The sequence below is a fragment of the Alcaligenes sp. LTN-3 genome, from assembly GCF_059735605.1.
This window is the reverse complement of the sequence record NZ_JCAPDN010000001.1, coordinates 916,721-973,346: the sequence shown is the minus strand read 5'-3', so window position 1 is coordinate 973,346 and position 56,626 is coordinate 916,721. Positions and strand designations below refer to the sequence as shown.

54 protein-coding genes and 1 tRNA gene (1 of these 55 only partly in view) are annotated in these 56,626 nt (G+C 54.5%); 33 read left to right on the top strand and 22 right to left on the bottom strand.

Translation table 11 applies throughout. The features are described 5' to 3' along the window. Both AC6I6N_RS04630 and AC6I6N_RS04625 read left to right on the top strand, forming a co-directional pair. Positions 1–142: the 3' end of a YajQ family cyclic di-GMP-binding protein gene (locus tag AC6I6N_RS04630; RefSeq protein ID WP_108727566.1), read on the top strand. Its footprint begins 344 nt before the window's first position; 142 of the gene's 486 nt are visible here — the last part of the coding sequence; its start codon lies off the left edge, out of view; its stop codon occupies positions 140–142. Positions 143–189: 47 nt separating this feature from the next. Then, positions 190–702 (top strand): GNAT family N-acetyltransferase, encoded by a 513-nt coding sequence (locus tag AC6I6N_RS04625; protein WP_376913072.1) that lies wholly within the window; start codon positions 190–192, stop codon positions 700–702. 165 nt (positions 703–867) lie between these two features. Here AC6I6N_RS04625 and AC6I6N_RS04620 read toward each other — a convergent pair whose 3' ends face one another. Then, complete coding sequence (locus AC6I6N_RS04620; protein WP_230017946.1) at positions 868–1,626, bottom strand: sulfite exporter TauE/SafE family protein; 759 nt, start codon at positions 1,624–1,626, stop codon at positions 868–870. After that, entirely contained in the window at positions 1,623–2,624 is a 1,002-nt protein-coding gene (pta, locus tag AC6I6N_RS04615) for a phosphate acetyltransferase (protein ID WP_230017948.1), read from the bottom strand. The genes AC6I6N_RS04620 and pta overlap by 4 nt, the downstream gene beginning before the upstream one ends. 139 nt (positions 2,625–2,763) lie before the next feature. Between pta and AC6I6N_RS04610 the strand changes: the two genes are divergently transcribed. Continuing rightward, on the top strand, positions 2,764–3,573 hold the full coding sequence (locus tag AC6I6N_RS04610; protein ID WP_094196913.1) for an IclR family transcriptional regulator: 810 nt from the start codon (positions 2,764–2,766) through the stop codon (positions 3,571–3,573). Here the strand turns inward: AC6I6N_RS04610 and AC6I6N_RS04605 are convergent. Next, positions 3,542–5,275 carry a cobaltochelatase CobT-related protein gene (locus AC6I6N_RS04605; RefSeq protein ID WP_497943259.1) on the bottom strand — a complete coding sequence of 578 codons (1,734 nt, stop codon included), beginning with the start codon at positions 5,273–5,275 and terminating at the stop codon, positions 3,542–3,544. The two genes, AC6I6N_RS04610 and AC6I6N_RS04605, sit on opposite strands and share 32 nt — an antisense overlap. A 14-nt stretch (positions 5,276–5,289) precedes the next feature. Next, positions 5,290–6,255 carry an AAA family ATPase gene (locus AC6I6N_RS04600; protein WP_094196911.1) on the bottom strand — a complete coding sequence of 322 codons (966 nt, stop codon included), beginning with the start codon at positions 6,253–6,255 and terminating at the stop codon, positions 5,290–5,292. Positions 6,256–6,463: 208 nt separating this feature from the next. On the opposite strand from AC6I6N_RS04600, the gene xsc reads away from it, so the two are divergent. From xsc to AC6I6N_RS04560, 8 genes are all read left to right on the top strand, one after another. Then, positions 6,464–8,278, top strand: a complete 1,815-nt coding sequence (gene xsc / locus AC6I6N_RS04595; protein ID WP_442778976.1) for a sulfoacetaldehyde acetyltransferase — start codon at positions 6,464–6,466, stop codon at positions 8,276–8,278. A 76-nt stretch (positions 8,279–8,354) separates the two neighbouring features. Beyond that, a complete protein-coding gene (locus AC6I6N_RS04590; RefSeq protein ID WP_094196909.1) occupies positions 8,355–9,161 on the top strand; it encodes a thiazole synthase in 807 nt (268 codons plus the stop codon). Positions 9,162–9,189: 28 nt separating this feature from the next. After that, positions 9,190–9,579 (top strand): nuclear transport factor 2 family protein, encoded by a 390-nt coding sequence (locus AC6I6N_RS04585; RefSeq protein ID WP_497943258.1) that lies wholly within the window; start codon positions 9,190–9,192, stop codon positions 9,577–9,579. Position 9,580: 1 nt separating this feature from the next. Next, on the top strand, positions 9,581–11,029 hold the full coding sequence (locus tag AC6I6N_RS04580; protein ID WP_094196907.1) for an NAD(P)/FAD-dependent oxidoreductase: 1,449 nt from the start codon (positions 9,581–9,583) through the stop codon (positions 11,027–11,029). A gap of 94 nt (positions 11,030–11,123) precedes the next feature. Further along, the gene (locus tag AC6I6N_RS04575) at positions 11,124–12,116 is read left to right on the top strand and encodes a TRAP transporter substrate-binding protein (RefSeq protein WP_094196906.1); all 993 of its coding nucleotides are present in this window, start codon (positions 11,124–11,126) and stop codon (positions 12,114–12,116) included. Between the two features lie 116 nt (positions 12,117–12,232). Continuing rightward, positions 12,233–12,799, top strand: a complete 567-nt coding sequence (locus tag AC6I6N_RS04570; protein ID WP_094196905.1) for a TRAP transporter small permease — start codon at positions 12,233–12,235, stop codon at positions 12,797–12,799. A 3-nt stretch (positions 12,800–12,802) separates the two neighbouring features. Further along, positions 12,803–14,143 carry a TRAP transporter large permease gene (locus AC6I6N_RS04565; RefSeq protein ID WP_108727561.1) on the top strand — a complete coding sequence of 447 codons (1,341 nt, stop codon included), beginning with the start codon at positions 12,803–12,805 and terminating at the stop codon, positions 14,141–14,143. 1 nt (position 14,144) lies between these two features. After that, positions 14,145–15,050, top strand: coding sequence for a cache domain-containing protein (locus AC6I6N_RS04560; protein ID WP_376913069.1), 906 nt, complete (start codon positions 14,145–14,147; stop codon positions 15,048–15,050). 68 nt (positions 15,051–15,118) lie between these two features. Here AC6I6N_RS04560 and AC6I6N_RS04555 read toward each other — a convergent pair whose 3' ends face one another. Both AC6I6N_RS04555 and AC6I6N_RS04550 read right to left on the bottom strand, forming a co-directional pair. After that, the gene (locus AC6I6N_RS04555) at positions 15,119–15,880 is read right to left on the bottom strand and encodes an ABC transporter permease (RefSeq protein ID WP_497943257.1); all 762 of its coding nucleotides are present in this window, start codon (positions 15,878–15,880) and stop codon (positions 15,119–15,121) included. After that, positions 15,877–16,821: an ABC transporter ATP-binding protein gene (locus tag AC6I6N_RS04550; protein WP_125276743.1), complete on the bottom strand. Its 945-nt coding sequence runs from the start codon at positions 16,819–16,821 to the stop codon at positions 15,877–15,879. The genes AC6I6N_RS04555 and AC6I6N_RS04550 overlap by 4 nt, the downstream gene beginning before the upstream one ends. Positions 16,822–16,882: 61 nt before the next feature. Between AC6I6N_RS04550 and tadA the strand changes: the two genes are divergently transcribed. The 6 genes from tadA to AC6I6N_RS04520 all read left to right on the top strand — a co-directional run bounded on the left by tadA (position 16,883) and on the right by AC6I6N_RS04520 (position 21,729). Next, complete coding sequence (gene tadA / locus AC6I6N_RS04545; RefSeq protein WP_497943256.1) at positions 16,883–17,431, top strand: tRNA adenosine(34) deaminase TadA; 549 nt, start codon at positions 16,883–16,885, stop codon at positions 17,429–17,431. A gap of 39 nt (positions 17,432–17,470) precedes the next feature. Then, on the top strand, positions 17,471–18,433 hold the full coding sequence (locus tag AC6I6N_RS04540) for an LD-carboxypeptidase (protein WP_094196900.1): 963 nt from the start codon (positions 17,471–17,473) through the stop codon (positions 18,431–18,433). 63 nt (positions 18,434–18,496) lie between these two features. Next, positions 18,497–20,095, top strand: coding sequence for an ABC-F family ATPase (locus AC6I6N_RS04535; protein ID WP_094196899.1), 1,599 nt, complete (start codon positions 18,497–18,499; stop codon positions 20,093–20,095). An 8-nt stretch (positions 20,096–20,103) separates the two neighbouring features. Continuing rightward, a complete protein-coding gene (locus AC6I6N_RS04530) occupies positions 20,104–20,700 on the top strand; it encodes an IMPACT family protein (protein WP_094196898.1) in 597 nt (198 codons plus the stop codon). A 210-nt stretch (positions 20,701–20,910) separates the two neighbouring features. Beyond that, entirely contained in the window at positions 20,911–21,441 is a 531-nt protein-coding gene (locus tag AC6I6N_RS04525; protein WP_497943255.1) for a peroxiredoxin family protein, read from the top strand. A gap of 24 nt (positions 21,442–21,465) precedes the next feature. Further along, positions 21,466–21,729, top strand: a complete 264-nt coding sequence (locus tag AC6I6N_RS04520) for a DUF2024 family protein (protein WP_094196896.1) — start codon at positions 21,466–21,468, stop codon at positions 21,727–21,729. Between the two features lie 64 nt (positions 21,730–21,793). Here the strand turns inward: AC6I6N_RS04520 and trxA are convergent, their stop codons facing one another. Together trxA and AC6I6N_RS04510 are read right to left on the bottom strand one after the other, a co-directional pair. After that, positions 21,794–22,174 carry a thioredoxin gene (trxA, locus tag AC6I6N_RS04515; protein ID WP_094196895.1) on the bottom strand — a complete coding sequence of 127 codons (381 nt, stop codon included), beginning with the start codon at positions 22,172–22,174 and terminating at the stop codon, positions 21,794–21,796. A 120-nt stretch (positions 22,175–22,294) separates the two neighbouring features. Continuing rightward, the gene (locus tag AC6I6N_RS04510; protein WP_094196894.1) at positions 22,295–23,587 is read right to left on the bottom strand and encodes an NCS2 family permease; all 1,293 of its coding nucleotides are present in this window, start codon (positions 23,585–23,587) and stop codon (positions 22,295–22,297) included. A 188-nt stretch (positions 23,588–23,775) separates the two neighbouring features. On the opposite strand from AC6I6N_RS04510, the gene tsaD reads away from it, so the two are divergent. Further along, complete coding sequence (gene tsaD, locus AC6I6N_RS04505) at positions 23,776–24,834, top strand: tRNA (adenosine(37)-N6)-threonylcarbamoyltransferase complex transferase subunit TsaD (RefSeq protein WP_094196893.1); 1,059 nt, start codon at positions 23,776–23,778, stop codon at positions 24,832–24,834. Positions 24,835–24,837: 3 nt separating this feature from the next. Here the strand turns inward: tsaD and plsY are convergent, their stop codons facing one another. Then, a complete protein-coding gene (gene plsY, locus AC6I6N_RS04500) occupies positions 24,838–25,479 on the bottom strand; it encodes a glycerol-3-phosphate 1-O-acyltransferase PlsY (RefSeq protein ID WP_094196892.1) in 642 nt (213 codons plus the stop codon). Between the two features lie 114 nt (positions 25,480–25,593). Between plsY and surE the strand changes: the two genes are divergently transcribed. From surE to rlmD, 4 genes are all read left to right on the top strand, one after another. After that, positions 25,594–26,334: a 5'/3'-nucleotidase SurE gene (gene surE, locus AC6I6N_RS04495; RefSeq protein ID WP_230017959.1), complete on the top strand. Its 741-nt coding sequence runs from the start codon at positions 25,594–25,596 to the stop codon at positions 26,332–26,334. Beyond that, positions 26,331–27,155, top strand: a complete 825-nt coding sequence (locus AC6I6N_RS04490) for a protein-L-isoaspartate(D-aspartate) O-methyltransferase (protein ID WP_094196890.1) — start codon at positions 26,331–26,333, stop codon at positions 27,153–27,155. The genes surE and AC6I6N_RS04490 overlap by 4 nt, the downstream gene beginning before the upstream one ends. Positions 27,156–27,178: 23 nt before the next feature. Further along, the gene (locus AC6I6N_RS04485) at positions 27,179–28,003 is read left to right on the top strand and encodes a peptidoglycan DD-metalloendopeptidase family protein (RefSeq protein WP_094196889.1); all 825 of its coding nucleotides are present in this window, start codon (positions 27,179–27,181) and stop codon (positions 28,001–28,003) included. A gap of 297 nt (positions 28,004–28,300) precedes the next feature. Further along, positions 28,301–29,611, top strand: coding sequence for a 23S rRNA (uracil(1939)-C(5))-methyltransferase RlmD (gene rlmD / locus AC6I6N_RS04480; protein ID WP_230017960.1), 1,311 nt, complete (start codon positions 28,301–28,303; stop codon positions 29,609–29,611). 329 nt (positions 29,612–29,940) lie between these two features. On the opposite strand, the gene AC6I6N_RS04475 is transcribed toward rlmD, so the two are convergent. Next, complete coding sequence (locus AC6I6N_RS04475) at positions 29,941–30,609, bottom strand: TetR/AcrR family transcriptional regulator (RefSeq protein ID WP_376913062.1); 669 nt, start codon at positions 30,607–30,609, stop codon at positions 29,941–29,943. 227 nt (positions 30,610–30,836) lie between these two features. On the opposite strand from AC6I6N_RS04475, the gene AC6I6N_RS04470 reads away from it, so the two are divergent. Both AC6I6N_RS04470 and AC6I6N_RS04465 read left to right on the top strand, forming a co-directional pair. Continuing rightward, on the top strand, positions 30,837–32,249 hold the full coding sequence (locus tag AC6I6N_RS04470) for an NAD(P)/FAD-dependent oxidoreductase (RefSeq protein ID WP_497943254.1): 1,413 nt from the start codon (positions 30,837–30,839) through the stop codon (positions 32,247–32,249). Between the two features lie 154 nt (positions 32,250–32,403). Beyond that, entirely contained in the window at positions 32,404–34,854 is a 2,451-nt protein-coding gene (locus AC6I6N_RS04465; RefSeq protein WP_497943253.1) for a penicillin G acylase, read from the top strand. Positions 34,855–35,037: 183 nt separating this feature from the next. On the opposite strand, the gene AC6I6N_RS04460 is transcribed toward AC6I6N_RS04465, so the two are convergent. Next, positions 35,038–35,709, bottom strand: coding sequence for a hypothetical protein (locus AC6I6N_RS04460; RefSeq protein ID WP_406611980.1), 672 nt, complete (start codon positions 35,707–35,709; stop codon positions 35,038–35,040). A gap of 588 nt (positions 35,710–36,297) precedes the next feature. Then, the gene (gene argH, locus AC6I6N_RS04455) at positions 36,298–37,719 is read right to left on the bottom strand and encodes an argininosuccinate lyase (RefSeq protein WP_094196884.1); all 1,422 of its coding nucleotides are present in this window, start codon (positions 37,717–37,719) and stop codon (positions 36,298–36,300) included. Positions 37,720–37,864: 145 nt separating this feature from the next. On the opposite strand from argH, the gene AC6I6N_RS04450 reads away from it, so the two are divergent. From AC6I6N_RS04450 to AC6I6N_RS04440, 3 genes are read left to right on the top strand one after another with little or no spacing between them, the layout of a single operon-like run. Next, complete coding sequence (locus AC6I6N_RS04450; protein WP_094196883.1) at positions 37,865–39,175, top strand: mechanosensitive ion channel family protein; 1,311 nt, start codon at positions 37,865–37,867, stop codon at positions 39,173–39,175. A gap of 19 nt (positions 39,176–39,194) precedes the next feature. Beyond that, the gene (locus AC6I6N_RS04445; protein ID WP_094196882.1) at positions 39,195–39,533 is read left to right on the top strand and encodes a P-II family nitrogen regulator; all 339 of its coding nucleotides are present in this window, start codon (positions 39,195–39,197) and stop codon (positions 39,531–39,533) included. Between the two features lie 50 nt (positions 39,534–39,583). Continuing rightward, positions 39,584–40,426 (top strand): aldo/keto reductase, encoded by an 843-nt coding sequence (locus AC6I6N_RS04440; RefSeq protein WP_094196881.1) that lies wholly within the window; start codon positions 39,584–39,586, stop codon positions 40,424–40,426. 75 nt (positions 40,427–40,501) lie between these two features. On the opposite strand, the gene AC6I6N_RS04435 is transcribed toward AC6I6N_RS04440, so the two are convergent. Beyond that, positions 40,502–41,710: an MFS transporter gene (locus tag AC6I6N_RS04435; protein ID WP_094196880.1), complete on the bottom strand. Its 1,209-nt coding sequence runs from the start codon at positions 41,708–41,710 to the stop codon at positions 40,502–40,504. A 50-nt stretch (positions 41,711–41,760) separates the two neighbouring features. Next, entirely contained in the window at positions 41,761–42,336 is a 576-nt protein-coding gene (locus AC6I6N_RS04430; RefSeq protein WP_094196879.1) for a chorismate--pyruvate lyase family protein, read from the bottom strand. 36 nt (positions 42,337–42,372) lie between these two features. On the opposite strand from AC6I6N_RS04430, the gene AC6I6N_RS04425 reads away from it, so the two are divergent. After that, positions 42,373–43,107, top strand: coding sequence for a pseudouridine synthase (locus tag AC6I6N_RS04425; RefSeq protein WP_094196878.1), 735 nt, complete (start codon positions 42,373–42,375; stop codon positions 43,105–43,107). Between the two features lie 15 nt (positions 43,108–43,122). Here the strand turns inward: AC6I6N_RS04425 and AC6I6N_RS04420 are convergent, their stop codons facing one another. Both AC6I6N_RS04420 and ugpQ read right to left on the bottom strand, forming a co-directional pair. Beyond that, positions 43,123–43,977 (bottom strand): 23S rRNA (adenine(2030)-N(6))-methyltransferase RlmJ, encoded by an 855-nt coding sequence (locus AC6I6N_RS04420; protein ID WP_108727555.1) that lies wholly within the window; start codon positions 43,975–43,977, stop codon positions 43,123–43,125. A gap of 25 nt (positions 43,978–44,002) precedes the next feature. Continuing rightward, the gene (gene ugpQ, locus AC6I6N_RS04415; RefSeq protein ID WP_199827820.1) at positions 44,003–44,758 is read right to left on the bottom strand and encodes a glycerophosphodiester phosphodiesterase; all 756 of its coding nucleotides are present in this window, start codon (positions 44,756–44,758) and stop codon (positions 44,003–44,005) included. Positions 44,759–44,919: 161 nt separating this feature from the next. Between ugpQ and AC6I6N_RS04410 the strand changes: the two genes are divergently transcribed. The 4 genes from AC6I6N_RS04410 (at position 44,920) to AC6I6N_RS04395 (ending at position 48,879) form a co-directional block, all read left to right on the top strand. Further along, positions 44,920–46,878, top strand: coding sequence for a SurA N-terminal domain-containing protein (locus AC6I6N_RS04410; RefSeq protein ID WP_497943252.1), 1,959 nt, complete (start codon positions 44,920–44,922; stop codon positions 46,876–46,878). 69 nt (positions 46,879–46,947) lie between these two features. Continuing rightward, positions 46,948–47,820, top strand: coding sequence for a peptidoglycan DD-metalloendopeptidase family protein (locus tag AC6I6N_RS04405; protein WP_497943251.1), 873 nt, complete (start codon positions 46,948–46,950; stop codon positions 47,818–47,820). 21 nt (positions 47,821–47,841) lie between these two features. After that, positions 47,842–48,525, top strand: a complete 684-nt coding sequence (locus tag AC6I6N_RS04400) for an AzlC family ABC transporter permease (RefSeq protein WP_125276757.1) — start codon at positions 47,842–47,844, stop codon at positions 48,523–48,525. Positions 48,526–48,534: 9 nt separating this feature from the next. Beyond that, entirely contained in the window at positions 48,535–48,879 is a 345-nt protein-coding gene (locus AC6I6N_RS04395) for an AzlD domain-containing protein (RefSeq protein ID WP_230017976.1), read from the top strand. 174 nt (positions 48,880–49,053) lie between these two features. On the opposite strand, the gene AC6I6N_RS04390 is transcribed toward AC6I6N_RS04395, so the two are convergent. The 6 genes from AC6I6N_RS04390 to AC6I6N_RS04365 all read right to left on the bottom strand — a co-directional run bounded on the left by AC6I6N_RS04390 (position 49,054) and on the right by AC6I6N_RS04365 (position 54,041). After that, positions 49,054–51,333: a RelA/SpoT family protein gene (locus tag AC6I6N_RS04390; protein WP_094196872.1), complete on the bottom strand. Its 2,280-nt coding sequence runs from the start codon at positions 51,331–51,333 to the stop codon at positions 49,054–49,056. Positions 51,334–51,354: 21 nt separating this feature from the next. Next, entirely contained in the window at positions 51,355–51,558 is a 204-nt protein-coding gene (gene rpoZ, locus AC6I6N_RS04385; RefSeq protein ID WP_003799665.1) for a DNA-directed RNA polymerase subunit omega, read from the bottom strand. A gap of 35 nt (positions 51,559–51,593) precedes the next feature. Next, on the bottom strand, positions 51,594–52,238 hold the full coding sequence (gene gmk / locus AC6I6N_RS04380; RefSeq protein WP_230017978.1) for a guanylate kinase: 645 nt from the start codon (positions 52,236–52,238) through the stop codon (positions 51,594–51,596). Positions 52,239–52,275: 37 nt separating this feature from the next. Further along, the gene (locus AC6I6N_RS04375; RefSeq protein ID WP_094196870.1) at positions 52,276–52,605 is read right to left on the bottom strand and encodes a hypothetical protein; all 330 of its coding nucleotides are present in this window, start codon (positions 52,603–52,605) and stop codon (positions 52,276–52,278) included. Positions 52,606–52,620: 15 nt separating this feature from the next. After that, positions 52,621–53,403 (bottom strand): exodeoxyribonuclease III, encoded by a 783-nt coding sequence (gene xth / locus AC6I6N_RS04370; RefSeq protein ID WP_094196869.1) that lies wholly within the window; start codon positions 53,401–53,403, stop codon positions 52,621–52,623. Positions 53,404–53,967: 564 nt separating this feature from the next. Continuing rightward, a tRNA-Cys gene (locus tag AC6I6N_RS04365) sits at positions 53,968–54,041 on the bottom strand. Between the two features lie 165 nt (positions 54,042–54,206). On the opposite strand from AC6I6N_RS04365, the gene AC6I6N_RS04360 reads away from it, so the two are divergent. Continuing rightward, positions 54,207–56,474, top strand: a complete 2,268-nt coding sequence (locus AC6I6N_RS04360; RefSeq protein ID WP_094196868.1) for an arginine/lysine/ornithine decarboxylase — start codon at positions 54,207–54,209, stop codon at positions 56,472–56,474. The last annotated feature ends 152 nt before the right edge of the window (positions 56,475–56,626 follow it).

The following is a 56,626-nucleotide window of genomic DNA, read 5'->3' as shown; positions in this document are numbered from 1 at the left end:
CAAGCTGAAAGTGGATACGCAGATTCAAGGTGAGAAACTGCGTGTGACTGGTAAAAAGCGGGACGACTTGCAGGCTGCCATCGCGTTGCTTAAACAGACCGAGGTGGAATTGCCTTTGCAGTACGATAACTTCCGCGATTAACAAAGTGAAATGGCACGGTGGCGGTAGTGGGCCGCTGTGTAGTAGGTATGACTTTACAGATTGAATTAATGCGTTTGCACGATCTGGACCAGGTGCTGGAGGTTCAGGCTGATGTGTATGACGCGGATATTCTGGAAGATCGCAGCTTTTATCAGAACCGCCTGGAACTGGCGCCGGAGAGCTGCTGGGTGGCACGCGATGCCGACGATCAATTGCAAGGGTATCTGGTGTCCTATCCCTGGGCGGGGCTGTTGCCGCCGTCCCTGGGGGATGCCTTGAACAGCTTGCCTGCGCCTGCAGACCAATGGTTTATTCACGATTGCGCCGTGATGCGCCGAGCACAAGGCCGTGGTGTGGCCGGGGCCTTGTTGCAGGCCGGTCGTCGCTACGCCTGGCAGCGTGGTCTGCGTCGTTGCAGCCTCGTGTCTTTAGGACCGGCAGTAGGGTATTGGCAGCGTCTTGGCTATAAGCCCATTGAAGGTGTTCCTGCTCCCGTGCTGGAAGCAAAGTTGCGTCAGTATGGCGATCAGGCCAGTTTCATGGACTGTCTGATTGTCTAAAAAATGGCCGGAATATTCCGGCCATTTTTTATTTCAGGGCGCTGTGATAAGAGCGTGTGGTGTATTGATTCTGTTTAATGAGATTGCATGTTTTTTTTATCAGGACGGCAGCCAGAAAATGGGAAAATCCACGAATGATTGCCCCCCGATCACACAGAAAGATGTTTATAGCAATCTGCTGAGACTGCGTACTATCAAGCTGGCACCAATCAATATCAAGGTAGCAAAGGTGATGTGGCGTACTGCGTTCACGCTGATAGGGGGCGGAAAGCGTTGTGTGAGGAGGGTGACCAAGGCCACGCAAGGGACGGCTAATAAGGTGGTGGTCAGCGTAGCTTTCGGAAAGCCGATAGTAATGAGCTCGTACAGACTGCGGGAAAAGGCAGTACATGCAAAAATCAGCAGCAGCATATTGCGAGTGACGGTCAAGCTGATGGGTTGCCTGTACAAGTGAAAAATAATGGGTGGCCCAGGAATACCAAATAAGCCCCCACATAGCCCAGAAATAAAGCCTACGGAGAAGAAAGATCGTAGGCGGGATATTTTTTTCTGTTGGCGGGGGCGTAAGGCAAAGGTGATGCCGCCATAGCTAATCACGCAGCCCAGCAGGAGCTCCAAAATACTGGTGGCCTGGGTATTTAGGAAATTTAATAGCACGACACCCAGTATGCTGGCGGGGATGACACCCAATAGGGTGGTATTTGCCAAACGCCAGTCTATATGGTGCAGGTGTCGAGGTAAGGCGACACCGCTATTGACCAGGCTTACCAGGCTGACTACTGAGGCAATAAATGGCATGTCCGTCAGTCCTGCAGCACTGTTGATCCCTATAACAATCATCGCCAGACCAAAACCTGTGACGGTTTGAAAATAGGTGCCGATAGCAATAATGAGCAGTAAAAGCAGTGTGGAGGTCCAGCTCATGATGTGGACAGCGCTTGCAAACAGGTGATAGCGATGACAGCGTAAATATCGTCACTGCTGCAGCCTCGGGAAAGGTCGTTGGCAGGTTTTCGTAAACCTTGTAGCAGGGGGCCAATAGCGGTCAGTTGGCCCAGACGTTCAGCGGTCTTGTAAGCTATGTTGCCTGCCTCAAGGTTGGGGAAAATTAATACGTTCGCCAGTCCCTTCACATGTGAATCAGGTAGTTTGCGCGCCGCAATAGCAGGTACTAAAGCGGCATCCAACTGTATGTCTTCATCAATGGCTAAATCAGGGCAACGTTGCTTAACCAACTGTGCGGCCTTGATAACCTTATCGACGGCGGGGTGGTTCGCGCTTCCGGCAGTAGAGAAAGACAGCATGGCGACACGCGGTTCCGTCTGCAGCAAGGCTCGGGAAGACTGAGCAGCCGCTTGGGCAATACAAGCCAGTTGTTCGGCAGTAGGGTCAACCACTAAACCGCAGTCACTAAAAATCATTCCTCCTTGAAAGGGGTGGTGGGCTTGGCACATCAGCATCAAGAAAAAGCTGGACACGAGCTCTGTCCCAGGTGCTTTCCCGATTAACTGCAAGGCACAACGAACCACATCGGCAGTGCTATATACCGCCCCAGCAACAGACCCACCGGCAACACCGCTATGCACCAGCATGTTGGCAAAACATAAGGGGTCTTGTATTTGAGTCGCGGCATCTTCGGCGCTCATGCCTTTGGGAGCCCGCAGGGCTAACAACTGTGTCTCCAGGCAGGCCCGCAAGGTGGAGTCACGAGGATCTTCGATGCGCAGGCCCTTCAGTGAAATCGCATGTTGTTGAGCGCAAGTCTCAATAGCGACGCGAGACCCTACGACAATAATCTGGGCGACGCCGTCGGTTTGGGCGCGTTGCGCGGCGCTTAACACTCTAGGGTCATCGGCCTCGCACAATACGATGGTGGCAGGTTGACGACGTGCCGCCTCAATGATGTTGTCCAGTAAGCGCACTCTACACCTCTTCTTGATTATTGAGATTAATTGTTCTGTTTAATGAGATATATAGCAGATTTTTTGGGTTTGCAACAAGATTCAAGTATTTTTTGCTATACAATGGCCTGTAAAGAGTCTAAAAAAATGAGTCCTGTATATGACTGAAAAACAAGCAAAAGTACGTGAGTCAAAAGTAAAGAACGCTGGCGATACACCCACTATGCGTTTGTTCAGCATCTTGGAACTCATTGCCAGTCAGGATCGTATGTTTGCTCTGCAGGATGTGGTCGATGCGATTGAGCTGCCCAAACCAACCGTGCATCGTATGTTGCAGCAACTGGAAGGGGCCGGTATGTTGGCCCGCGATACGGATGGCAGGCATTACTGTGTGGGCGGACGTTTACGTCGCCTGGCTGAAGATTTACTGCTCAACGACACGAAATACGGTGCCAGGCGGGCGGTGCTGCGCAATTTGGGTAACGAGCTAGGTGAAAGCTGTAACTTGACGGCACTGTCTGGTGGTGAGGTGCTCTATCTGGACAGGGTTGAAACCGAGGCGCCTTTGCGCTTTTATTTACGCCCCGGATCACGAGTGCCTATTCATTGCTCTGCCAGCGGTAAAGTGCTGTTGGCACAAATGAGTCCTGCACAACGTCGTCGTTTGTTGGCCGAGATTTCCTTGGAAAGCTATACCAAAAACACCATCACCACCTTGGATGAGCTGGAAAAAGAGTTGGCGCTGGTTAAGGAATGTGGCTATGCCTTCGACAACGAAGAGTTTTTGCCTGGTTTGTTTTGTGTGGCGGTATTGGTGCCTCGCGCTGATGGCGGGCGCTCCAATATGGCGGTTGCCATGCAAGCACCTGTGATGCGTATGACACCCGATAAGGCGCTGTTGTGTTTGCCCGCATTAAAACGGGCGGCTACCGCTTTGGCTAAGATTGAGACCCAGGGCCACAGCGAGTAGGGCGTAGGCTACGCACAAAGTCATCCAGAAAGTGGTTATCCAGGCCGTGCTCAAAATCTGCAATCAGCGTATTCGTATAGAGCCGACTTAGATCCAGACCTATGCCTATACCCCACACCTCTATGCCTTGTTGGCTTGCCTGTGCCAACACCTGTAGCAGGTGATTTTCCAAATAATGTTCGTGATTGCCGAGCTTGGTCGCACTGTCCATCGGACAGCCATCCGATAGCACATAGAGAATCCTGCGTTCGCTTTGTTGTGACAGCAATCGTCGGCATGCCCATTGCACGGCTTCGCCATCAATGCCTTCACGGTAATAGTCCAGTTTCATCAGTGCGGTGATGGCTCGGTTTGCTCGTTTCCAAGGTGTGTGTGCCGACTTGAAAATACGATGGCTGACTTCATTTAATCGGCCCGGATTGGCAGGGCGTTGCCGTGCCATCCAGCGCTTAAACGGCTTGCCGCCATTCCATGCATGCGTCGAGAAACCCAGCACCTCTGTTTGGGCACCGGCTTGTTCCAAAGCGCGGCTAAGCATGTCCACCATTAGCGTTACCGTTTCGGCATGGTGTTTCATTGAACCTGAGCAATCTACCAGGAAGCTGATACTGCATGGTGTATGGGCGGCCAGCATCGCTTGTCTGAACAGACGACGCTCGTTGGGGTTGCTCACCAGTTGACTTAGCCGTGCACCATCAATGTACCCATCTTCTTGATCGTTCTCCCAGCGCGGGTTGCTATATACCGTCAAGGCACGCCGGAGGCGTTGTACCAGCAGGTTCAGGTGCACGTGCTGGTGGGCAATACGCTGATTAATCTGCTCCCTATAGGCGTTGAGCAACTCGGGACGTATGAGTTCGGCCAGCTGCTCTTCTTTGTCATATTGTTCGTCGTACACCTGATACTGTTCTTGCGTATGCCGAGACGGCGGCTCGGTATTGCTGATAGTGTGTGCAATTGACGCCACTCCGTCCCCGTCAAAATCCAGCAGTAGCGAAAAATCATCCCACTCGGGTTCATTTTCCGGATCGTTTGCACAGGCAGGCTGTGCTTGGCGCATCGCTTCCACTTCTTGCTGCACCAGTGCAGCTACCTGTAGTGCGTAGGTGGCGTATGTGGTCTGGTCATTACGGTGCTTGCGTAATTGATACAGCAATGGGCCCAGCTCCGGCGTTAAGCCAGCACGGGTGCTTTCAATGAAATCCTCGGTTTCTGCATAGACGGGCAGTGCATTCAAGCGGCTCCAACACATCTGTGCCACGGTATAGAGCCAAATGCCTAACTCACTTTCCGTGTGGCGGGCGTGGTAGTAACCTGCCGACCAAAAATAGAAACGTTGCTGCAAATTATGGCGCATGCCGGGCATAGCGCTTGGGGCTAAAGATTCGGTGCGCAGCGCCTCTAGCCAATCAAAAATTAATCGGGATACGGCGGTCGAGGGCATCAGTTGCTGATGCAGGCTGCTGCGGGTATGCAGTAAACGCAAGGCGAGGCTATCACTCACGCCCCGCATGCTTTGTAGGGTTTCTATTTTATGTAAATGCAGGTGAGGAGCCAAAGCGACCAAGGGACGATTGGCTTTGAAAAAAAGTTGCTGTCGTATGTGTACGTGTGCATCGTCGGCCAAGGTGCGTGTCACCATGGCGCTTAGTTCACGTATGCGGCGTTGCTCACGCAGATCAGGCTTGGCTGGGGTGCTCATGCGGTGTTCCTGGGTCAGGCGGTTGCGTCGCTGGGTACCAGCTCTTCGTTAAAGCAGCGTTGATACAGCTCCTTTACCAGGTTTTGTTCACTTTCATCGCATTTGTTGAAGAAAGAGACGACAAAAGCACGGCGCTTGTCGTGAAAGAGGGTGCAGTTCTCCGCCCAGGTAATTACGGTGCGCGGTGACATTAGCGTGGATAAATCGCCCACAGAGAATGCTTGTCGGGTCAGGTTGGCTAGCGCCACCATGGCTTGTATATCGTGCTTGCCCTGCTCGGTATTTTTACTGGGCACGCGTCCCAGAACAATGGCTTCTTCTTGGGCGGCAGGCAGATAATTCAGGGTGCTGACAATGTTCCAACGATCCAGTTGGGCATGGTTCAGGCTATGAGTACCTCTATATAAGCCAGTCTGATCGCCTAGGCCCAAGGTGTTGGTCGTGGCAAAAATACGGAAGTAGGGGTGAGGGTGCAAAACACGGTTTTGATCCAGCAGGGTAAAGCGGCCATCTTGTTCCAGTATCTGTTGAATCACGAACATTACATCGGGTCTGCCTGCATCGTACTCGTCCAGTATCAAGGCCATCGGGCGTTGCATTGCCCAAGGAATAACCCCCTCCTGAAAGCGTGTGACTTGCAGCCCGTCTTGAATGGTAATGGTGTCTTTACCTACTAAATCTAAGCGGCTGATATGACCGTCCAGGTTTACGCGTATACACGGCCAATTCAGTCTGGCGGCCACTTGTTCTATGTGTGTGGATTTCCCTGTGCCGTGTCTGCCTTGTATGAGGACGCGTCGGTTGTGAGCGAAGCCGGCAAGCAATGACAAGGTGACCTCAGGATCAAAACGGTACGCCTTATCAAGAGCAGGGACGTACTCTGAGCGTTCACTGAAAGCCGGTACATGCAATGCGCTTTTTATACCAAATTCCGTATTTACTGAAACGGTATGTTCGGGTATCTCTGTTTTTTGCGACATCTTTACTCCTTTAGCTCAGACTTAGGGTTTCCATCTATTTATACACAATTTATGGTACTAAATATATCGAATATCGAGATTATTAGCTATTTTATGATTGACAGCCTATTTTTTTCTCGATAAGGTGATCAAAAGATCTCGAATAATAAGATTTTTGATAGATATGGTGTGCCAGACACTGACTTTGTATATCAATGGAGACTAGGTGATGAGCCAGGTAGCAGATAACCGTAAACCGGTAAGCGGATTAACAAAAATGACCCCGTCAGAGGCGTTTGTAGAGACCATGGTGTCCTACGGCGTGAAGGATATGTTTGGGATTATGGGGTCCGCTTTTATGGACGCCATGGATATTTTTGCTCCAGCAGGGATCCGTTTGATTCCTGTTGTGCATGAGCAGGGGGCGGCGCACATGGCTGATGGTTATGCCCGCGTATCCGGTAAACATGGTGTGGTGATCGGCCAGAACGGCCCTGGCATTAGTAATTGCGTGACCGGCATTGCGGCCGCTTACTGGGCGCATAGCCCTGTGGTGATTGTGACGCCAGAAGCAGGTACCAATACGATGGGTCTGGGTGGCTTCCAAGAATGTAATCAGTTGCCCATGTTCCAGGAGTTCACCAAGTATCAAGGGCATGTCACCAATCCTGCTCGTATGGCCGAATACACAAGCTTGTGTTTCGAGCGTGCGATGACAGAAATGGGGCCAACTCAATTGAATATTCCACGTGACTACTTCTACGGCGAAGTGACATGTGAGATCCCTACACCCCGCAAACTGGATCGTGGTCACGGCGGTGAGAAAGCACTGGAAGAGGCCCTGGAGTTGCTGTCCAAGGCTAAATTCCCAGTCATTATTTCTGGCGGCGGTGTGGTCATGAGCGATGCTGTCGAGGAATGCAAAGCTTTGGCCGAGCGCTTGGGAGCACCCGTTGTAAATAGCTATCAGCACAATGATTCGTTCCCTGCCAGCCATCCACTGTGGTGCGGTCCTTTGGGTTATCAAGGTTCGAAAGCAGGTATGAAGCTGATCTCGCAAGCTGATGTGGTGATTGCCCTGGGCACGCGATTGGGACCATTCGGCACCTTGCCTCAGTACGGTATTGATTACTGGCCTACAAACGCCAAGATCATCCAGATCGATGCCGACCACAAAATGCTGGGTTTGGTGAAAAAAATCTCCGTTGGTATTTGCGGTGATGCCAAGGCTGTAGCCAAAGAATTGCTGGCTCGTGTGAATGCACAGGAGCTGGCAAGCGATGCAACGAAAGACGAACGTGCAGCGACCATTGCTGCAGAGAAAGCAACATGGGAAGCGGAGCTGGATTCGTGGACACATGAAACCGACCCATACAGCTTGGACATGATTGCTGAAAACGCCAAAGAGAAAACCTTTACTGGCGGAGAGTACCTGCACCCGCGTCAAGTATTGCGTGAGCTGGAAAAAGCCATGCCTGACGACGTGATGGTGTCTACCGATATTGGGAACATCAACTCTGTGGCTCATAGTTACCTGCGCTTTGAAAAACCACGCAGCTTTTTTGCACCGATGAGCTTTGGTAATTGTGGTTACGCCTTGCCAACCATTATTGGTGCCAAAACAGCTGCGCCCGAGCGTCCCGCCGTGTCGTATGCCGGTGATGGCGCATGGGGCATGAGCATGATGGAAATCATGACAGCAGTGCGTCATGAAATTCCAGTGACGGCGGTGGTTTTCCATAACCGACAGTGGGGTGCCGAGAAGAAGAACCAGGTGGAGTTCTACAACCGCCGCTTTGTCGCCGGTGAACTGGACAATGCCTCGTTTGCAGACATTGCCAAAGCCATGGGGGCGGAGGGTATAGTCGTGGACCGTTTGGAGGATGTGGGTCCTGCATTCAAACGCGCGATTGACATGCAGATGAAGGAGGGGAAAACCTGCGTGTTGGAAATCATGTGTACCCGGGAACTGGGCGATCCGTTCCGTCGTGATGCACTGAAGCGTCCTGTGCGTTTGCTGGAAAAATATAAAGACTACGTCTAATTTTTTCAGATTGAGTGGTGCCTGGAGGGGTTGCTTTGCCCCTCCTGTTGAGGTCAACAAAAGAACAGGCTGTTTTATGGAAGATGCACTCGTTATAGCAGGCCGCTCATACCAATCCAGACTGCTGGTAGGCACTGGCAAATACAAGGACTTTGTTGAAACCCGTGAAGCTGTTGAGCAGAGCGGGGCAGAGATTGTCACGGTTGCCATCCGCCGTACCAATATCGGTCAGGAGGCGGGTGAGCCCAGTTTGCTGGACTACGTTTCTCCGCAGGACTACACCTATTTACCTAACACGGCAGGTTGCTTCAGTGCCGACGATGCAGTACGCACACTGCGCCTGGCGCGTGAGCTGCTCGATGGCCACTCCTTGGCAAAACTGGAAATTTTTGGGAGTGAGAAAAACTTGTATCCCAATATGCCTGAAACCTTGAAGGCCGCGCAAACGCTGGTTAAAGACGGTTTTGATGTGATGGTGTATTGCTCTGACGACCCGATACAAGCTCGTATGCTGGAAGACATGGGGTGTGTAGCCATCATGCCACTGGCCTCCATTATCGGCTCGGGCATGGGTATCTTGAACCCATGGAATATACGTCTGATCCTGGACCAAATAAATGTACCTGTGCTGTTGGATGCCGGGGTGGGAACGGCTTCAGATGCCACCATCGCCATGGAACTGGGGTGTGATGCGGTGCTGATGAACTCTGCCATTTCCTACGCACAAGATCCCATTCGTATGGCACGAGCCATGCGCAGGGCCGTGCAGGCGGGACGCGATGCGTTTTTAGCCGGACGCATGCCCAAGAAACATTATCTGGCCGAAGCCTCATCGCCTACGACAGGGCTCATACATAGCAATGCACGGCCGGTAGTGCAATAACGACGATAACTGGAAGGAGCACAAGAAAATGAATCAAAAATTAGAACTATTGAAAGCGTACACCCAAGCTTGGAATGACCATGACCTTGACGCCATCATGAGCATGATGACCAATGATTGTGTGTTCTACGCGATCGCGGGTAATGAGGTTGCCGGCACAACGCATCAGGGCCATGAGAAAGTACGCGTGGCCTTTGAGTCTGCCTGGAAGAACTTCCCGGATGCTGCATGGTTAGATGGTGACTTCTACATGTTGGATGCTAACCATGCCGTGTCTACGTCTCGCTTTAAAGGCACAGACTTGAATGGCGGCAAACATGAAGCACTGATGGTGGATTTGTTCACTTTTGAGGGTGACAAAATTGCCATTAAAAATGCCTTCCGCAAGAATCGTCCCCCAGTGACCAGCGGGGAATAATATGCTCCAGGAAACGTCAAAACAGACTGCGGCTGAGACGTTAGGGCAAGCGACACCCGCTAGACGTGCTTATGATCCAGCTTATGATCCACTCGCGACACATAGCAACCCTGGAGAAGGTACGGAATATGCGCCTACGTATTGGATAGGCACGGCGGGAGAACCTCCCGAAGATGATGGCCCCATTACCCACGATATCGAAGTGGATGTGGCCATCATCGGTTCCGGTTTCACCGGTTTGACCACAGCCATTTTTCTGGCACAAGAACACGGCATCAAAGCAACAGTGCTGGAAGCTAACCGCAGCGCCTGGGGTTGCAGTACCCGTAACGGGGGGCAGGCGCAGTGTGCGTCAGGTCGCCTAAAACGTTCGCAATGGATTCAGCGTTGGGGGTTGGATACTGCTCTCAAAATGCACCGTGAGTGCGTAGAGGGCATGGAAAACTTTAAAGAGCTGATCAAAGACATAGACTGTGATCCGCAACCGGGTGGCCATTTGTATATTGCTCACCGCGAACGGCTCATGCCCGTACTGGAAAAAGAAGCGGCGCTGCTACGAGACACCTTTCAGTACGACGCCCGTATTCTTGGTGCAGATACGGTACGTAATGAGTGGGTGAATGACCGTGAGGCTCATGGGGCGATGCATGAGCCTGAAGGTATTGGGATACACGCTGGCAAATTGGCTTTTGGGTATTTAAAAAAGGCGCGTGCTTTGGGCGCTACCGTCCACCCCTCCAGCCCCGTGCAGAGTTGGAAAACGCGTAATGGCTACCACTACTTGCAAACACCGGGTGGTGTTGTGAAAGCCAAAGCCGTTGGCGTGGCTACCGGTGGCTATACCTCGAATGGTTTGCATGCAGAGCTCAAAAATCGCTTGTTGCCGATTTTGTCCAACTCTCTGGTGACCCGTCCCCTGACGCCCGCTGAGATTGAAGCCTGCCATTTTTATACGCATCAAGTACTGACTGATACCCGAGTGCTACGTAATTACTACCGCCTGCTGCCCGACAATCGTTTGCAGATAGGCAGCCGCAGTGCGATTACGGGTAAAGATGCCCCACAACGCAAGTACCAAGATCTGTTGGTAGGAGCAATGGAGCGCAAGTTTCCAGAGCTAAAAGGCATTGAAATTGCGTATTCCTGGTGGGGCTGGGTGGATGTCAGTCACGATATGATGCCGCGCATTGTACAGCCTGACCCACAACACACTATTTATTACGCGATGGGGTATGGCGGTAATGGCGTGATGTACTCATCCCAGGCAGGTCGACGCATGGCGCAATGGATTGCAGGTAAAGGCCAGGAGCTGGATCTGCCTATTTTCCAAGATAGATTGCCATTTCCGAATGTCAGGGAAATGGTGGAGTCAGAGTTTTTTGCTCCGTTCAGACGATTTGGCCAGCGTTTCTTGTATCGCTGGTATCACTTGAAAGATGAGGCGCTGTAAGGACTGAAATCCCCAGGCATTGGAAAAAGGAGTCTGGTGCCTGGTTTTGCTGTAGTGACACATACACCTCTGGAAAAAGAGGGAGGAGACTTGGATGACACTCAAAAAATGGCTCACAGGTTCTGTCTGGGTAGCAAGTTTGTTGTTGGCAACGACAGCAAGTGCTGCCACCTTCAAGGTGGCGATTGGTGATGCAGCAGGCGGAACTCAATATGAACTGGGCAAAGTATTTGCCGAGCAGTTAAAAGAAAAAAGTGGTGGTAGTGTGACCGCAGATTTGTTCCCAAACAGTCAGTTGGGCGATGAACAAGATACGATTAATGACGCCGCGATGGGCCTGCTGGATTTCTCGATTCTAGCGATCAACAACATCACTCCGTTCTCTCCCAGTGTGGCTGTGCTCACAATGCCTTACGTAATCCAAAGTCTGGAAGACGCAAGAACCTTGACGCAAGGTGATGTTGGCAAAGAACTTACCGAAAAGACGATTCGTGATGCGGGTGTGCGTATTGTCGGTTGGTCGTATTCCGGCTTTAGGGTCCTGACTAATTCCAAACGTCCTGTACGCAGCCTGGATGACCTGAAAGGCTTGATCATTCGTGTACCCAAAAATGAGCTGATGATCGCTTTCTATAATGCCTTGGGTGTAAACCCGACACCGATGGCGTGGAATGAAACCTTCACCGCATTGCAGCAAGGTGTGGTCGACGGTCAGGACAATCCTTACATCACTATTTCTGCCATGAAGTTTGATGAAGTGCAGAAGTACATTACTCCGATTCGTTACCTGTTCTCGTTAGAACCATTGGTAATGAGCGAGCAAGTATTCCAGGCGCAAACTCCTGAGGTCCAGGCGTGGATTCTGGAAGCAGGGCAAGCTGCTACTGAGTACAGCTACGAATATATCCAGGTCACGGAAGACAACATCAAGCAAGAGTTGCAAGCAGCGGGTATGGAAATCGTAGAGCTTGCCAACAACGAGCAGGACTGGATTGACGCAGCCACCACCAAAGTGTGGCCTGCATTTTATGACTCGATTGGCGGTAAAGAGCGCTTGGATGCTGTTTTGGCCACGCTGAATCGTTAACCCCTATTTCTCATTAAATCGTGAATTGCTGCAGATACCTGCCGTAGGCTGGTATCTGTCTTGATGCTGCCCGATATACGCCCCAATCAGGTGAAAGCGGGATGTTGGAGACAGGTATGACGATCAAAAGAGTAGCGCTACACATAGTCGACCACATAGAAGAATACATTTGTGCTTTCTTGCTTGGCGCCTTTGTGCTTCTGTTATTTGTACAGATTATTCTGCGGCAGTTTTTTGCGTACAGTATTCCGTGGGGTGAAGAGGTGGCAACCTATATGTTTGTATGGTTTGCCTATCTAGGGGCTGTCGTAGCCGCCAAAATGTCAGCACACAATCGGGTGACGTTTCAGTTCAGGTTCTTTCCGCCCATTGTAAAGAAAGTGACAGAGTCTATTGCTGATTTGCTTTGGGTGGCCTTTAACTTGTATTTCACCTGGCTGAGTTACGAATTTGTGTTTAATCGCATGAATTTGTTTTGGAGGTCGCAGACAACTGGTATTCCCATGAAGTATTTCTTCATGGTGTTGCCAGTTGCCTTTTTACTGATGTCTCTACGTATTTTGTGGAATAACTATTTGATCTGGTTTAAGCATGTAGAGCTGGTAGACCCTGAAAGTCAAGAATTAGAAGCAATCAAGCGCCAGGGGGCTGAAGCCCGCGATAGCGTGGTGGAAGGAGCCTAATCCATGGAGCAGTCTATTGTCGGGTTATTGTTTGGTGGGTTTTTTGTACTGTTGCTGCTAGGCGCGCCTATTACGGTGTCGCTGGCCGGCGCCGCCATGTTTTCATTTTTGGCCCTGGGGAAAAACCCCATCTCTTTTGTTCAAATAGCCTTTACCTCAGTTGGAAGCTTTCCTTTGATGGCATTGCCTGCCTTTATTTTGGCAGGTGCGTTGATGGAAGCAGGCGGGATCTCGCGACGTTTAGTTGATATTGCAGAAACAATGGCGGGGCCAGTTACAGGTGGCTTGGGTATGGCAACCGTTCTGGCTTGCCTGTTCTTTGGAGCTATTTCGGGTTCTGGCCCTGCCACCACTGCGGCTGTCGGGATGTTGATGATTCCGGCAATGACGCAGCGTAACTACGACTTGAGCTATGCCTCAGCATTAACGGCATCATCAGGCGGTTTGGGAATTATTATTCCACCCTCTATTCCTATGGTGATTTTTGGTATCTCGGCCTTGGGATTACGGCCACCCGCAGAAGCTATCGCTTTGCATGGTCAATTTTCTACGGTTTCCATTTCCAAATTATTTATTGCCGGCGTGGTTCCAGGGATAATCATGGCATCTAGCATACTTGTAATGAACTACGCCATTTCACGTAAGTCTGGATATAAAGGTATTGGTTCGGGGTGGTGTTTTTCGGATTTGAAAAAATCCGTGCGCCGTGGCATATGGTCTATTTTCGCGCCGGTCTTTATCTTGGGCGGAATTTATGCGGGCTTCTTTACCCCTACAGAATCAGCCGTCGTGGCTATTGTCTATACCTTGTTCGTAGGTGTTTGCATTCATCGGGAAATGAGCTGGATAAAATTATTCAATTCTTTGCGAACCACGACCTGGATTACGGGTCGCGTTTTGTTGATTTTATTTGCAGCAACCGTATTTGGCCGCTTGCTGGTCGAGCAGCGTATTCCTGCCTTGATTGCTGAGTCCTTGATCGGCTGGACAGACAATATGTATTTGATCTGGACCATCCTGATTGTCTTCTTGCTGTTCGTGGGCATGTTCATGGAAACACTGGCTGCCATCATGATTTTGGTGCCCGTGTTACTGCCTGTGACGTATATGTTGGGGGTAGACCCTACGCACGTTGGGATTGTGGTGATTTGTACCTTGTCTGTGGGTTTTATTACACCGCCATTAGGAGAAAACCTGTTTGTGGCATCGGGCATAGGGGGAGCGACCGTAGAACAAGTCGTAGTCAAAGCATTGCCATTTATTCTGGTGTTGGTAGTGGCTGTCTTCATCATCGCTTTCACCCCTGGTCTATCACTATGGTTACCTGGATTAATGGGGTATTGAGATGAGTATTGTGCATAACTTTCTGGCTGCGGTAGTGGTCGGGGCGTCGCTAACGTACGCGAGTGGCGTACAGGCTGGCGCGCCCGGTGTGGCGCAGGCAACAGGCTTGCTGCCTACCACGATTGGAGCGCAACAACAGCGAGCGCATCGATTATTGGACAAGGCGATAGCGCACATACGCCAGAACGGCCCCCAAGCGGTGAATGATTTCACACACGATCCGGCCTTTATTGACCGTGATTTATACGTATATAGCGTGAGTCTTGCGGGCCAGATGTTGTCTAGCGGTGGCTGGTCGGCGGGCTTGATAGGGCAGAACGTATTGAGTGAAACGGACGATGCCGGACAGCCTTTTTTTAGCCAGATGTTAGCGTTGGCGAAACAAAACCAGTCCGGGAGTATTGAGTACTACTGGTTTAATCCTAATGAAGGCAAGCATGAAGTCAAAATTACGTATTTTGAGGTCGTGGATGGGATTGTGATTGCTGTCGGGTTTTTCCCTGGCTACCCAACCGAGGAACAGGCCAAGCAAATGCTGGAGCAGGCGATGAGCGAATACTTTGCTGATCCTGTAGCCGCACTACGTAAATTCCGTAATAAACAGGGCGAGTTCAGACGCCAGGATCAATATGTGTTTGTACTGGACAAAGCGCAGCGCAAGGTGGTGCTGAATCCTGTATTCGCGGAGAATAACGATGTCTCGGTGGATGATATTACCGATGTGCAAGGCCAGCATTTTCTACGGGAAATGTTGGAGCATGCCTCACCTAACACGATCCAATCTATTGATTACTGGTGGCTAAGCTCCGAAACACGCCAAGTGGAGCACAGACGGGCGTTTTATCAACAGATGGGGGAGATGGTGATTGCTGTGGGCACTACTGTGTTTCCTGAATCCCCCCCTTGAGAAAGGACTTTGTTCCAACCTTGCCGGCCTTTTCAGGCCGGTTTTTTTATGTGTGATCGCGAGAGAGGTCAAGGCCGCAACCGGTATCCTGTCTTGAAAATCCAGGCAGCCACGCCCAGAAACACGCTTAAAAACAGCAGTGTCATCCCCAGGCTCAGCCACACATTCACATCGGCCAGATCAAAAAAGCTCCAGCGAAAGCCGCTGATCAGGTACAGCACTGGATTCAGCAAGGTCAGCTTTTGCCAGAATTCGGGCAGCATGTCGATAGAGTAGAAAGTGCCGCCCAGAAAGGTAAGGGGGGTCAGAATCAGCATGGGCACAAACTGTAGTTTTTCAAAATTGTCGGCCCAGATGCCAATAATGAAACCCAGCAGGCTGAAGGTCAGGGCGGTCAGTGCCAGAAAGCACAGCATCCAGACGGGGTGGGCAATCTCGTAAGGGACAAACAAGCGCGCCGTAATCAGGATGATGGCCGCCAGAAACAACGACTTGGTGGCTGCTGCACCCACAAAGGCCAGGGCCACTTCAAAGTGGGAAATGGGCGCTGACAGAATCTCGTAAATATTGCGGGTAAAGCGTGGAAAGTAAATCCCGAAGGCGGCGTTGGAGACGCTATGCGTCAGCACTGACAGCATGGTAAGCCCAGGCACAATAAATGCGCCGTAGGGCACACCGCCAATTTCATTGAAGCGATGGCCGATGGCAGCGCCGAACACCACAAAATACAAGGCGGTAGAAATCACGGGTGCCACAATGCTTTGCAGCAGTGTGCGGCGGGTGCGCGACATTTCGTAGCGGTAAATAGCCAGAATGGCGTACCAATTCATGATTGTGCCCCTACAAACTCAACGTAAATATCTTCCAGACTGCGTTCACGGGTATGGATGTCGGTAATGTTCAGCCCTGCTTGGCCGATAGCCGCCAGCAAGCTGCTCAAATCGTGTTCCTGGTCGCGGTTGTTCAAGGGGTAGAGCAGACTCATGCCGTCCGCGGAGGTCTGTAGGCCCAGTGAACCCAGCGAGGCGGGTAGGGCGCTGAGCGGCTCAGCCAAAGTCAAACTTAGGGTTTTGCCGCCCAGGCGGCGCATCAGATTATGTTTGGTCTCGACCAGTTGCAGTGAGCCTTTATTGATAAAGCCAATGCGGTCCGCCATTTCCTGGGCTTCTTCGATGTAGTGGGTGGTCAAAATAATGGTGACCCCTTGATCACGCAATCGCTTGACCAAGGCCCACATGCCTTGGCGCAAGGCCACGTCCACACCGGCGGTCGGTTCATCGAGAAACAGGATTTCAGGTTCGTGAGAAAGCGCTTTGGCAATCAGTACGCGGCGCTTCATGCCGCCCGAGAGCGTAATCAAGGGGCTGTCTTTTTTATCCCACAAGGACAAGTCTTTCAGAATCTGTTCAATCAGGGCCGGATTGGCGGCTTTGCCAAACAGGCCACGACTGAAATTGACGGTATTCCAGACGGTCTCGAAGGAGTCGGCGCTCAGCTCTTGTGGCACTAAGCCAATTTTCTGGCGGGCGCGCTTGTAGTCGGTGACATTGTCTGCCCCATCTACCAGGACGGTGCCGCTGCTGCGATTGACCAGCCCGCAGATAATGCTGATCAAGGTGGTTTTGCCTGCGCCGTTGGCACCGAGCAAGGCAAAGATTTCGCCTCGCCAGATATCCAGGTCTAAAGCGTGCAGGGCTTGATGCCCGTTTGCGTATTGTTTGCTCAGGCCTCGAACACGCAAAATAGCGTGGGAATCAGGAGTGTTCTGCATAGACAGTAAAATGACCCTTTTGCTGTGCCGACAGGGTTTGAATAACGCAATGGATGTGACAATGCCAACTAGCTTACCACCGCAAACAGACAGTGACGTTTTGAGTGATGCTCAGGCGATGGCTTTAGCCCTGGAACAGGCTCAACTGGCAGCCAGCATCGGCGAAGTGCCGGTCGGTGCCGTACTATTGGATGCGGATGGCAGGCTGCTATCCGTGGGCTCGAATCGCACGGTCTGTGATCACGATCCCACCCAGCATGCCGAGATCGTGGCCCTGCGTGCCGCAACGCGTAAGGTCGGTAATTACCGCCTGCCCGGAGCCAGTTTGTTTGTGACTCTGGAGCCTTGCATGATGTGTCTGGGGGCCTTGCTGCATGCGCGTCTGTCACGCGTGGTGTGGGCGGCAGCCGATCCGAAGACCGGGGTGTGTGGCAGCGTGGAGTCCTTGCACTTGCATCCCACTCTGAATCACCACACCCGTGTTTCGGGCGGTTTGATGTCCGAGGAGGCGGCCCAGGCCTTACGGGATTTTTTCCGCGAACGACGGGAACAAAAGAAGTTGCAAAAGCAGGCTCAAACAGTCCAATCGCCGCTGGATGGCGCCCAGTAGTCTCGCTAAAATAGCAGCACTTTATTTTCAAGGTTCATCATGAGCAGCCCCGAGCACGACCACCATCACCATCACCACGAACATGGCCAATGCCATTGTGGGCAGCAGGACAGTTCGGGCATTTACCTGTTTTCGCCCTCTGGCCAGATCCTTGAACCCAAGCGTTTGGAGCTGGCAAGCCAGCGTCTGAACCAGTTGGGCTTTGCCGTGGACATAGACCCGGACGCTCTGGAAGTGCACGAACGCTTTGCCGGTACGGACGCCCAGCGTCTGGCCGCTGTACAGCGGGCCTTGCAGCAGCCCCAGCCCATTGTGATGGCGACACGCGGCGGCTATGGTTTGAGCCGCATTCTGGGCCAGATCGACTGGCGCGCGGTGGCCGATAGCGGCAAACGCTTTGTCGGTATGTCGGATTTCACGGCCTTCAATCTGGCCTTGCTGGCGCAAACAGGGGCCATCAGCTACACCGGGCCCACGGCGATTGCCGATTTCGGCGGCGATGAAACCGATGAGCTGACCACCGAGCTGTTTGGCGAGTTGATGCGTGGCGAGTTGGAGCTGTTTAGTTTTGAGTCCGAGGATTCGGATGCTGTCGATGGCCATGGCATTTTGTGGGGCGGCAATCTGGCCCTGGTCTGCTCTTTGCTGGGCACACCTTATTTTCCCAATATTGACGGCGGCATCTTGTTTCTGGAAGACGTGGGCGAAGCCCCGTATCGGGTCGAGCGCATGTTGACGCAACTTTGGCATGCTGGCGTTCTGAATCGCCAAATGGCGGTGGTGTTGGGCCGTTTCACGGCCTACAAAACGGGCGCTTCGGATAATGGTTTCGATATGGATTCGGTGGTGCGCTGGTTGCGTGAAACCGTCAAGGTTCCAGTCGTAACGGGCCTGCCGTATGGGCATGTGGAGGTCAAAGTCAGCCTGCCTGTAGGCAAGGAAGTGGGCCTGGCCACCGAGGACGGCATGGCTTATCTGGTCCTGGATGAGCACGAACACTAACGGATTTCGCGCCTGCTTGATACACTACTGGGTTGAACTCAACCTTTTTCAAAGTACGTTTACGTGATCTCCACCGCTAATTTAACGATCCAGTTTGGTGCCAAGCCTTTATTTGAAAACGTCAGTGTCAAACTGGGCGGAGGCAACCGCTATGGCCTGATTGGTGCCAACGGGTCGGGCAAGTCTACCTTCATGAAAATCATTGGCGGCGACCTGGAGCCAAGCGGGGGTAATGTATCGCTGGACCCGGGCGTGCGCCTGGGCAAGCTGCGTCAGGACCAGTTTGCTTACGAAGACAAACGTGTGCTGGATGTGGTGTTGATGGGCCACACCGAAATGTGGAGCACCATGCAAGAGCGTGATGCCATCTACGATAATCCAGAGGCCACGGAAGAAGACTACATGAAGGCCGCCGAGCTGGAGGCCCGTTTTGCCGAGTACGACGGCTACACCGCCGAGAGCCGTGCCGGTGAACTGCTGATGGGTCTGGAAATTCCGGTCGAACAGCACCAGTTGCCCATGAGCGAAATTGCTCCGGGCTGGAAGCTGCGTGTGCTGCTGGCACAGGCCCTGTTCTCCAATCCTGATGTCCTGCTGCTGGACGAGCCGACCAACAACCTGGATATCAACACGATCCGCTGGTTGGAAGATGTGCTCAACAGCTACCAGAGCACCATGATCATCATCAGTCACGATCGTCACTTCCTGAACCAGGTTTGCACCCACATGGCCGATTTGGACTACGGCGAACTGCGTGTCTACCCCGGCAATTACGATGATTACATGCTGGCTTCCGTGCAGTCGCGCGAACGCGTGTTGGCGGCCAACTCCAAGGCCAAAGAGCGCATTGGCGAGCTGCAGGACTTTGTGCGCCGTTTTGCCGCCAACAAGTCCAAGTCCCGTCAGGCGACGTCGCGTCTGAAGCAGATTGGTCGCTTGAAAGCAGACACTATCGAAGTCAAACCTTCTTCGCGTCAGAATCCGTTTATTCGCTTTGAACAGAAAAAAGTCCTGCATCGTCTGGCCGTCACCATCGAGGGGTTGAGCAAATCCTACGATCATCCCGTTATCAAGAACTTCTCGGCCATGATTGATGCGGGCGAGAAAATTGCGATTGTGGGGGCGAACGGTGTGGGTAAGACGACCTTGCTGCGTTTGCTGGCTGGTGATCTGGCTCCCGACAGCGGTTCGGTCGTCTGGTCCGAAAACGCCGATATCGGCTACATGGCTCAGGACGTATCGGACGAATTCGATACCGAAGACAATGTGTTTGACTGGATCAGCCAGTTCCGTCAGGCGGGCGACGACGATCAGTCTCTGCGTTCTGTGCTGGGTCGCATGCTGTTCTCGGCCGATGACATCATCAAGCCTGTAAAGGTGTTGTCCGGTGGCGAGAAAAACCGCATGACCTTCTCGCGTCTGATGCTGGGCCGGCATAACGTCATGTTGCTGGACGAGCCCACCAACCACCTGGACATGGAGTCGATCGAGTCCTTGCAGATGGCCCTGGAAAAGTTTGAAGGCACCCTGATTTTCGTGTCCCATGACCGTGAGTTCGTATCCGGTGTGGCAACCCGCATTATCGAAGTGATGCCTGAAGGCCGTCTGGTTGATTACCGTGGTGGCTACGAAGACTACCTGGCCAGCCGCGAACAGGACTGAGGCTAGCGGTGGCCGTCTTTACCCTGCGTGAGCCCACCAGCTTTGAGCAGGACATCAAAAAAAGCCGTTTTCTGGCACTGGCTGCACCAGTAGACAGTGCCAGCCAGGCCTTGGCCTTCTTCCAGGCCAAGGCTGTGCCCGATGCTACGCATAACTGCTGGGCTTACAAGATCGGGGCTGAATACCGCTTTAACGACGACGGCGAGCCTGGCGGTACGGCCGGGCGCCCCATTTTGCAAGCCATAGAAGGGCAAGATTGCGACCGTGTCGCGGTGTTGGTCATTCGCTGGTTTGGGGGCGTCAAGCTGGGAACGGGCGGCCTGGTGCGTGCCTACGGCGGCGTGGCCGCTCAATGTTTGCGTCTTGCTGATAAGCAGGAACTGATTCCCATGGCCGCCTTGCGCTGCCGCTGCTCCTTCGCCGACCTGGCTTTGATTCAATCCCGTTTCGACAGTTTTGGCGTTCAGGTTCAGGACGAGCAATTCGACGCTGAAGGCGTGCAGTGGGTATTGAATCTGCCAGTCGAGCATAAGACGGAGTTCCAGCAGTCCTTTATCAATATGACGCGTGGCCAGGGCGAATGTGAGCCCCTGGAGCAAACGTAGGCTATCCTCCGTTCAACAAGCCGGGTCGCAATGAGCTTGTTCTTGCTATCTGTATTGATGGGGCCTTTTTGGACGAAAAGGTATCTTTTCCAGACGATTGTCCCTTCGCGCTGTCCGGGCCGTGGCCATACTAAACACTTCTGATTCCTTCTAAGTCTGCATCCAGCCTGCGGGTATGATCGGGTTTAGTCAGCATTGTGGGTATATGTCATGTCCTACGAGATCCATGCCAGCCAGTGGCTCAATACGAGCGCGCCATTAAGCCTGTCATCCTTGCGTGGCCGCGTTGTGGTGGTCACTGCCTTTCAGATGCTTTGTCCGGGCTGTGTCATCAACAGCCTGCCGCAAGCCAAGAAACTCGATACCCTGTTCTCGCGCGATGATTTGCGCATTATTGGCCTGCATAGCGTGTTCGAGCATCATGCGGTGATGGGCCCGGCAGCCTTGCAAGCCTTCGCCCATGAGTATCGCTTGAATTTTCCTATTGCCATTGATCAGCCCTCAGACAGCGGCCCCTTGCCGCGCACCATGAAGGAGTGGGGACTGGGCGGGACGCCATCCACCATTATTTTTGATCGTGATGGCAATCTGGCTTTGAAGGAACTGGGCCATCTGGATGATTTGCGTCTGGGTGCGTTTGTCGGGCAGTTGATTGCTCGTCGCCCGGCCCAGGAAAACAAGAAAGAGGGGATGATGGAAAAGGAAGGCTCGCCCTCTTGCGGGCCTACGTGTACCTATTAGGTGTTTTGCTGAAAAGGGTTTGTCATGAAGATTGCCGTGTTTGATACCTACGTCGTGCGTCCTGACGGGCGGCGTATGCACTTTGATATTTTGGTCAGCGATGAGGCCAAGGATATGGACAAGGTCCTGAGTTATGGTCGGCGTTATCTCGAGGCCAAAGGGGTGAGTGTGGAAAGCTTCACCTCGCGAGAGTGTCGTTTTTGCCATACGGAAATGGCTTCCGCGCCGGTCGAGAATGAAATCAAACGTAGCGGTTTTGCGATTCTTGAGTTGGAAAACTGCGAATAAAGCAGACTCAGGCATAAAAAAACGCCAGACAACTTGTCTGGCGTTTTTTGTGGAACTGGGCCGATTAAGCCTGGTCAGGCTGCTGATTTTGCTGAGCAGCAATTTCAGCATGGACTTTTTCCATGTCCACAGCCTGGACTTGCTCGATCAGGTCGTCCAGTTGGGCAGCGGATAGGGCACCGGCTTGCGAGAACAGCAGAACGCGTTCACGGAATACCATCAAGGTTGGAATGGAGCGGATACGCAGGCCAGCAGCCAGTTCTTGCTCTTCTTCGGTGTTAACCTTGGCAAAGGTCACGTCGGGGTGCTTGGCCGCTGCCGCGTCAAAGACGGGGGCGAATTGGCGGCATGGACCGCACCAGGGAGCCCAGAAGTCGATGATCAGGGGTTTGCCGTCTTCTACTGCTGCCTGGAATGTTTCTTCGTTCAGTTCGACGATGCTCATGGGGGAGCCTCCGCAATAAAAAAGCGGCTGATGGTGTTCAGCCGCTTCGTTAAACATGTGATCAGTGTACTCGTTTTCCAGACAGCCCTAAAGCGCCAAACGAGTTTAAAGCATGCTTTTTCATTCCGTAGCGATGGCGTATTTGATCACGAACAAGATGGCCACAATCAGCGTGGCCAGGTGAATACTGCGCCAGCGGCCGGTTGTCAGTTTCAGGATGACGTAGCTGATAAATCCAAAGGCCAGACCGTTGGCAATCGAGTAAGTGAAGGGCATGGAAAAGGCAGCCAGAGCAGCAGGGACAGCCTCGGTCATGTCCTCCCACTCCACTTCAGTAATTTCACGCATCATCAGGCACGCCACGTACAGCAAGGCGGGGGCGGTGGCGTAGTTGGGCACGGTAGCCGCCAGGGGCGAGAAGAACAGGGCCAGCAGAAACAGCACGCCGATAGTCAGGGCAGTCAGACCGGTACGGCCGCCGGCTTGCACGCCCGAGGCGCTTTCTACGTAGGCGGTGGTACTGCTGGTGCCTAACATCGAGCCGGCCACAATGGCGGTGCTGTCGGCTAAAAGGGCGCGACCCAAGCGATTGGGTTTGCCTTCCTCGATCAGACGGGCACGTTTGGCAACGCCGATCATGGTGCCAGTGGCGTCAAACACTTCAACCAGTACCAGAACCAGAATTACGTGGACAAAGCCGGTGTGCAGAGCACCCATGATGTCCAGTTGCATAAACGTGGGCATCAGAGAGGGCGGGGCGGAGACTACGCCACCGAACTCGCTATGACCGGTCAGCATAGATAAAACGGTCACGGCCAGAATGCCGATCAGAATTGCACCACGTATTTTCAGCGCATCCAGGGCGGCAATAATGAAGAAACCTAAAATGGCATACAGTGCGGCTGGTTGGGTCAGGTCACCCAATGTAATTTTGGTGTCGGGGTGAGCGACCACAATGCCCGAGTTCATCAAGGCAATCAGGCCCAGGAACATACCAATACCGGCGGCAATCGCGCTTTGCAAGGATTTGGGAATGCCCCGAATCAGCCAGGATCGGATGCCAGTCACCGTCAGGATCAGGAAGATTACGCCGGAAATAAAGACCGCGCCCAGTGCTTGTTGCCAGGTATAGCCCAGGGAGGCGACCACAGTGAAGGCAAAAAAAGCGTTCAGACCCATACCCGGCGCCATGCCGATAGGCCAGTTGGCCACAAAGGCCATGATGAAGGTGCCCAAAGCGGCGGCCAAGCAGGTAGCGACAAAAATAGCGTTGCGATCCATGCCTGTGGAGGACAGGATGTCTGGATTCACAAAAATAATATAGGACATGGTCAGGAAGGTGGTAATACCTGCCAGGACCTCGGTACGAACGTTGGTGCCATGCTCAGAGAGTTTGAAGAGACGTTCAAACATGGGCAGCCTCCTTGTGATTATTAGGCGATCGGAGCTTGAGATTATCGATGCGGGATTTTAACCACGAGTGTGCCACGGCGTCGTCCCCCTTTGTCGCGATGTATCGGCACAACCCCGACACTATCCGCTGATTGTCTTGAGGGGATAAATTCCTATTTTCCCCAATACAGCAGGCTAAAATAAGTCCTATGAATATTCTTGGATTTGAAAGTTCCTGCGATGAAACCGGCGTGGCGCTGGTCAGCACGGAACAGGGCTTGTTGGCCCATGCCTTGCACAGCCAGATTGCCATGCACCGTGAATACGGTGGGGTGGTGCCTGAACTGGCCTCTCGCGATCATATCCGCCGTGTCCTGCCTTTGACACGTCAGGTGCTGGCTTCTTGCCATATGCAGCTCGATCAGGTCGATGCCATTGCCTATACCGCCGGTCCTGGCCTGGCCGGGGCCCTGCTGGTGGGGGCCAGCGTGGCGCAGTCGATTGCCTGGTCGCTGAAGAAACCGACCATTGCCATCCATCACCTGGAAGGCCATTTGCTCTCGCCTTTGTTGGCCGAGCCGCGTCCGGACTTTCCTTTTGTGGCTTTGCTGGTCTCGGGTGGTCATACCCAACTGATGCGCGTGGATGGCGTGGGTCAGTACGAATTGCTGGGTGAAACGCTGGACGATGCGGCGGGCGAAGCCTTTGATAAAAGCGCCAAGCTGATGGGCCTGGGCTATCCCGGCGGCCCGGCCCTGTCGCGTCTGGCTGAACAGGGAGACCCCAGCGTCTACGAGTTGCCGCGTCCCATGATGCATAGCAAGGATCTGGATTTCAGCTTTAGTGGTTTGAAAACTGCCGTGCTGACGCGCCTGCGCAAGCTGGAAGCGCAAGAGGGCGGGATGACTGAACAGCAACGCGCTGATCTGGCCGCCGCGACCGAGGCCGCGATTGTGGATGTGTTGGCCGCCAAGGCCGTCAAAGCCTTGAAGCAAACCGGCTTGAAACGTTTGGTGGTTGCCGGTGGTGTGGGCGCCAACCGCCACTTGCGGGCGTATCTACAAAAAGCCGTGGCGCGTTTGAAGGGCGAGGTGTTTTTTCCACCGCTGGAGTTCTGTACCGATAACGGTGCCATGATTGCTTTTGCGGCGGCCATGCGGGTCAAACACGGTTTGGCGACGTTAGATGATAGTCAGCATGGCTTTGCCATTCGGCCTCGCTGGGATCTGGCCTGTGTAAATCAGCCCGTCTCCCCGCCAGAGCGTTAGCATTTATTTTTTCTTGGAACCGATCTTGCTTTCTTTGCCTGTCAGCAGACGGCGAATGTTCTCTTGGTGACGCCACAGCAAGAAAGCACTGATCAGGACCAGGGCGGTGGCAATGGACGCATTCATGGGCCAGACCACCTTGGCACCGAGTAGGTAAAACAAGGGAGCGAACACGGCACTGATAATGGCGGCCAGTGAGGAGTAACGGCTGACATAGGCAATAATCAGCCAGGTGGCCGCGGTAGCCAGAGCCAGCCAGGGCAGCAGGGCCAGGATGACACCCAGCGCGGTTGCCACGCCTTTGCCGCCTTTGAAGCCCAGAAAGACCGGGTATAAGTGACCTAAAAAGGCAAAAAAGGCGCTGACGCCCAGTAATGTGGGTGCCCAGCCCCAGTTGCTGATGGCCTGTTGGGTCAGAAAGACAGCCAGCCAGCCTTTGAAGGCATCGCCCAACAAGGTCAGAATGGCTGCTTTTTTATTGCCGCTACGTAGTACATTAGTGGCTCCCGGATTTTTCGAACCAAAGGTGCGAGGGTCTTGCAAGCCCATGATCTTGCTGACGATTACGGCAAACGGCAAGGACCCCAGCAAGTAGGATAAAAGGGCGACAAGCGGTACAGCCACAGCAAAAGAAACGGCGTTCATGAGGATTGAGCTCCACAATTATTGTTGCGCGGATTCTACCGGCCTTGCAGCAAAATACCAAAGGCAGCGGGTACAATTTGCTGCCCCTGTTAGATTTTTAACGGAAAAGTAAGCATGCGTATTCTGGTCTCCAACGATGATGGCTATACAGCAGCCGGTATCGAGGCGTTGTATGAAGCTTTGCAAGGGCTGGGCGAGCTAACTGTCATTGCACCTGAGACCAATTGCAGTGGTGCCAGCAATTCCCTGACCTTGAATCGTCCCTTGTCGCTGCGCCAGGCCAGCAATGGTTTTTATTTTGTGAATGGTACACCGTCTGATTGTGTCCACGTGGCGCTGACCGGTTTGCTGGACTTCCGTCCCGATCTGATAGTGTCCGGTATCAATAATGGCGCCAATATGGGTGATGACACTTTGTATTCGGGCACGGTCGCTGCTGCGATGGAAGGCCATTTATTCGGCATTCCCGCGATTGCCTTTTCCCTGATCGAACGGGGCTGGAAAAACCTGGACAGCGCGGCGCGCGTGGCACGGGACTTGGTGCAGCGGTGTCAGAAGCAGCCGCTGGCGGTCAACACCCTGCTGAACGTGAACATTCCGTGCCTGCCGTATGAAGCCCTGACAGGTATGCAGGTGACGCGCTTGGGCAAGCGCCACCCCTCGGAGCCGGTGGTGAAAAGCCAGACTCCTTATGGCGAACCCGTCTACTGGATTGGTCGTGTAGGTGGCGTGTCCGATAGCGAGCAGGGAACGGATTTCGGAGCGATTGAAAGCGGTGCGGTGTCGATTACTCCCTTGCGGGCAGATCTGACGAATCACGATCAACTGGCTGGTTTGCGGGACTGGGTGCAATGACAAGCAAACCCGGCAAACGCTATCCTTTCGCGGATGGGACACGGAACCGGTTTGGCAAGTCCAGCCTGGGCAGTGGCTTGTCTGCCAGCAACAGCAATACGCGCATCGTGCAACGGGGTCAGTTACAACCGACACCGTCGGTCAATTTGTCACCGCAAGTGTCAACAAGTGTCAATCTAGGTTTGAACTCGGAACGCTCGCGTGGCATGATGATTGAGCGCTTACGCCGACAGGGAATTACCGATGAACGGGTGTTGGCCGCCATGCAGGTAGTGCCTCGCCATCAGTTTGTTGATCAAGGTTTGGCCAGTCGGGCCTATGAAGATGATGCCTTGCCCATTGGCTTTGCGCAGACCATCTCCCAGCCTTGGGTCGTGGCTCATATGATCAGTTTGGTGTGTGACCAGAAAATACCGAATAAAGTATTGGAAGTGGGCGCCGGGTGTGGTTATCAGGCCGCTGTTTTGGCACAATTGGTCAAAGAAGTGTACGCCGTGGAACGCATCAAAGGTTTGTGCGATATGGCCCGCGATCACATGCGTCAATTAGGTCTGTCGCAACGTGCTCGAATACTGTTTGGTGACGGAATGCAAGGTTATCCTGCGGCAGCCCCGTATGATGCTATTGTTGTGGCGGCAGCCGGTCCGGTCATTCCCAGAACCTTATTGGAACAATTAACATTGGGGGGGAGGCTGATCGCCCCTGAAGGTACGACACAACAGCGCCTGGTTTTGGTGGAACGCACCGGACAGGCTTCGTGGCGTCGTGAAGAACTTGATGCGGTTCGCTTCGTGCCGATGCGAGCCGGAACCCAGATTTAGTCAGATATTCTCAGGAGATTTTTATGCAGCATGCAGTCAGGTTACCGTTAACCGCTGCTTCCACCGGTACACAGTGGTTCTTGACGCCCCGTCAGTGCCTGGTGGCGGCTGTGGTCACCAGTACCCTGCTGGCTGGTTGTGCAAGCCGTAACGAGCGTGCCCCAGTCACCGACCTGAGTTCTTCTTCGGCGGCGGGCAGCGTCAGCAGTGCCACAGGTACCTATGTGGTACGTCCTGGCGATACGCTTTACAAAATCGCCCAGGCACACGGCATGGACGTGAACTCGCTGATCCAGTTGAACCAGATTACCGATCCTTCCATGCTGCGCGTGGGCCAAACCTTGCGTCTGGATGGCAATACCTCGATGGCGGCAGTCAACACTCGCCCAGCCGGTAGCGGTAGCACACAGACCTCGCCCGTCAGCCCGGCCACTCCGGTCAAGACTGAAACACCTGTGTCTGCGCCTCGCGCTAGCGACGCTGCCCTGATCGCCTGGGGTTGGCCTGCCAGTGGCAAGATCATCCAGGGCTTCAATGCCTCGACCAAGGGCATTGATATTGAAGGCAAGGTGGGTGATCCCGTGGTTGCCGCTGCGGATGGCAAGATCATGTATGCCGGTAATGGTGTGCGTGGTTTAGGTTCGATGGTGTTGGTCGGTCATAGCAATGGTTTTATTACCGCTTATGCCCATAACAGTGTCTTGCACGTTAAAACGGGCCAGCAGGTGAAGAAGGGACAGCGTATTGCCGATCTGGGTCAATCTGACACCACCTCGCCACGGCTGCACTTCGAGATTCGTCGTTCCGGTACGCCGGTCAATCCGATCTCGTACCTGCCTACGCGATAAGCTCGGTATCTGGACTGACAAGAAAGCGGCTTTTGGCCGCTTTTTTTGTGTACTGTGTCTGGCGCCTGAGTGCTCTGAGGCTTTTAACGGAGATGGGCCCTGACGCTTGCCCGCGCTGTTTGCTGACCCTCCTGGGCATGGTGGGTTCACCCGCTGTGCTCAACCGCTCTTGCCGCATTCTGCTTGTTTTTACCCGCTGTGCGGAAGGCTCATTGTAAAATCAGCGATTCGCCATCATTTGCTGCAATGCAACTGCGCCATTTTGCTTGGCAGGACGCTTATTTAGGTTTTTATCGAATGTCTGACGTATTGTTAATTGAATCGCTGGATCTGGAAGGACGCGGCGTCGCCCATAAAGAGGGCAAAGTGGTGTTTGTGGAAGGTGCTTTGCCTGGCGAGGAAGTGCTGGCCGAGACGGTACGCTCCAAAGATTCATACGATAAAGCCCGTATGACGGCTTTGTTGAAAGCCTCGTCCCAGCGTGCCGAGCCTCCCTGTCCCAACTTTGGTGTCTGTGGTGGCTGTGCCATGCAGCACCTGGAGCCTTCGGCCCAGGTGGCGGTCAAACAGCGTGTGTTGGAAGACTCCCTGGGTCATATTGGCAAGGTCAAACCTGGCCGCGTCCTGGCGCCATTGCACGGTCCCTACTGGGGTTATCGTTATCGCGCCCGTTTCTCCATGCGCTATGTGCCTAAAAAAGGCGGAGTGCTGGTGGGTTTCCGTGAAAAGAATGGCCGCTACGTGGTGGACATGACGGAATGTCGTGTTTTACCTGCCAAGGTGTCCGCCTTGCTGGCGCCTTTGCGCACCTGTCTGGCAGGCCTGTCCCGACCGGATCGTTTGCCTCAGATCGAGCTGGCCATGGGCGATAAGATCACGACCTTGACCTTGCGTCACATGGAGCCATTGACGGGCGAAGATATTCAACGCTTGCAAGACTTCGGCCAGGAGCACGATATTAGCTGGTGGTTGCAGCCTAAAGGCCCTGAAACAGCGCACCCTTTGTTGCGTGAGGATGCGGACAAACTGGCGTACGCACTGCCTGAGTTTGATCTGCGCATGCCGTATCGCCCTACGGATTTTACGCAGGTGAACCACGACATTAACCGCAGCCTGATCTCGCGTGCCTTGACCTTGCTGGACGTCAAACCCGAGCACCGTGTGGCCGACTTGTTCTGTGGTCTGGGTAACTTCAGCCTGCCGCTGGCGCGCCGCGCCGCCGAAGTGGTCGGGATTGAAGGCAGCAGCACTTTGACCGAACGTGCCGGTGAAGCGGCCTTGGCCCATGACCTGCAGGACAAGGCGAAATTTACTACCCTGAACCTGTTTGAAGTGGACGTGCAATGGCTACGTGACCTGGGGCATTTCGACCGCATGTTGATCGACCCGCCGCGCGATGGTGCCTTTGCTGTTGCAACCGCTTTGGCACAGTTGGAAAAGCACGAACGCCCCGAGCGTCTGGTTTACGTTTCCTGTAGTCCAGGTACGTTGGCGCGCGATGCCGGTGTACTGGTGCATCAAGGTGGCTATACGCTGGAATCAGCCGGTGTGGTGAATATGTTTCCGCACACGGCGCACGTGGAATCGATTGCGGTTTTTACGCGTTAAGCATACCTAAGCGGGCTGGATATAAAACGCCCCAAAGGTTGGATGAGTGTCCAACTTTTGGGGTGCAGTTCAGTTTGCGGGGCGTTTTGTTTTTCCTGGGTGGCTTTGTCAGCTCGTTAGGTCAAGGTGCCGTTGTTTTCAATGCCGATTACTTCGGCGGCATGACGTGCTAAAGGCCGGTTGGAATGTTGGTAAGGACCTGTGCTTGGCTTAATCTGATGGCCTGAACCGGCTCATGCTGTTGCCAATACGATCTGCTCTTTGCCGCGATGCTTTAGATCTAGGCAGACCAGTCTGTTTTGTCTGCTGGACTCCGTCTGTTTCTGGCTTCACTGTCCTTGGGTAGGCGTCGCCGCTTTACCGGCATGGGCAATCAAGCCATCGTGTATCAACTCCATCATCATCTTGAATACCTGCTCGGATTGCAGATGCACAAATCGCGGCAGAATCTGGCGCAGCATAGGCACATCCTCAGCAGGCCATTGCTCCAGTTCGTTCAGTTCTTCTTCTGTGACCGGGCGGATAAGTCCACCGAGCTCGCCCTGAATCAGTCCATATAAAGCGGCGTACCAGCCCACACAGGCGGCGGGGATTTCGGCATCGCTCAAACCTGCGTCGCGCAAGGCCCGGTACACCTGTTCAAGCACCCGATAGTCAGCCTTGCCGGTATTCAGAAAGCGCTGCATCTGCCTGAACGTCTGCGGGTGGTTTAAGGCCAGTTCGCGGTATTGTCGGGCTAGCTCATAGAGGCGTTCCGCCCACGTGAGCTCTGTATCCACAGCTTGAATGCGACTTGTCAAATAATCAGCCATCGCGCGCAGCAAACCTTCTTTGGACTTGAAGTGGTAGAGCACGGCCATTGGATCGCAGCCGACGCGCTCGCCCAGTTTGCGTAAAGAAAAGCCGCTGTCTCCGGCTTCCTCCATCAAGGTGACGGCAGCGATGGCCAGCTCGTCCTTATTCAATTTGCGGGTACGCGTGGAGGGTGCTTGTGCCAATAGAGTTCCTTTGTCGAAGCGGAGATAAAAAGGGTTGATTTGCCAAGTTTAACTCTACAGAGTAGAATAAATTAATTCTACAGCGTAGAAGAAGATCGTTCCATTCCGTTTTTGCAACGGGGTGTTGATAACGAGACAGAACGGAACGCCGCGTTGACGGGGCGTCACCGGAGCATTCCGCTCTGTGATCCAGGCGGCCAAAGGGCCGTAACAGACACAGGACATTTATGCTGATTTCTAAACCCACACTTTTAAACGATGTCTCTAGCGCAGAGAGCTTGCTGGTCAGTAATCCCCGATTGTGGAACTGGCGCAAAGATCATCTGAACGAGGCCGTCTCCCCCGCGACGTATTACGAAGCATCGCTCGCTCCTTGGACCCGCTTTGACCCCCTGCAGGCCGACACGCAATGTGATGTGCTGGTGGTAGGCGGTGGCCTGTTAGGTGCCTCGACCGCCTTGCATTTGGCCCGCTCCGGCCTGGATGTCGTGCTGGTGGAAAAAGACAGTATTGGCTCTGCCGCCTCAGGTCGAAATGGTGGCCAGTTAACTCCCGGTTTGGCCCGTTGGGAAGCGGCAGATATGATTGCCCATCTGCCTTTGGATGAAGCCCGCCGCTTGTGGCGCTTTGCCTCGCATGAAGCGATGGATCTGCTCGATCAGATTGCTCAGGATTACGAACTGGATTTTGATCGTCGTCGTGGCCATTTGACGGCTGCGGTTCATGCAGGCCATATGGGCGCTCTGGTGGAGGGGGCGGATGCCCGCCGCTACCTGGGCGATACCAGTGTGGAGATTGTGGGTAGCTACGAACTGGAACAGGAAATCCGTTCACCGCTGTATCACGGTGCCGTGGTGGATACTCTGGGCGGACAACTGCATCCCTTGGCGCTGTTGCGGGGGCTGGTGTATGGCCTGGTTCAGCATGGTGGTCGGGTTTATGAAGGCAGTCCGGTCGAGGAGATCGAGCAGACAGAAAAGGGTGCCTTGGCGGTCACTGCCGGTGGCACGATTCTGGCGCGTCAGGCCTTGGTGCTGGCCGTCCATGACACGACCTCGCAGTTCTTGCCTACGCAGTCCAATACCACTGTCCCGTTTTATACCTATGTGGGCGTGACCGAGCCGCTGCAGTGCCCGGTCAGCGAGCTGCTGCCAACGGACCGTGCGGTATACGACACCCAATTCCAGATCGACTATTACCGTGCCGTGCGTCAAAACCGCTTGCTGTTTGGCGGGCAGGGTACGGGCACCAGTTGGTCCCCTGAACGTATCAATGACTATTTGCTGGATCGTATCCAAACGGTATTCCCACAGCTGGAGCAGGTGCAGCTGGAGTTTTCCTGGAGCGGGATCAGTGACTTCACCCTGAATGGGGCCACTGACTCGCGCAAGACCGAGGGTGCGGTTCCCGTTTACATGGTGCATGGCTGGAGTGGTCATGGTGTGGCACAAACCGTGCGTATTGGTAAAGCCATTAGCGACGACGTGATGGGTCGCAACGAGGACTTTGCCATGTTGACGGATATTACCCACCGCAGCATTCCGTTGGGCCATCAGTTATCGGGTCTGGCGATCCCTGTGGTCAAAGCCGCCATTGGCATGATGAGTGCGGTGAACCCCGGCCGCCTGGTGTCTTTCTAAGTACGTTTTCAAGTCCTTGTTTAGCGGCGCTGACTAGGGCAAGCCCTCACTTGTTTTCGATCCTGATTGCTTTACATTGTGATTTCCTATTTGTATTGGCTTCAATATTTTAGGTTCATAAGAATTATCAGTATCATAAAAATGAGGGACAGATATGCAGAAAGGGCTTGTTCGTACAGGGGTTGCGGCCGCTGGTTTGATTTTGGGTTTGGCGTGGGCACCGGCTCATGCGCAAGTGCAGTCGGTAGAGGTGATGCGCGACAGCTATGGTGTGCCGCATGTCTTTGCCGACAGCCACTATGGCTTGTACTACGGCTATGGTTATGCGGTCGCCCAAGACCGTCTGTTCCAGATGGATATGGCGCGCCGCTCCTTTGTAGGTACGACCGCAGCCGTCCTGGGCCCTGGCGAGCAGGATGTCTACGTCAAGTACGACATGCAGGTCAGGCAGAATTTCACACCCGCTTCCATACAGCGGCAAATCGCTGCCTTGTCCAAAGATGAGCGCGACATTTTCCGTGGCTATGCTGATGGCTATAATGCCTATCTGGAGCAGGTGCGACGACGTCCCGAGCTGCTGCCCAAAGAATATGTAGATTTTGATTTCCAGCCCGAGCCGCTGACGGATTTTGACGTGGTCATGATTTGGGTCGGGTCTATGGCTAATCGCTTCTCCGACACGAATCTGGAAGTGACGGCGCTGGCCATGCGTCAGTCTTTGGAAAAAGAGCACGGCCCGGAACGTGGCCGTGCTTTATTTGATGAGCTGCTGTGGATCAATGACACAACAGCTCCCACCACGGTTCCGGCTCCCGCTGCCGAGCACAAGCCACAGGCGCAAGCAGGGACGCGGAATCTGGCTCATGTTTCCTCGCAAGTGCTGGCTGCCGAGCTGGAACGTCAGGACAAGCACTGGGGTGGACGTGGCCCGGACTTTGCGCCCAAGGCCAGCAATTTGTGGAGCACTCGCCCCGAGCGTGTTCAGGATGGGTCTACCGTGCTGATCAATGGCCCGCAGTTTGGCTGGTACAACCCGGCTTATACCTACGGCATCGGCTTGCACGGCGCGGGCTTTGATGTGGTGGGCAACACGCCTTTTGCTTATCCGATTGTTTTGTTTGGCACCAATAGCGAGATTGCCTGGGGGGCGACTGCCGGTCCTCAGGACGTGGTGGATATGTATCAGGAGAAACTGAACCCGGCGCGTGCCGATCAGTACTGGTTCAACAATGCCTGGCGCACGATGGAGCAGCGCAAGGAGCGCATCCAGGTGCGTGGTCAGGCTGATCGTGAAATGACGATCTGGCGCACCGTACACGGCCCAGTGATGCAGTTTGATTACGATCAGGGCACGGCTTACAGCAAGAAACGCAGTTGGGATGGTTATGAGGTGCAGTCCTTGCTGGCCTGGTTGAACGTGGCCAAGGCCCGCAACTGGACGGAGTTTCTGGATCAAGCCAGCAAGATGGCGATTTCCATTAACTGGTACTACGCCGACAAGCACGGCAATATCGGCTATGTCTCGCCGGCCTTCCTGCCCCAGCGTCCTGCCGATCAGGATATCCGCGTGCCTGCTAAAGGGGACGGCAGCATGGAGTGGCTGGGCATCAAGAGTTTTGACGCGATTCCCAAAGCCTACAATCCGCCCCAAGGCTATCTGGTCAACTGGAACAACAAACCTGCGCCGGACAAGACCAACACGGATACGTACTATTGGACTTACGGCGACCGCATGAACGAGCTGGTCAGCCAATATCAGCAGAAAGACGTATTCAGCGTGCAGGAGATCTGGGCGTTCAACAAGACAGCGTCGTATAGCGATGTGAACTGGCGCTACTTCCGTCCGCATCTGGAAAAGCTGGCGCAAAGTCTACCTGCCAATGATGGTAGTCAGGCTGCGTTGACGACTTTGCTGGCCTGGGATGGCATGGAGCGCGATCAGGATGGGCACAATGCCGGACCGGCCCGTGTCCTGTTTAAAACCTGGCTGGAAGAAATGTACAAGCAGGTCCTGATGCCGGTGGTGCCTGAATCGCATCGCGCCATGTATAGCCAGGCAGGTTTTGCCACACAGCAAGGTCCCAATCCTGGTTCCATCAACTTGAGCATGGGCACCAAGGTTTTGCTGCGTGCGTTGGCTCTGGAAGCCCATCCTGATCCCAAGCGTGTGAATGTTTTTGGTGAGCGCTCGTCTCCAGAAATCATGCACACGGCTTTGCAAAATGCGCAGGCCCGCTTGAGCCAGGAGCAGGGCGCTCAGATGGAGCGCTGGACCATGCCGACCTCGGTGCACCGCTTCAGTGACAAAAATTTCACGGGAACCCCGCAGACGACGTCGGGCAATACTTTTGCGTTCACGGGCTATCAGAACCGTGGCACGGAAAACAACCGTGTGGTGTTTGATACCCAGGGCGTGGAGTTCTGCGATGCCATGCCACCCGGCCAAAGCGGTTTCACCGACCGTAATGGTGTCCGCAGCCCGCATTACGAGGATCAGTTGAAGTTGTACGAGAACTTCGAGTGCAAGACGATGGATGTGAGCCACTCGGACATTCGTCGTAATGCGCAAAGCAGCACGATGCTGTTGATTCAGCCTCAGCCTTAACAATGAAGTGCGGCACCTGCACTTTGAGGCGGTGCCGCTTCGTCGATCGTTGCTGGAGGGTTTAGCAGGCCAGGAGATGTCGTTAGTAAAGGTAGCTTGCCAGTATCAGCAGCTAAGCTTGCCGGCGGAGCGTCCCGCTCGACGCACTTGTTGGGCATCACTCCCGAGAACACAAGAGAGGAACTAGGACTTCCGGTCGAATATGCCAGGTGCAACGGCTTCAACGTACTGACGTGAGTCAGCATGTATTTGATCCCGATAGTTGTAGCCAATTCTGTCTAGCCTCCGAATATTGTCCGCTTGGCAGCGCCCCCACTGCTCTGGCGATGGGCCTCGAGCTTGGTAGCCTCCTTGCCAGACCACAGGGCCAGAAATCATTAAATGGAAGGAGTCTGTTTGAAGCTCATCGCCTTCGTCGAAATCAAAGCGAAGAAAGCACCTATAAACAGTTGGTTCATGTCCTCCCGATTTGCGCCCAACCATTACATTGAAGTTCACAACTTCGTTGGGGGCAATGGAGTGTTTTCCAACGAAGGAGGAGGGGCTTTCATCAATCGCTACGTCATATGTAAAGTCTGCTTCGCTCAGACTGAATTGCATGCCGATCTGGTTGCATAGTCTTATGGTTTCGTTTCCGGATGATATTAGAGACCCCTTGAGAAGAAAGGCCGTCACATCTCCACTATTCTTAAGAATGATGTTAATTCTCTGCCTTAATGCGCCGTGTTCATGGTCATCGGCAATCTCCATGCGAACAAGACGAATCAGCGGTGGTGACTTCGAAATGGAGAGAATTGCATCTCGTCCCGCTTGAACTATCGTGCAATTGTTTCCTGCGTTTGCTGACTGAAACATCTCCTGGCTCCCTTTTTTAGTCCTGCTTATGACTTCCAACGCTCGCATCACGCCCGGCCTGAACAATTTTCGAACCTTGGCCCGCCTGAGCATTCTGCTTCAATGTTATTGAGTTTTTCACGTTGCGCCTTCGCAAAAAATGGGTCAAGACTGCCACAACTACCGCTGTTCCTACACCGCTAAATACTATTGCCCAGTTTGTTTCAATGAATTCAATCACCCTGTGCCTCCATGTCGGTCAGATAGGCGAGTACTTAATCCTAACCTCTGAGTAGTGTGCATTTTGCGAAGTAGATTCCTGATAAGGAGGCCACGCCGCTTCCGGCCTGGCTTTGTGAAATTCTTCCCTGCAGACGTGCAGCGTTAACAGAATTATCAAAAAAGTTACTCTCCCGATTTTAGTTTCAGAGCACCAAACGGCTGCTCTACCACAGCAAGTCTGAGTGTCCGCTCCTGGCCGAAAGCAGCAGTTCCACTCCTAACCCTAACGCAACTGACAAAACACGTCAGATCAAATCTGAGTCAATGCCTAAAAAAAGCCGCTCCTGAAACAGGAGCGGCTTTTCTTACTTTTAACCTAAGCTCTTATCAGCCTGGAATACGATCCAGAATACGCTGTGCTTCGATACGAACACGCTCGGGTGCGGTGCCGCCGATGTGTTTGCGCGAAGCGACTGAGCCTTCCAGCGTCAGCACGCCAAAAATATCCGATTCAATACGGCTATCGAATTTTTGCAGTTGTTCCAGGTTCAGATCAGCCAGATCGCAACCCAGTTGCTCGCATTCACGCACGGCCAAGGCCACGGTTTCGTGGGCGTCACGGAAAGGCAGTCCTTTCTTGACCAGGTAGTCGGCCAGATCGGTAGCGGTCGCAAAGCCTTGCAGCGCAGCAGCGCGCATGGCTTCTGGCTTGACCTTGATGCCGGAGATCAGGTCTACAAAAATGGTCAGGGTGTCGCGAATGGTATCAGCCGAATCGAACAGACCTTCCTTGTCTTCCTGGTTGTCTTTGTTGTAGGCCAGCGGTTGGCCTTTCATCAAAGTCAGCAGGGCAATCAGGTGACCATTGACGCGGCCGGTCTTGCCACGGGCCAGCTCGGGAACGTCGGGGTTTTTCTTTTGCGGCATGATGGAGCTGCCGGTGCAAAAGCGGTCAGCCAGATCAATAAAGCCAACGCGGGGGCTCATCCACAGCACCAGCTCCTCGGAGAAGCGGGAGATGTGCGTCATGATCAGGGCGGCAGCGGCGCAGAATTCGATGGCGAAGTCGCGGTCCGACACAGCGTCCAGCGAGTTGCGGCACACATCGTCAAAGTTCAGCAGCTTGGCAACCATTTCGCGGTCGATGGGGTAGCTGGTACCGGCCAGAGCGGCAGCGCCCAAAGGCAGGCGGTTCACGCGTTTGCGGCAGTCTTGCAGACGCTCGGCGTCGCGCTGGAACATTTCAGCGTAAGCCAGCAAATGGTGGCCAAAAGTAACGGGCTGTGCCACTTGCAGGTGGGTGAAACCGGGCAAAATAGTGTCTGCTTGAGCCAGCGCCAATTCAGCCAATTTACGCTGCATCTGGGCCAGCAGATCCAGGGCAATGTCGATTTCATTGCGCAGCCACAGGCGGATATCGGTGGCGACCTGATCGTTGCGCGAACGGCCAGTGTGCAGGCGCTTGCCCGCATCGCCAATCAACTCGACCAGACGTTTTTCAATGTTCAGGTGCACATCTTCCAGGTCCAGCAACCACTGGAACTGGCCTTGGGCGATTTCGTCCAGAATCTGGCTCATGCCGCGCTCAATGTCGGCCTTGTCCTGCTCGGTGATCACACCGACGGCAGCCAGCATGCTGGCGTGGGCCAAGGAACCCTGAATATCAAAGCGGGCCATGCGCTTGTCAAAGTCCACCGACGCTGTGTAGCGTTTGACGAGGTCAGAGACGGGCTCGGAAAAACGAGCCGACCAGGCCATGGCCTTATTGGCGAACTGGTCTTGGGAAGAGGGGGGGGTGTTTGTTGACATAGAGGGTGATTATAGTGGATTGGACGGGCTGACGCAGGTCATCCAGTCCCGCAGAAAACAGACGCTGTGCAGTATATTAGATAGTTTTGAGACTCTAGGAAACCATGCAGGCCCTTTTTGGGGCTGGTGGGATAAGGAAGAATACATGGAGCAAGACAGTACCTTTGCCGATTTGTTGGGATGGCAATGGATCGAAGCGTATTTACCGCAGGATCGCTGGGTACAGATATTGGCCGGTTTGGCGATGCTGACTGTGCTGGTCTGGGTTGTCAGTTGGTTGACCAGTTCCGTTCTCTCGCGCCTGGTACGGCGTTTGCTGAAAGTGGCGGGCAAAGATGACTGGGCACGAGCCTTGGTGAAAAAACGCTTTGTGCGCAATGTGGGCTATGCCGTGCCTTTGTTGGTGGTCAGCTCAAATCTGACCCTGTTGCCCTTGGCCAAGACTTTGCTGGAGGTGGTCGAACGGGTGGCCTTACTGGGCTTTCTGGTCTTTCTCATCATGGCGATTGTCAGCCTCTTGGGAGCGTGGCAAGAGGTCTACGCCAACTCCAGCAAGGGGCGCACCAAGTCGATCAAGGGCTATGTGGAGGTGGCCAAGATAGCGGTGTGGGCGATTGGCATTATCGTCATGATCTCTATCATTCTGGATCAATCGCCTGTCTTGCTGCTCTCCGGTCTGGGTGCCTTGTCGGCCGTGCTGTTGCTGGTCTTTAAAGACACCTTGCTGTCGCTGGTGGCCAGCACGCAAATGAGCACCAATGACATGTTGCGTATCGGCGACTGGATCGAGATGAAGCAGGCCGGGGCAGACGGTTTTGTTATTGATATCGCTCTACATACGGTCAAAGTTCAGAACTGGGACAAGACCGTCACGACTATCCCCACCTACAAGCTGTTTTCCGAGAGCTATCGCAACTGGCGTCAGATGTTCGAGTCGGGGGGGCGACGCATCAAACGTACCTTGAGCATTGATGCTTCTAGCGTTCGTTTTCTGACTCCGGCCGAAGTTGATAGCTTGTCGCGTTTTGCGTTGCTGCGTGATTATTTGGCTGAGAAAAAAGAAGATTTGGAGCGCTCCAATCAGGAGCTGAGCCGTGCGGGTATGGATGCGGTCAACTATCGCCGTCTGACCAATCTGGGCACCTTCCGTGCCTATTGCACGGCCTATATCAAACGCCACGCTGAAATTCACCAGGACATGATCCAGATGGTGCGCATGATGGACCCTACGACAGAGGGTATCCCGATCGAGGTGTATTGCTTTACCAATAAAACCGCCTGGGTGGACTATGAGCGCATCCAGGGTGACATTTTTGACCATATTCTGGCGGTGCTGCCTGAGATTGGCTTGCGTCTGTTCCAGTCGCCCACCGGTCGGGATTTGAGCCTTGGCTTGAGTCTGGCAGCCGAAAGCCACCGCCCGTCTTTGTCGGGCAGTGCGAAAGATCCTCTTTAAATTTGACGTGCGAGTAACCATGAAACAAATTACGGCCATCATCAAACCCTTCAAGCTCGACGAAGTTCGCGAAGCCCTGGCAGAGCTGGACGTTAACGGCTTGACCGTAACTGAAGTGAAAGGCTTTGGTCGCCAAAAAGGTCATACCGAGCTCTATCGCGGTGCCGAGTATGTGGTGGATTTTCTGCCCAAGATCCGTGTGGACATCGTGGTGGCAGCCGATCGCTGTGATTCGATTATCGAAGCCATTATTAAAGCCGCCCACACTGGCAAGATCGGTGATGGCAAGATATTTGTGACACCGGTTGAGCAGGCTATCCGCATTCGAACCTCGGAGAGCGGTCGCGACGCACTGTAAGGTGGCCGCAATTGGGCTGGTGTGGACAGTCGTTCTGGAAGGACAAGCTGATGCGATATGAAAAACTAGGTTCAGCACCGCGTGTTTCGTGTGTGGGCCAAGGCAGTTGGTATGTCGAGCAGGCCGATTGGTCGCAAAGCATGACGGCTTTTCAGGCCGGGCTGGACGCGGGCATGAACCATATCGACACCGCCGAGATGTATGGCGACGGGCAGGCAGAGACCTTGATCGGTCAGGCTCTGCAAGGTCGTCGTCACGAGGCTTTTCTGGTGTCCAAGGTCTTGCCCTTTAACGCCAGCCGTCAGGGCGTGATCCGTGCTTGCGAGGCCAGCCTGAAGCGTTTGGGTACGGACTATCTGGACCTGTATTTATTGCACTGGCCCGGCCAGGTTCCTTTGGAGGAAACCTGCGCGGCCTTTGACCGGCTCGTACAGCAAGGCAAGATCAGGCAGTGGGGCGTCAGCAATTTTGACGTGCCAGATCTGGAAGAGCTGTATGACATCGTGGGGCCGGGCGAGATTGCTTGCAATCAGGTTCTGTATCACCTGAATGAGCGCGCCATTGAACACGCAGTCATGCCCTGGTGTCAGGAGCATAAGATCAGCGTGGTGGCGTACAGCCCCTTCGGTCACGACGATTTCCCGGAGCCGGATTCTGAAGGCGGGGCCTTGTTGGCCGAGATTGCCAGCCACTATCAGGCGACCGCGCGGCAAGTGGCTTTGGCCTTTTTGCTGCGTGACCCCAATGTGTTTGTGATTCCCAAGGCATCGCGCGCGGTTCATGCCCAGCAAAATGCAGCCGCCGCAGATTTGGTGTTGCAGCCCGAGCACATTCAAGCATTGGATGCTCAGTTTCCACGCGGCCCCAGGCCCGCTTATTTACCAATGATTTGAATGCAGGAAGCACGGCCCCCAAGCCTGGGATGACATCCAGGCTTGGGGGCCGTTTTTCATGAGTCGTCGCTTTGATTAAGTGGCGAAGTAGGGCTGACGCTTGTTCTTGACGTACAGCCAGGCCAGGGCCAGCATGACCACTGCCGAAATTGGCAGCGTCCAGGTATTGACGCCGTACCAGCCATAAACGGCCAGCACACGACCCGAGGTAAAGGAGGACAAGGCCACACAGGTAAAGATGATGAAGTCATTCAATGCCTGCACACGACCACGCTCTTCGGGACGGTAGCAGTCCACCACCATATTGGTGGCACCGATGAAACCAAAGTTCCAGCCCAGGCCCAGCAAAATCAGGCTGACCCAGAAATGCGGCACCGTCATGCCTAGCAGCGCCACAATGCTGGCTAGCCCCAGTAAGAGCACACCCGCAAAGGTGACGGGGATTTTGCCAAAGCGTTTGATCAGATTGCCGGTAAAAAAACTGGGACCGAACATGGCCAGAATATGCCACTGAATGCCCAGGGTGGATTCTTTCAGGCTATGACCGTGCATGACCATGGCCAAGGGTGAGGCCGTCATCAGAAAATTCATTAGGACGTAGGAAGCGACCCCAGCGATGACCGCAATAATGAAGTAGCTGTTGGAGGCAATCACGCGCAAGGGGCGTCCGGTGTAGGGTATCTTCTCTTGCTGATTTCGTGTGCCTGGTGCCAAGCGTAGGCAAAAGGCAAAAGGCAAGACCAGAGCTGCCAAGGCCGCCTGCGCCAGGAAGGCGGCGGCAAAGGGGTGATCCGGCCAGATGTCCTGAGTATGGATAATCGTCTGGGTAGCGATAATTGCTCCCAACAGCCCTCCGGCCATAACCCAGGAAATGGCTTTGGGTCGGAACGTATCGCTGGCGTCATCCGCAGCGGCAAAGCGATAGCTTTGTACATAAGAGGCATACAGCCCGGCCAACAGGGTGCCCACACAGAACAGGACAAAGGACAGGCTGTAAATCCCGGCAGCAGCCAACAGGCCCGCTCCGATGCCCAGCAGGGCACCAATGATGTAGCCACCCTGGCGTCCTAAACGGCGCATCAGAAAAGCGGCGGGCAAAATGCCGATGGCCAACCCCAGGTTGAAAATACCCACCGGCAAGGTTGCCAGGTCCGGGCTGCTGGCCATTTTTTGCCCGACCAGACTGCTAAGCGCCACCACCAATGCCGGATTGGCCCCGCCAAGTGCTTGCATTCCAGAAAGAATAAAGGCGTTGCGACGGCTTGGATCGACTTGCGTGGACATGGCGGGTCTCGGTATATAACTTTGTTTTATTAGTTAATGCTGAATTTTGGCTAAGCCAGTGTAGCACCACGTGCCCAGAAGGCTGGCATAAAGGATTCAGCCACCAGGAGGGGTTGACCGTGCCGCCAGAAGACGGAGCAGCGAGACAGAATCTGCTGAGCCGGCGGAACCGGTTCGTCACTACTGGCCAGGGCGCGCTCAATTGTGCGGAAAACGCTCATGCCCCGATTCAATCGACAGCTTAAAAAAGCCGAGCGTTGTATCTGGGCATCGTTATAAAGCATGTCGGCCAGCGGTCGGCTGCGTAGCCGGCGCATACCCTGCCAGACGCTGTGCGAGGCGGGCAGGGGAGTGAAACTGCGGGCAATCACACAACGGATTCCGTCCACGGACATGGATACTTCTCGTATCCAGGCCAGCGTGCCCAGTGGCTTTTGAATCAAAGCGGCTTCTTGAGGACTCAAGCGGCATGTGTATTCGCTGACGACTTCCAGATGGACGTTGCCCAAGCGGCGTAAACCGGCGGTCAGTGCGCCGGGACGGTGTAGCCAGTACTTTTGGGCAGGGGTGGCAGAGGGATGAATTCGCTCGTGCCAGGGTTTTTTTGTGCTGGAGGAAAATTTCATGTCCTGTATTATCGCCAAAGCCATAAAATAGCGCTCATGGAAAAAGAACGTATCTCAAAATTAATGGCCCAGCGCGGCATGTGTTCACGCCGTGAGGCGGATGCCTTCATCGAACGCGGCTGGGTTCGTGTGGACGGTCAAATCGTCTCTGAATTGGGGAGTAAAGCCTACCCCAATCAGAAAATCACACTGGAAAAACAGGCGCGTCAGCGCCAGACCCAACGTGCCACCATCCTGTTGCACAAGCCCGTGGGCTATGTGTCGGGGCAAGCTGAAGCCGGTTATCGCAATGCGGTTTCCCTGATCGGTGCGGCCACGCAGTACAAGGGTGGCCGCGGTGGCCAACGCTTTGACCCAGCACATTTGCGCGGTCTGGCCCCGGCTGGTCGTCTGGATATTGACTCCACCGGCTTGCTGATCCTGACTCAGGATGGTCGTATTGCGCGGCAGATTATTGGCGAAGACTCGGTCATCGACAAGGAATATCTGGTGCGTGTGACCGGCAAGCTGAGCGAGCGCGGCCTGGAACTGCTGAACTTTGGTTTGAGCCTGGATGGCAAGCCTTTGCTGCCTGCCCAAGTGTCCTGGCAGAACGATGACCAGCTGCGTTTCATTTTGCGCGAAGGCAAGAAACGCCAGATTCGCCGCATGTGCGAGCTGGTCGGTCTGAAGGTTGTTGGTTTGAAGCGTGTGCGTATTGGCGAACTGGTACTGGGCGACCTGCCTATGGGCCAGTGGCGCTACATGAAAGAGTCCGAGCGCCTGGCCTAAAGGCAAAGGGGCGGCTTACAGCCCCGAATGACGAAGTTGAAAGCTGGCCTTGTCATCCTGGGCCAGCGTTTTTGTTAACCACGGCATGCTTTGTTCCAGAGCCTTGAGCAGCGTCCAGGGAGGATTGCTGATGAACAGGCCGCTGCCATGCAAACCCAACCCATTTTTGGCCGGAGCACGAACCGACAGGCTGACATGCAGCCAGGGCGTATCCAGTTGCTCCAGCTTGCGTTGCAAGGCCTGCACTTCGGGCCGCTGCACAATGGGATACCACACGACAATACAGGCTTGAGCAAATCGCTTGAGGGCATTTTTGACGCTGTTCAAGACCTGTTGATAGTCGGATTTGGCCTCGTAAGAGGGGTCCATCACCACGATGGCGCGTCGCGATGGCGGCGGTAGCAGGCGCCCCAACTGTTCAAACCCATTGTCTGGATACAGACGTACTCGACGATTGCCTTGAGGGAACAATTGCGCCACGTTGTCGCTCAAGACTTCAAATTCGGACGGATGTAGCTCAAAGCCATGAAAGCTGTCTTGGGGGCGCAAGCGCTCCAGTGCCAACCAGGGGGAACCGGGGTAGTAGCGCGCCGTGCCGTCCGGGTTCAGGTCGGCAATGGCATCAATATAGTGTTCCACCAGCTCCGGGTAGTCGTCTTGCTGCAAGACCCGGTCCAGGCCGTCGTAGAACTCGCCCTTGGTTTGCGCCCAATCGTGTTCCAGATCATAGATACCGGCACCGCAGTGAGTATCGATGATGCTGAAAGCACTGTCTTTTTGAGCGTAGTAATTAAAGATATGCAGCAAGGTGGCGTGCTTGAGCACGTCCGCGTGATTGCCAGCATGAAAGGCGTGACGGTAACTGAACAAGAGAAATCCTGATGTTGCGGTTTAATTAAAGCGTATCGGGGCGAATGGTAGTGACTTTATCAGTGAAGATGCCATTGCATCCCCAATCCAGCAGTTCGCGTACCCGTTCAGCCTCGTTGACGGTCCATACGGCTACGGTATAGCCTTTTTGCCGAATCGCCTGAACCAAGGCCTGGCTGACAAAACGATCATTCAAATTCAGACCCATGCAGCCTAGGCGTTCCAGGCGTTCAGGCCAGTCTGCCGGAACGTCTTCTTCAATCAGCAGGGCGCGAGGTAGGGTGGGGGCGGCTTGCTGGGCCGCTTCCAAAGCTGCTTCGGAAAAAGAGGACAGCAAAGGCGGCAAGCTGGCCTGTGCCCACAGAGCCTGCGCAGCCAGGGCAACCCGTCGACCCGTTTCCGCCTCGTCCCCAGTGGTAGGCTTGATTTCGATATTGCTGTGCACCTGATTGGCTAGGGTAAAGGCGGCTATCGAACTTAATGTGGGTATGGGCTCTCCGGCGTAGGCCGAGGAATGCCAGGCCCCAAAGTCCAGGGCTGACAGTTCGGCCAGTGTCAGCCGGGAGGCAATACCCTGACCATTGGAGGTGCGGTCCAACTGGTCATCGTGCAGTAGCACGGGAACCGCATCGCGGCTCAGTTTGACGTCGTACTCCATCATGCGAAAACCATTCTGGGTACCGACCCGAATGGCAGCCAGGGTGTTTTCCGGGGCAATCTTGCCGGCGCCACGGTGGGCGATCAAAGCGGGGTAGGGCCAGTGATGGTTCAGTGAAGGCATGGCGGACTCGCAAGAGGCGTGATAAAAAGCCAATGTACTATTTTAACCGGGGCTGTACACTGTACGGTTTTCATATACGGTATATTTTCAGGCCGAGCCGGCTTGCCGGTCTGATGCGCCACCCGCAGCGCCCTGCTGCAAGCGAAAGTAGGTGATGATTAATGTTCGAGATTATCCGTAAGAACCAACGCGTCATGCAGCTGGTCCTGTTAGTGCTGATTTTGCCATCTTTTGTATTGATTGGTGTCAGCGGCTACTCCAGCTACGTTTCTGGCGATAGCGATATTGTCAAAGTTGGCGATAGCGCCATTACATCCCAGGAATTTGATCGTGCGCGCCGCATGCAGCTGGATGATATGCAGCGCAACAATCCTTCCGGTTTTGATCTGGCCCAGGCCGACAGCCTGGAGAGCCGTCGTGCATTGCTGGAGTCCTTGATTGATCAACGTGTACAAATCGAAGTGGCCACTGCTGATCGTTTTAACGTGTCCGACATTGCGTTGCGCGACTATATCGCTACCATGCCGGAGTTTCAGGAAAACGGCGTCTTTTCACCTGCCCTTTACAGCCAGGTTTTGGCCTCGGCCGGCATCGATACCCGTGATTTCGAGCAAAGTCAGCGTGGTCAGTTGGCCCTGCAACGTGTGCTTGGCCCGGTCGCTTCCAGCACTTCGATGCTGCCTAGCGTCATGAACAAACTGGAAATCGCCCTGACCGAAGAGCGCGGTGTGCGCACTCGCACTTTCTTGACTCGTGATTTTGAACCCGAGGTGCAGATCAGCGATGCAGACCTGCAGGCTTGGTACGATGCCAACAAGCAATCGCTGGAATTGCCACAGCAAGTCAAGGTGGAATACCTGTTGCTGAATGAGGCCGCAGCCTTCAAGGATCTGCCTACGCCCACAGACGAACAGCTCAAGCAGTATTACGAGCAGAACAAGGCACGTTATGTGCAGCCTGGCCGCGTAAATATCAGCCATATTTTGGTGAACGTACCGGCGGGCGCTTCCGACAGCGAACGCGAAGCGGCCCAGACCAAGGCTCGTGAGCTGGCTGAAAAAGCGCAAGCCAATAAAGACGATTTTGCCGATCTGGCGCGTGCCAATTCCCAAGATGAAGGTAGTGCCCGCGAAGGTGGCGAGCTAGGTTGGATTAGCAAAGGTTCCTGGCCCAGCGTGTTGGAAAATGCGGTATTTGCTCTGAAAAAGGGTGATGTGTCCGGCGTGATCGAAGGCCCCAACGGTTTCCATATTTTCAAAAGCAATGAGGTTCAGCCCGAGCAAGGCGAGTCTTTCGAGCAGGCCCGCAGCAAGGTTCAGGAAGAAGTGCGCAAGCAACTGGCCTCTGAGCGCTTTGCCGATATGGCCAGCAAGCTGACCAACCTGGTCTACGACAATGAGGACAGTCTGGAAGCGGCGGCCAATGCCTTGGGTTTGACTTTGAAGCAAGCTGAAGGTATCAGCCGCCAAGGTTTGATTCCTGCTTCGCAAGTAGAGGGTGATCTGGCTGCCGCCAATGGCCCCGATGCGGCCGTGCTGGATGATAGCCGTGTGCGTCAGGCGCTGTTCAATGCCGAGGCTTTGGCTTCGCGCAAAAATGCGGGCGTTGTCGAAGTGTCCCCTGACACCTTGATTGCCTTGCGGGTGATCGACGTAACCGACGCTCATGTGCCTGCACTGGATAAAGTACGTACGATTGCTGAGGAAAACCTGCGCCGTGAAAAAGCGGCTGCCCTGGCGGTACAAGCGGGTGAAGACTACTTGAAACAGTTGCAAGCCGGTAGCGAACCCGAGAATTTCTCTGCCCAGTTTGCTGTGAGCCGTGCTGAATTCCCGGAAATGGATGAAGCCTTGCTGAACAAGGTTCTGGCCAATCCCGTGGACAAGTTGCCTGCGTATGTGGGTGATCGTCAGCCCCAGGGCTATACCGTCGTGCAGATTCTGAGCCACCAACCCGGCAAGGCGGGCAATCCCGGTCTGGACATGTTGACGGCACAGTTGACGCAAGCCATGGCTCGTACTGAGACCCAAGCTGTTTTGCAGGCGATGCGTGTACAAGAGAAGGTACAGATTCTGCCCGAAGCAGAAAAAGAGTTGACCTCCAGTGGTGAGGATGAATAAGGCGGCTTGAATCAGGGCCGGTAACCCTGGAGCTCTCAGGCTCCAGGGTGTTTTTCAAAGAGCATTCTGATGAATCACACTGATATTTCTCTGGTACGGCGGCGCCTTTTAGGCGCCGCAACTGTTTGGGGTCTGACCGCTCCGTGGCTGGCACAGGCCGCGCCTGGGCAGGGCACGTTCATCGAACGTACTCTGCATCGTCCTGTGCCGGGCGGGGTAGCCGTGCTGGACCTGGGATCAGGTGGCTCAGCCCCGGTGGTGCACTTTAATGGCAACCGTGTTCTGGTAATTCAGGATGCTGACCAGCGCTGGAAAGCGATTATCGGGCTGGACCTGAAAATCCAAGCTGGCCAGCACAGCATCTCGGTACAAGGGCAGTCGGGTGTGGCGTTCCAGGTGGGCAACAAGCGGTATCGGGAGCAGCGCATTACCTTGAAAAACAAGTCTCATGTGAATCCGGACCCGCAGCAGCAGGCCCGTTTTGAGCGCGAGTATGAAGAGCAGATGCAGGCCTATGCCAGCTTTCGCAACGAAGGCCCCAGCAATGTGGTCTTTGAAAAGCCCGTTCCGGGTCGCCTGACCAGTCCGTTTGGTCTGCGCCGTTTCTTCAATGGCCAAGAGCGTAACCCACATTCGGGTCTGGACTTTGCCGCGCCTACCGGCACGGCAGTCAAAGTGCCTGCCGATGGGGTTGTCACCATCGTGGCGGACTACTTCTTTAACGGTAAAACCGTATTTGTGGATCACGGCCAGGGCCTGATCACCATGTTCTGTCACTTGTCGGCCTTTGATGTGCGTGTGGGCGATCGTGTCAGCAAGGGCGATGTCGTAGCGCGCTCCGGTGCGACGGGTCGTGCGACCGGCCCTCATTTGCACTGGAACGTCAGTCTGAATAACGCACGGGTGGACCCCGCTATCTTTATTGGTGCATTCCAGGCCTAGTCAGGCGCTGCAAGGTTTTTCATGATCATCGGTTCGGCATATCGACGAGGCTTGCGAGACAGCGCCTCTATCGCTTTGGGCTATGTCCCCGTAGCGATTTCCTTTGGGCTGACGGCGGTACATGCAGGCCTGTCGCCCTGGCTGGCGGTTCTAGTGTCCCTGATTGTGTACGCCGGGGCCAGCCAGTTTATTTTGATCAGCCTGTTGGTCGCAGGGGCGGCCTATCCCAGTATTTTGGGTATTGTGCTGCTTATGAACCTGCGCCATGTGTTCTACGGCCCGACCTTGATGGGCTTTTTCACCGGGCCCAGAACTGTGTCCAGCCTGTTCATGGCTCCAGGTTTGACTGACGAGGTCTTTGCCGCTTCTGCGGCCGGGGTGGCCCGCCAGCCGGCCCAAGAGCAAGAGTCCTGGTACTGTGGCTTGCAGTTAGGCTCTTACCTCTCCTGGGTCTTGGGCACCGCTTTGGGGGCATTCTTTGCCAGCGACCTGCTGGGCCAGTCTCCTGTGCTGGAGAAGACCTTGGGTTTTGTCTTGCCTGCCTTGTTTTTTGCTTTGCTGCTGGAAATCCGCCGTTCCGCACCTTTGCCGGTGCTGGTGGCAGCCGCTGTCGGGGCAGTGCTGGCCATGGCTTTCTTGCCCTCGTATCTGGCCATTATTGTCGGTATGCTGGCCGGCGGCCTAATGGCCTTGCGCCGCGCTTAAGGAGTAGAGATGGATTGGAGTTTTCTGCTCATGATTGTGCTGGCGGGCGTAGGCACATTTTTGATTCGTTACCTGCCTTTGCGCCTGGGTGGACGCCAAGGCAAGGCGGACCCCAGTCGCGTTTCGATCTGGCCGCGCCTGTTTGGCGCTATCGGTCCGGCAGGTGTGGTGTCTTTGCTCGTCGTGTCCCTGATTTCCTTGCTGCGCCCCGAGCAGATGTCCCTGGACTTGCCGCCTTTGCTGGCAGGTCTGGCAGGGGTGCTGCTGGGCCGCCGCTGGCCGGGTGGTATCGCGGGCTCAACACTGACCGGCGTGCTGGCCTACGGCCTGTGCGTGGCTTATGTGGGTGTGTAGATGATCTGGTCGAAGCTCTCTTGCTGATCGATCACGGCAATTTATGTTGGGTAGGCAAGAAGGGGGAGTCGCCTGTTTTTTATTGAGTGTCTGCTGTCAGGTCTCAGACCAAAAAAAACGCCTGCTAGTGAGCGGGCGTTTTTTGTACGGCTGAAAACTGGTTTGCAAGCGGGTTTAACCCTTCACACGCACAATTTTCTGAACTTGGGGTACATGGCGAATTGCCCGAATCACGCGGGCCAGATGGGTGCGGCTATCCACCTGAACGGTTAGGTGCAGTACGGAGGTTGCAGCCGATTCATCAGGCATGGATATATGCAGGATGTTGGAGTCGGCATCGGTAATTTCAGCAGCCAGACGGCCCAGTACACCGCGCTCGTTGATCGCAGTTACATCCAGACGGGTCGAGAGGTGGCGGGCGGTATTGCTGTCCCACATCACCGGCACCCAACGCTCGGGTTCTTTGGCCTGGGCGCGTTGTGCCACAGCACATTCCGCCATGTGAACGACCAGACCGTGACCTAAGCGGATACCACCAATAATAGCGTCACCAGGCAGCGGACCGCAGCACGGTGCTAACTGTACGGCCTGCCCCTCGTTACCGTGAATCAGAATCGGTGCCGAGGTGTTGGCACTGATTTCGTCAAATTCTGCGGCAGTAGTTTCCAGCAGGGGATTTTCTGGGGCAAAGCGGCGAGCCACAACGGCTGCCAAGCGTTTGCCCAAGCCAATATCAGCCAGAATTTCTTCGCGGGACGCTGCGCCTGAACCCTTGGCCAGCTTGTCCCAGTTTGGATCGTCGTCCGTAGCATGAGGCAGGCTTAGCTGGTCAAAGGCCTGATCGAGTAGGCGGCGACCAAAAGCTACGGATTCCTCGTATTTAACTGTACGCAGGTAGTGGCGAATTTCCGAACGGGCACGGCCGGAACGGACGTAGTTCAGCCACTGCGCGCTTGGGCGGGCGGCGGGGGAGGTAATGATCTCCACCGAGTCACCGCTTTTCAGCTCGGTGCGCAGCGGGGCAAACTCGCCATTGATCTTGGAGGCAACAGCGTGATTGCCGATGTCGGTATGGATGCTGTAGGCAAAGTCCACTGGCGTAGCACCGCGTGGCAAGGAAATAATCTTGCCTTTGGGTGTATGGACGTAAACCGCATCGGGGAACAGGTCAACTTTGACGTGCTCCAGGAATTCTGTGGAGTCACCCGTCTGGCTTTGGATGTCCAGCAAGGATTGCAACCAGCGGTGCGTACGCTTTTGCAAATCGTTCAGCGTGACGTCTTCTTCTTTGTACAGCCAGTGAGAGGCCACGCCTTCTTCAGCCACGTGGTCCATTTCGCGGGTGCGGAACTGGAACTCGACGGGGGTGCCGTAAGGGCCAATCAAGGTGGTGTGCAGGGATTGATAGCCATTCACTTTAGGGATGGCTATGTAGTCCTTGAACTTGCCCGGTACGGGGCGGTAGAGCTGATGCAGCGTACCCAGGGACAGATAGCACTCGGGCAAGGTATGAACAATGATGCGAAAGCCGTAAATATCCAGCACGTCCGAGAAGGATTTTTTCTGCTCGACCATCTTGCAGAAAATGCTGTAGAGCGACTTTTCACGACCGGAGATTTCAGCATCAATGCCGGCTGCAGGCAGGGCAATCTTGACCGCTTCGGTGATTTTGCCCAGCACTTCACGGCGGTTGCCACGAGCGGCGAGCAGGGCCTTGTGCAGCACCTTGTAGCGATTGGGGTAGATGGCCTTGAAGCAGCGGTCCTGAAGCTCGCGAAACAGGGCGTTCAGGCCCAGGCGATGCGCAATCGGAGCGTAGATATCCAGGGTTTCCTGGGCTACGCGGCGGCGTTTTTCAGGTTTGACGGCGTCCAGCGTGCGCATATTGTGCAAGCGGTCGGCCAGCTTGATCAGGATGACGCGCACATCACGCGACATGGCCAGCAGCATCTTGCGAAAGCTGTCGGCTTGTTGCTGCGTCTTGGTGGCAAACTCCAGGCGTTCCAGCTTGGACAAACCGTCCACAATCTCGGCTACATCAGTACCGAATTTTTCAGCCAGTTCCTGCTTGGTGACGTCCTGATCTTCGATCACGTCATGCAGCAGGGCCGACATCAAGGCGTCGGTATCCAGCTTCCAGCCTGCACAGATTTCTGTGACGGCAATGGGGTGCGAGATATAGGGTTCGCCACTGGCGCGAAATTGCCCCAGGTGGGCCTGATCGGAAAAGCGATACGCTTCCCGTACCCGTTCTACATCTTTCGGGTCCAGGTACTGCGAGATGATCTTGGTTAGCGGAGCCAGTGAGGCAATAGGCGGGTTGGCACTTTCCTGCGCGGATTGTGCCAGTGCCGGGGTGTTCTTTTCTTTAGGCTTGCGACGACCTAGCCGTGAACCCTTTTTAAGGACGGCCAACAGCCCAGACGATGCGCCCCGTAAACCTGAAAATGCCATACCGTGCTCCGCTTGTGCCTATCAGGTAGGAACTTTGCGCAGCATTTCCAGACCGGTCGCGCCGGAGGCGATTTCTCGCAAGGCGGTAACCGTAGGCTTGTTCTTGCTTTCCAGGCGTGGTTCGTGGCCTTGGGCCAGTTCGCGCGCACGGTAGGCGGCTGCCAAGGTGAGCTTAAAGCGATTGGGGACTTGCTCCAGGCAGTCCTCGATAGTGATGCGAGCCATAGTAGACCTGTTATCAAAAAGAAATAAGAAGGAGATCAGCCCTGATTCAGCAGGGCATCTGCGCCTAATTGTTGAAAGAGTTGGCGATGCCGTACTGACTGAGTGGCAGTGCGCAACCGACTGGCCTGCACAATACTCAATAGCTGCTGTAATGCCGTATCAAAATCCTCATTGATAATAGCATATTGACAGTCACGAACATGGGCGATTTCGTGCTCGGCAGCCTCGACGCGGCGGGCAATGATCTCTTCGCTGTCCTGTCCGCGTTTGCGCAAACGCGCCTGCAAGGTGGGCAAGGAGGGTGGCAAAATGAAAATGCCTACGGCTTCGGGGAAATGTTCGCGGGCCAGACGGGCGCCTTGCCAGTCGATTTCCAGCAGCACATCGCGGCCTGCATTCAGGGCTTTCTGAATGGGTTCGCGTGGTGTGCCGTAGTAGTTGTCATGCACCTTGGCCCATTCCAGCATGGCGTTGTCGGCACACATCTGCTCGAAGCGCGCCTTGTCCACAAAGAAGTAGTGTTCGCCGTCGGTCTCACCAGGGCGTGGTGCTCGGGTCGTGGCCGAGATGGACAGCATGATGTTGGAATCGTTGGCCAGCAGGGCGTTGACCAGACTGGATTTGCCCGCCCCGCTGGGGGCGACAACCATAAAAACAGTGCCAGGATAGCTCGTGGACATGGAGAGCAGACTCTAGAAGTAGATTTTTATAAAAGAATTAATTGCTGCTTAGGTCGGTTTGCCCAAACTCAGTCAGGACAGCCATCACACTGGCCTTGTCCGAGCACAAAAAGACGACCGTGTCGTTGGGGTTCATGGAAAACAAAACCTCTTGTACTTCCTGGGCGGCATCGTCGGCCTGGGCGATGGCCATGACGTGCACGTCGCCACCCGCCTCGAATTGTTCGGGGGGGACGATATTGGCAACGGCGTCCAGGTCGGGCTCGCTGATGGCCAGATACGCCCAGATCTTGTGCTCTTGCTCCAGGATGATCTCAAGCACGTAGCCCGAGTCAGTCTGCTCAATGATTTGGCTTTGTAGTTGCATAATTCAGTGGCTATGTCAGGTAAAGGACAGAGTAGCGGTAACAGGCGCATGATCCGAGGGCTGTTCATTGGCACGCGGTTCGCGGTCAATGTCGCAGGCTGAGCAACGGGTTTTCAAGGCATCGGACAACAAGGCATGGTCAATGCGTAAACCGGCGTCGCGGCGGAATGCAAAACGACGATAGTCCCACCAGGTAAAGGGGCTGCCGCTCTGCTCAAACAGGCGATAGGCGTCATGCAAGCCCAGTGCCAGCAAGCGCTCGAAGGCGGCCCGCTCGGGCGGGGAGACCAGAACATCATCGGCCCACTTGGCTGGGTCGTGAACGTCCTGGTCAGCTGGGGCAATATTATAGTCGCCCAGGATGGCCAGACGGGGATACTGCTGCAATTCTTTTTCCAACCAGTCGTGCAGGGCGGCGAACCATTCCAGCTTGTAGCTGTACTTTTCGCTCTCGAGCGACTGCCCGTTGGGGCAGTAGGCACAAATCACGCGGACCGGGCCGTCAGGCGATGGGTAGGTGGCGGCCAGCAGACGTTGCTGCGGGTCTTCGTAATTGGGCAGATTGCGCTGCACATCCGTGCCCGGCTCGCGGGAAATCAGGGCGACGCCGTTATAGGTTTTTTGACCCGCCCAGTGAGCGTGATATCCCATTTCCTGAAAAGCCTCCAAAGGAAAACGCTCGTCGGGCAGTTTGAGCTCTTGCAGACAAAGCACGTCTACGGGGTTGGCGGCCAGCCAGTCCAGAACTTGAGGAAGACGGACGTTCAGGGAGTTCACGTTCCAGGTGGTGAGTTTCATGGTGTCAGACAATCTAAATAAAGCAGAGGAAGCCGCTGGAGCGGAGCTTTGTCGGTAGAGGTGGTGCAGAGGCGGCCATCAGCGTGTCGGAAACGGGCAAGAGGGCGTTTAGCGTGCGCGAATGCCGCCATCATATCAGCGCTAGCCAGGGACTGGTTTTAAAGCCAGCGAGGCGATGGGGATGAAATTGACCGCTCGACTTGATCTTTGTTCTAGGTCGTAGTGAAAAACAGACACTCTCGGACAAGAAATTTACCCTCAAACCGTCTGCATGTAACAGCTACAAAGTCAGGGTTCAAGACCTGAATGCCGTTGTGGGCAGATTGATGTTTTTAGGGCACTAAAAAGAGGGTGTTTTGCGTAGATCACGCGCCTGCTTGTGTTAAATTGCAGGCCAAGTTGGAACGGTGGGCCAAAACCGATGGAAGTGCTTGGCCGCAGCGCGTGATGCAAGGATTTGCCGTGTAGGAAAAGGGAATAAAAAAATCGCCGTAATGGCGACTTTTTCTGTGTGATCAAAACCGGAAAGAAGGCCAGTTTTGTCTGTCTTGAATGCAAGCAAGATGGAGGCGTGTGCTGGAATCGAACCAACCTGAACGGATTTGCAGTCCGTCACATAGCCAATCTGTCACCACGCCTTTTGTTTTGTCCTGGGACATGTAGAATTATGCCCAAGGACGTAGGGAAAAGCAAGTGTCAAATGACGGGACGTGAAAATCGGTACGATCTGCTGCACGAAAGCGACTGGCGTCCCTCCCTTTTTTTGCCGCCCCTGCGGCGCTCCCTTGTATTAAGGACATGGCATGCAATATCAATTCCCCATTGTGATTATCGATGAGGATTTTCGTTCTGAAAATGCGTCTGGTCTGAGCATTCGTGTATTAGCAGATGCGATCGAGGCTGAAGGCTTCGAGGTGTTGGGAACCACCAGTTATGGCGATTTGAGTCAATTTGCCCAGCAGCAAAGTCGTGCCAGCGCGTTTATTTTGTCCATCGATGATGAGGAGTTCACGCAAGATGGAGACAGCGCCCCGGCGCTGGTCAATTTGCGTGCCTTTATTCGGGCTGTGCGTCGTCGCAATACCGATGTGCCCATTTATGTCTATGGCGAGACCAAAACAGCTCGTCATATGCCAAACGATATCTTGCGCGAGCTGCAGGGCGTCATTCACATGTTCGAGGACACGCCCGAGTTTGTGGCGCGCCACATCGTGCGTGAAGCGCGCAGCTATGTGGAAGGCGTCAAGCCCCCGTTTCTGAAAGCCTTGCTCGACTACGCCGAAGATGGTTCCTATTCCTGGCACTGTCCCGGTCACTCCGGCGGTGTGGCCTTTCTGAAAAGCCCGGTCGGGCAGATTTTCCACCAGTTCTTTGGTGAGAACATGCTGCGTGCCGACGTGTGTAATGCCGTCGAAGAGCTGGGTCAATTGCTGGACCACAACGGGGCCATTGGTGCCAGTGAACGCAATGCCGCGCGTATTTTCAACGCGGATCACTGCTTTTTCGTCACCAATGGCACCAGCACCAGCAACAAGATTGTCTGGCATCACGCTGTGGCTCCCGGCGATGTGGTGGTCGTGGATCGCAATTGCCACAAATCCATCCTGCACAGCATCGTGATGACCGGTGCCATTCCCGTGTTCCTGCGTCCTACGCGCAACCACTTCGGGATTATTGGCCCGATTGCACGCAGTGAATTTGATATCGAGACCATTCGCGAGAAGATCCGCAAGCACCCCTTGCTCTCGCACCTGGATGCCGACACGGTTAAACCCCGCGTGTTGACGCTGACCCAGTCCACTTACGACGGCATTATTTACGACACTCAGGAGATCAAGAATGCCGTGGACGGTTACGTGGAAGTGCTGCACTTTGACGAGGCCTGGATTCCGCATGCGGCTTTCCATCCTTTCTACGGTCAGTTCCATGCCATGGGCAAGAACCGTCCGCGCCCACAAGAAACCATGGTGTTCTCCACCCAGTCCACCCACAAGCTGCTGGCCGGCTTGAGCCAAGCCAGCCATGTATTGGCACAGGACTCGGTAACCCGTAGTTTGGATCGCCATTTGTTTAATGAAGCCTATCTGATGCATACCAGCACCAGCCCGCAGTATGCGATTATTGCGTCCTGCGATGTGGCCGCTGCCATGATGGAGCCGCCCGGTGGACGTGTGCTGGTTGAAGAAAGCATTATTGAGGCGTTGGACTTTCGCCGCGCCATGCGCAAGGTCGAGTCGCAGTTTGATGAGGACGACTGGTGGTTCAAGGTATGGGGCCCGCCAACCCTGGCCGAGGACGGGGTGGGGCAGCCCGAAGACTGGATTATTACGGATGATGTTGAGCACAGTGAGTGGCACGGCTTTGGCCCGCTGGCTGATGGCTTCAATATGCTGGATCCGATCAAGGCGACGATTGTCACCCCCGGTCTGGATCTGACGGGCACGTTTGGTGAAACCGGTATTCCAGCCTCTATCGTGACCAAGTTCCTGGCGCAGCGTGGCGTGATCGTGGAGAAGATTGGCCTGTACAGCTTCTTTATCATGTTCACCATCGGCATTACCAAAGGCCGTTGGAATTCCCTGGTGACGGCCTTGCAGCAGTTCAAGGACGATTACGACCGTAACTTGCCTGTCTGGCGTGTTCTGCCTCAGTTCGCGCGTCAGTATCCTTGTTACGAAGAAATGGGCTTGCGCGATTTGTGTCAGCACGTGCACCAGTTGTACGCCAAGCACGACATTGCTCGTCTGATGACCGATATGTATCTGTCGGATGTGGTGCCTGTCATGCGTCCGGCTGATGCCTTTGCCTGCATTGCGCAGCGTCGTACTGAACGGGTCGAGATTGATCAGCTGGAAGGTCGCGTGACGACCAACCTGATCACTCCTTACCCGCCCGGTATTCCGCTCTTGATTCCGGGTGAAGCTTTCAACAAGACGATTGTGGATTTCCTGAAGTTCTCGCGTGAACTGCACCGCCAGTGTCCCGGCTTTGGTACGGATATCCACGGTTTTGTGGAAGAGGTCGATGCTTCGGGTCAGAAGCGTTACTACGTGGATTGCGTGGCGCAGTAAAACAGTTTGCTATCCAAGGCCGGGGCTGGGCATCGGCCTTTGGCTAGGGCTGTAAAGCAAGCGGGCCTGGTGATGGAGCTTCAAGATTTTGGAAAATATCCAGATTTGAAGCGTCTTTGATCAGGCCCGGTTTTTATGGGCGGTTTGCCTGC

Coding starts and splice junctions, on each gene's coding strand:
- AC6I6N_RS04625 (WP_376913072.1), top strand. CDS start 190: ATGACTTTACAGATTGAATTAATGCGTTTGCACGATCTGGACCAGGTG.
- AC6I6N_RS04620 (WP_230017946.1), bottom strand. CDS start 1,626: ATGAGCTGGACCTCCACACTGCTTTTACTGCTCATTATTGCTATCGGC.
- AC6I6N_RS04610 (WP_094196913.1), top strand. CDS start 2,764: ATGACTGAAAAACAAGCAAAAGTACGTGAGTCAAAAGTAAAGAACGCT.
- AC6I6N_RS04605 (WP_497943259.1), bottom strand. CDS start 5,275: ATGAGCACCCCAGCCAAGCCTGATCTGCGTGAGCAACGCCGCATACGT.
- AC6I6N_RS04600 (WP_094196911.1), bottom strand. CDS start 6,255: ATGTCGCAAAAAACAGAGATACCCGAACATACCGTTTCAGTAAATACG.
- xsc (WP_442778976.1), top strand. CDS start 6,464: ATGAGCCAGGTAGCAGATAACCGTAAACCGGTAAGCGGATTAACAAAA.
- AC6I6N_RS04590 (WP_094196909.1), top strand. CDS start 8,355: ATGGAAGATGCACTCGTTATAGCAGGCCGCTCATACCAATCCAGACTG.
- AC6I6N_RS04585 (WP_497943258.1), top strand. CDS start 9,190: ATGAATCAAAAATTAGAACTATTGAAAGCGTACACCCAAGCTTGGAAT.
- AC6I6N_RS04580 (WP_094196907.1), top strand. CDS start 9,581: ATGCTCCAGGAAACGTCAAAACAGACTGCGGCTGAGACGTTAGGGCAA.
- AC6I6N_RS04575 (WP_094196906.1), top strand. CDS start 11,124: ATGACACTCAAAAAATGGCTCACAGGTTCTGTCTGGGTAGCAAGTTTG.
- AC6I6N_RS04570 (WP_094196905.1), top strand. CDS start 12,233: ATGACGATCAAAAGAGTAGCGCTACACATAGTCGACCACATAGAAGAA.
- AC6I6N_RS04565 (WP_108727561.1), top strand. CDS start 12,803: ATGGAGCAGTCTATTGTCGGGTTATTGTTTGGTGGGTTTTTTGTACTG.
- AC6I6N_RS04560 (WP_376913069.1), top strand. CDS start 14,145: ATGAGTATTGTGCATAACTTTCTGGCTGCGGTAGTGGTCGGGGCGTCG.
- AC6I6N_RS04555 (WP_497943257.1), bottom strand. CDS start 15,880: ATGAATTGGTACGCCATTCTGGCTATTTACCGCTACGAAATGTCGCGC.
- AC6I6N_RS04550 (WP_125276743.1), bottom strand. CDS start 16,821: ATGCAGAACACTCCTGATTCCCACGCTATTTTGCGTGTTCGAGGCCTG.
- tadA (WP_497943256.1), top strand. CDS start 16,883: ATGCCAACTAGCTTACCACCGCAAACAGACAGTGACGTTTTGAGTGAT.
- AC6I6N_RS04540 (WP_094196900.1), top strand. CDS start 17,471: ATGAGCAGCCCCGAGCACGACCACCATCACCATCACCACGAACATGGC.
- AC6I6N_RS04525 (WP_497943255.1), top strand. CDS start 20,911: ATGTCCTACGAGATCCATGCCAGCCAGTGGCTCAATACGAGCGCGCCA.
- AC6I6N_RS04520 (WP_094196896.1), top strand. CDS start 21,466: ATGAAGATTGCCGTGTTTGATACCTACGTCGTGCGTCCTGACGGGCGG.
- trxA (WP_094196895.1), bottom strand. CDS start 22,174: ATGAGCATCGTCGAACTGAACGAAGAAACATTCCAGGCAGCAGTAGAA.
- AC6I6N_RS04510 (WP_094196894.1), bottom strand. CDS start 23,587: ATGTTTGAACGTCTCTTCAAACTCTCTGAGCATGGCACCAACGTTCGT.
- tsaD (WP_094196893.1), top strand. CDS start 23,776: ATGAATATTCTTGGATTTGAAAGTTCCTGCGATGAAACCGGCGTGGCG.
- plsY (WP_094196892.1), bottom strand. CDS start 25,479: ATGAACGCCGTTTCTTTTGCTGTGGCTGTACCGCTTGTCGCCCTTTTA.
- surE (WP_230017959.1), top strand. CDS start 25,594: ATGCGTATTCTGGTCTCCAACGATGATGGCTATACAGCAGCCGGTATC.
- AC6I6N_RS04490 (WP_094196890.1), top strand. CDS start 26,331: ATGACAAGCAAACCCGGCAAACGCTATCCTTTCGCGGATGGGACACGG.
- AC6I6N_RS04485 (WP_094196889.1), top strand. CDS start 27,179: ATGCAGCATGCAGTCAGGTTACCGTTAACCGCTGCTTCCACCGGTACA.
- rlmD (WP_230017960.1), top strand. CDS start 28,301: ATGTCTGACGTATTGTTAATTGAATCGCTGGATCTGGAAGGACGCGGC.
- AC6I6N_RS04470 (WP_497943254.1), top strand. CDS start 30,837: ATGCTGATTTCTAAACCCACACTTTTAAACGATGTCTCTAGCGCAGAG.
- AC6I6N_RS04465 (WP_497943253.1), top strand. CDS start 32,404: ATGCAGAAAGGGCTTGTTCGTACAGGGGTTGCGGCCGCTGGTTTGATT.
- AC6I6N_RS04460 (WP_406611980.1), bottom strand. CDS start 35,709: ATGTTTCAGTCAGCAAACGCAGGAAACAATTGCACGATAGTTCAAGCG.
- argH (WP_094196884.1), bottom strand. CDS start 37,719: ATGTCAACAAACACCCCCCCCTCTTCCCAAGACCAGTTCGCCAATAAG.
- AC6I6N_RS04450 (WP_094196883.1), top strand. CDS start 37,865: ATGGAGCAAGACAGTACCTTTGCCGATTTGTTGGGATGGCAATGGATC.
- AC6I6N_RS04445 (WP_094196882.1), top strand. CDS start 39,195: ATGAAACAAATTACGGCCATCATCAAACCCTTCAAGCTCGACGAAGTT.
- AC6I6N_RS04440 (WP_094196881.1), top strand. CDS start 39,584: ATGCGATATGAAAAACTAGGTTCAGCACCGCGTGTTTCGTGTGTGGGC.
- AC6I6N_RS04435 (WP_094196880.1), bottom strand. CDS start 41,710: ATGTCCACGCAAGTCGATCCAAGCCGTCGCAACGCCTTTATTCTTTCT.
- AC6I6N_RS04430 (WP_094196879.1), bottom strand. CDS start 42,336: ATGAAATTTTCCTCCAGCACAAAAAAACCCTGGCACGAGCGAATTCAT.
- AC6I6N_RS04425 (WP_094196878.1), top strand. CDS start 42,373: ATGGAAAAAGAACGTATCTCAAAATTAATGGCCCAGCGCGGCATGTGT.
- ugpQ (WP_199827820.1), bottom strand. CDS start 44,758: ATGCCTTCACTGAACCATCACTGGCCCTACCCCGCTTTGATCGCCCAC.
- AC6I6N_RS04410 (WP_497943252.1), top strand. CDS start 44,920: ATGTTCGAGATTATCCGTAAGAACCAACGCGTCATGCAGCTGGTCCTG.
- AC6I6N_RS04405 (WP_497943251.1), top strand. CDS start 46,948: ATGAATCACACTGATATTTCTCTGGTACGGCGGCGCCTTTTAGGCGCC.
- AC6I6N_RS04400 (WP_125276757.1), top strand. CDS start 47,842: ATGATCATCGGTTCGGCATATCGACGAGGCTTGCGAGACAGCGCCTCT.
- AC6I6N_RS04395 (WP_230017976.1), top strand. CDS start 48,535: ATGGATTGGAGTTTTCTGCTCATGATTGTGCTGGCGGGCGTAGGCACA.
- AC6I6N_RS04390 (WP_094196872.1), bottom strand. CDS start 51,333: ATGGCATTTTCAGGTTTACGGGGCGCATCGTCTGGGCTGTTGGCCGTC.
- rpoZ (WP_003799665.1), bottom strand. CDS start 51,558: ATGGCTCGCATCACTATCGAGGACTGCCTGGAGCAAGTCCCCAATCGC.
- gmk (WP_230017978.1), bottom strand. CDS start 52,238: ATGTCCACGAGCTATCCTGGCACTGTTTTTATGGTTGTCGCCCCCAGC.
- AC6I6N_RS04375 (WP_094196870.1), bottom strand. CDS start 52,605: ATGCAACTACAAAGCCAAATCATTGAGCAGACTGACTCGGGCTACGTG.
- xth (WP_094196869.1), bottom strand. CDS start 53,403: ATGAAACTCACCACCTGGAACGTGAACTCCCTGAACGTCCGTCTTCCT.
- AC6I6N_RS04360 (WP_094196868.1), top strand. CDS start 54,207: ATGCAATATCAATTCCCCATTGTGATTATCGATGAGGATTTTCGTTCT.